Genomic DNA, 56,240 nt, shown 5'->3' on the forward strand with positions numbered 1-56,240 from the left:
AGAGCCAACCGCTGCCCCTGCTGCCGATGCAGCAACCCCAGCCGAGCCAACTGCAACGCCAGTTGCCCCTGCGCAGTAATTTCATAACTGGCAGCGCCGCTTCGGTGGCGCTGCCATGAAATTCTCCCGCCTCAAGCTGCACGGCTTCAAATCGTTTTCCGACGAAATGACGCTGGTGATGGAGCCAGGCCTGACGGGTATTGTCGGGCCAAACGGCTGCGGCAAATCCAATCTCGTTGAAGCCATGCGCTGGGTGATGGGCGAAAGCTCATACAAGGCGATGCGCGCGTCCGGCATGGACGACGTGATTTTTTCGGGCTCGGGCAACCGCCCTGCCCGCAATTCGGCCGAAGTCACCCTCGTTCTCGACAATTCCGATCGCACGGCACCTGCTGCGCTCAACAACGCCGATGTGCTCGAAGTCACCCGCCGCATCGAACGCGAGCAGGGCTCGGTTTATCGCGTCAATGGCAAGGAAGTGCGGGCGCGTGACGTTCAGCTGCTGTTCGCCGACGCATCGACCGGTGCGCACTCGCCTGCCATGGTGCGGCAGGGGCAGATCGGCGAGCTGATCGCCGCCAAGCCAACGGCGCGCCGGGCCTTACTTGAAGAAGCGGCGGGTATTTCGGGTCTGCATTCGCGTCGGCATGAGGCCGAACTGCGCTTGCGGGCCGCCGAGGCCAATCTTGAGCGCGTCGATGACATCATCGCGCAGGTGGACACACAGCTTGAAACGCTGAAGCGGCAGGCGCGGCTCGCGACGCGCTATCGTTCGCTCTCTGGCGACATCCGCCGGGCCGAAGCGACACTTTATCATATACGCTGGGTTGCAGCCCGCTTTGCCGAGAAGGAAACCGAGGCGCAGCAGGCAGCGCTGGTGCGCTCGTTGGCCGACGCAACACATCTCGAATTTGAAGCGCAGAAAAAACTCGAAGCAGCCGATGCATCGCTGCAGCCGCTGCGCGAGCGGGAGGCAATCACCGGCGCAGTGCTGCAGCGTTACACGATCCTCGCCGAGCAGCTCGCCGAAGAATCACGCCGTATGGGGCAGCGTCGGATCGAACTCGAAGATCGCATCCGCCAACTGACCGCCGACGGTGAGCGCGAGCGCGAACTCAGCGCCGAAAGCGAAGTGACGCTGGCGACCTATGCCGAGGAGCTGGAAATTCTGGCGGCGGAAGGCGAAGCGGCGCAGGCCGATTTTGACCGCGCCCGGCAAGACGCCGACAGCGCCCGCGCCGCCGTTACTCGCGCCGAGGCCGAAGCGCGCGTTGCTGCCGACGCCCTGTCGCAAATGCGGGCGCGGCGTAGTCAGGCCCAACGCAGCGCGCAGGAAGCAGCGCAGCGGATCGCCCGGCTCACCAGCGAAATTACCGAGGTCGAAACCGAGGCCCGCACGGTCAATGCCAGCCTTGATGCCGACGAAACCCTGAGCCTCAAGCGGGCCACACTGGAAGCAGCACAAGCTGCGACAGCCGAAGCCGAATATGCGGCTGTGCTCGCAGAAGAGGCGACGGCCGAGGCCCAGGTCAAGCTCGACGAGACGCGGCCACGGCTTGCCGAAATCGAAGCGGCGCTCAACCGGCTTGAGGCCGAAGCGGCAACGCTTGGCAAAATGCTCAATGTCGGCGCGAGCCTGTGGCCCGCCATTGTCGATGAACTCAAGGTTGCGCCCGGCTATGAAACGGCACTGGGTGCGGCGCTGGGCGATGATCTTGAAGCCAGCTCGGATGCCGGTGCGCCAATGCATTGGTCAGTTCCGGTCGATCACACCGATGACGCCGCCCTGCCCCAGGCCGCCGAACCACTATCGCGCTATGTGACTGGTAGTGCCTTGCTCAAGCGTCGTCTTGATCAGATCGGTCTGATCTCGGAAGCCGATGGCCCAGCGCTGATGCATGCGCTTAAGCCGGGTCAGCGTCTGGTCACCATGGAAGGCGCATTGTGGCGTTGGGACGGATTTATCGCCGCGGCCGATGCGCCGAGTGCGGCCGCGCAACGGCTTGCCCAACGCAACCGGTTGGCCGATCTCGACGAAGACATTGCCCGCGCCAAGGGCGAACGCAATGCGTTCAAGCGCGATGTCGATGCGCTGACCTCTGGTCTTGAAGCGACCCGCCAACAGGAGCGTCAGCAGCGCGAGGCCTGGCGTTTGGCGCAGCACGCGATTGGCGCGGCGCAGGCCGATGTCGATAAAGCCCAGCGCGCCATAGGCGATCTGGTGACGCGGCAGTCGGCTCTGGAAGAGGCGCGGACGCGGCTCGCCACCAGTCTGGCTGAAGCCGAAGCCATCCGCGAGGAGGCCGAACAGTCTCTTTATGATGCGGGAGATGAAGGCGAAGCGGCCGAGATTGCCGAAACGCACCAGATTTCGCTCGATGCCGCGCGCGAACGAGCCGACCAGTCGCGCCTGAAACTGGGCAGTTTTGAAACCTCCGCTCGCATGCGTGACAGTCGCATTGCCCAACTGGAGCGCGATAGCACCAGCTGGCAGCGTCGCCGCGAGGGTGCGTTGGCGCAGTTGGCAACGCTGGATCAGCGCAGCGCTGAAGTCGCGGCGCAGCTCGCCGCCGTCAACGTTTCCCCCGATGGCTTTGCCGATCGCCGGGCGCAGCTGGAAGACCAGATCGAAACGGCGACGGTCGAACACAAGGCCGCTGGCGATAGCCTCAATCTGGCCCAGACCGGGTATCGCGAAGCCGACCGGGCGCTCAAGACGGCCAGCGACCTGCTCGCCAATGCGCGGATTGAGCTGACGCGGATCGATGAACGCCTCAAGGGTTTTATTGCCCAGCGTCAGCAGATCGAACGACAGATCGAAGAAACGCTCGATATTCCGGCCAGCAAGACGCTCGAAGCCTCGGGCATCAAACCGGAAGACCCCTTGCCCGCCGAAAACGCGATCGAACAGAAGGTCGACCGTCTCAAGGCCGAGCGCGAGCGGCTGGGCGGCGTGAACCTGTCGGCGGAAAAGGAAGCGGTCGAGGTTCAGGAAAAGCTCGACCTGATGGTCAAGGACAAGGAAGACCTGATCGAGGCCATCGCCAAGCTGCGCACCGGCATTCAGTCGCTCAACCGCGAAGGCCGCGCCCGGCTCAACGAAGCCTTCGGCAAGGTCAATGCGCATTTCCAGGAACTGTTCACGACGCTATTCGGTGGCGGCACGGCCGAGCTGACCTTTGTTGAAAGCGATGATCCGCTGGAAGCCGGGCTTGAAATCATTGCGCGCCCGCCGGGCAAGAAGCCACAGACCATGACCTTGTTGTCGGGTGGCGAGCAGGCGTTGACGGCGATGAGCCTGATCTTTGCGGTGTTCCTGACCAACCCTGCCCCGATCTGCGTGCTGGACGAAGTGGACGCACCACTCGACGACGCCAATGTGGAGCGGTTCTGCAACCTGCTCGAATCCATGCGGCAGCGGACCAATACCCGTTTCATGGTGATTACCCACAATCCGATCACGATGAGCCGGGTCGACCGCCTGTTTGGCGTGACCATGGCCGAGCGCGGCGTCAGCCAACTGGTATCGGTGGACCTGACGACCGCCGAAAGCTTCCGCGAGGCGGGCTAGAAGCCCCTTCAAAGAGACAGAATCTCCCGCTGTCTGCCCTGACAATGCCACGATCGGCTGTGGACAGCATGACGCACCCCTGCGACAAGCTGAATATACTAATTAAAACAACGCCTTACCGCCGCCAAGCCTGTCTTGACACTCTCAGACCCCACCACTATGTTGCGCGCGACTTAAAAGGCGTCCCGGAATTTCCGGGGATGGGCCGGCCGAGGGAACCAGCGGATGTCAAAACCGCAAGACACCGACAGCCAGCCTGACAACGTCAAAGGGGTGACGCACGATCTTGCATCGCGCATCGCCTCGGCCAAAAGGGAACGCGAGATCGAGGACAATAGAGCCTCGAGAGACGCCTCCCCGGAGATGAGCGGACTGGGGCGCGGCATGCGCATCGGAACCGAATTCATCGCCGCGATCCTGGTGGGTGCCGTTATCGGCTATCTCATCGATCTGGGCCTGGGGACCAGCCCCTGGGGCTTGCTCATCATGTTATTGGTGGGCTTTGCCGCTGGAATACTCAATGTCACCCGTGTGGTGGCGCAGATGAATGCAGCATCGCCTCCCCCGCCGGGGTCCGATATGGGACCCGACGTGGAAGACGAAGATGACAAATGATGACGCTTAGAGGGCTCCATGGCCGGTACTGACCCGATCCACCAGTTTGTCATCTATGACATTGCGAAGCTATTCACCCTCGGCGGTGATGGCACAGAAGGTTCCGGTGTGACCTTCGCTTTCACCAATTCGGCGCTGTTCATGGTCGCGACCGTCGCGATCGTGTCCTTATATATGATCCTGGCAACAGGTTCTAAGAGCGTCGTTCCAGGACGTGCCCAGCTATTGGCGGAACTCATGTATGAGTTTGTGGCCAATATGGTGCGAAGTGCGACCGGCACGGCAGGTATGAAGTTCTTCCCGCTGGTGTTCTGCCTGTTCACCTTTATCTTTGTGGCAAACATGCTCGGCATGGTGCCCTACTTCTTCACCGTCACCAGCCACATCATCGTGACCTTCGCGCTGTCGATGCTGGTTTTCCTGACTGTCGTGATCTACGGCTTCGTCAAGAACGGTCCGAAGTTCCTCAAGCTGTTCGTCCCATCGGGCGTCCCAGGCTATATTCTTCCCATCGTGGCGCCAATCGAGTTCATCTCGTTCATGAGCCGCCCGATCTCGCTTTCCGTGCGTCTGTTCGGCAACGTGCTGGCTGGCCACATCACTCTGAAAGTCTTCACCGGCTTCATCGTCACCATGAGCAGCCTTGGTTTCCTTGGCATTCTTGGTTCGGCGCTGCCGTTGATCATGGGCGTCGCCATCACCGGACTGGAATTCCTGGTTGGTGCTGTTCAGGCCTACGTCTTTGCGGTTCTCACCTGCATGTACCTCAACGACGCGATCCACCCCTCTCACTAATCTACCAGTCACGGCGGGCTGTTCCGCCAGAACCCCGCTTAAAGTCGCTTGAAAGGACTATAAAATGGAAGCTGAAGCCGCAAAGTTCATCGGTGCCGGTATTGCTTGTTTCGGTATGGCCGGCGCCGCTATTGGCGTGGCCAACATCTTCGGTAGCTTCCTGTCGGGTGCCCTGCGCAACCCTTCGGCTGCTCCTAGCCAGTTTTCGAACCTGATCTTCGGCTTCGCCGTGACCGAAGCTCTGGGCATTTTCTCGTTCCTGGTTGCCCTGATCCTGCTGTTCGTCGCCTAATAACGGCGCCGACCCAGATCTTTCCGCAGCCGGGAGCTTCCCGGCTGCGTGCACTTCTCCGGCTTTCGGCCGGCTGACCGGATTTAACGGGACCTCACCTGATGGTAACGCAAGCTTTCGCCCAAGAGGCCGAAACGCCGACCGAGCAAAATCTCGACAACGCGATTGACGCCACTCATGGCGAGCCGGTTCCTGGCGCAACGGGTCACGTCGACCCAACCGCCGACACTCATGCAACCACCGTGGCACACGGTGACGATCATGGATCGGGCGTTTTCCCGCCATTTGATCCAGCGACCTTCCCAAGCCAGCTGCTGTGGCTCGCCATTACGTTTGGCGCGTTCTATCTGCTGATGAGCAAGGTTGCCCTGCCCCGCGTCACTGGCATTCTCGAGAACCGCAAGGGCCTGATCGATGCCGATCTGGCCGCTGCAGACGCATCCCGCCAGAAGACCGATGCCGCCATCGCTGCTTACGAAGCTGCACTGGCTGAGGCAAAGGCCAAGGCACAGGGCATTGCCAACGAAACCCGCGAGTCGATCCAGGCCGACCTTGCTGCCAAGCGCAGCGCAGTCGAAGCCGATCTGACCTCGAAGGTTACCGCTGCCGAGGCCCGCATTTCGGCAACCAAGACCGAAGCGCTGACGCATGTTGACGAGATTGCCTCGGAAACTGCCCAGACCGTTGTGACGCAGTTGATCGGCGATATTCCGTCGGACAACATCCGCGCCGCGGTCACCAAGGCCAGCAAGGAGTAAGCGACAATGGAATGGCTCGATAACAGCTTCTACGCCACCGTCGCCCTCGTCATCTTCATCGCGATGGCGCTGTATTTCGGCATCCCAAAGATCATCGCCAAGATGCTCGATGGGCAGATCGCAAAGATCGCCAACGACTTGGCTGAAGCCAAGAAGTTGCGCGAAGAGGCTGCCGCCCTGCTCGTTGAATATGAGCAGAAGCGCATTGCCGCCGAGAGCGAAGCCGAAGGCATCATCGCTGCTGCCAAGGAAGAGGCGACCCGCCTGACCGCCGAAGCCCAGGCTTCGCTGGCAGATCTGGTGAGCCGCCGCACCAAGGCTGTGGAAGACAAGATCGCCCAGGCAGAGGCTCAGGCCGTTGCCGAAGTGCGCGCTCGCTCTGCCGACGTCGCCATTGAAGCCGCTCGTCTGGTTCTGACCGACGAGATGGGCAAGAAGGGTGGCCAGGTTGTCGACAAGGCTATCGCCGATGTTGGCAATCGCCTGAACTAGGGTTCGGTGCAGATTTAAGAATTTGAGGCGGGCCGCAAGGTCCGCCTTTTTGTTTCTGGGTATCCCCCATTCCCGCGATTGACGCGTTCCGGATTCTCCACCATGGTGCGCTCACTGCGGGAGAGATTGGATTTTCTCCAGCGCCGAAGGAGCAACCGCCCCGGAAACTCTCAGGCAAAAGGACCGCAGCAAGCTACAACTCTGGAAAGCGGACCGGCACATTGCGCGGTCCCACCGAAGGAGCAACCGGCGCTCAGCCGGGAAATCTCTCAGGTGATCAGGACAGAGGGGGCACGGAATTCGCCGCAAGGCGAGTGTAGTCGTGTCGCCTTGTTCATTTTCCGGGAAGTGTTGATGGCCGAAACCACAGCCGAAGACCTCAAGACCACACCGCTCTTTGAGCGACACACCGCGGCCGGTGGCCGTATGGTGCCATTCGGCGGCTATAGCCTGCCGGTGCAATATCCCTGCGGCATCATGACCGAACACAAATGGACCCGCGAACAGGCGGGCCTGTTCGATGTCAGCCATATGGGTCCGAGCTTTCTGGTGCTCAACAATCCAAGCGGCAACGCTGACGCCGACCACGCTGCCATCTCGGCCATTATCGAGCCGCTGATCAGCGGCGATATCGCGGGACTCAAGCCCGGCCAGGTACGGTACACACTGTTGCTCAACGAGACGGGCGGCGTGATCGACGATCTGATGGTCGCGCGGTCGCCCAAAGACGCCGGGACGCTCTATGTGGTCGTCAATGCCGGAACCAAGGAAGGCGACTTTGCGCGCATCGCGTCTGCCGCTGGCGACAGGGCCACGTTGAAACGCGCCGATGATGGCGCTTTGCTCGCCCTACAGGGGCCGGAGGCGGTCGGCGTTCTCGCCAGCCTCATCCCTGGCGTTGTCGAGCTGGGCTTCATGCAGCACGGCTCTTACGAATTTGAGGGTGAGACTATTATCGTCGCCCGCGCAGGTTATACCGGTGAAGACGGGTTTGAGCTGCTGTGCCCTGCCCCATTCGCGACAAAACTGTGGGATGCGCTGCTCGCTGATCCACGGGTCAAGCCAATCGGCCTTGGCGCACGTGATAGCCTGCGCCTCGAAGCTGGCCTGCCGCTCTATGGCCATGACCTCGACGAAACCGTTTCTCCCATCGAAGCTGATCTTGGCTTTGCTGTTTCCAAGCGCCGCCGCGAGGCCGCTGACTTTCCCGGCGCCAGCCGCATTCTGGCCGAACGCGAGAACGGCCCGAGCCGCAAGCGCGTTGGGCTGATCGTTGAAGGCGCCCCGGCGCGCGAGGGGGCTGAAATCCTCGACGAAGCCGGTACTGTCGTCGGCGTCGTCACCAGCGGCGGCTTTGCGCCATCGCTGGGCAAGGCCATCGCCATGGGCTTTGTGCCGCCAAGCCTTGCTGTTGCTGGCACCAAACTTCAGGTGTCCGTGCGCGGACGCCAGCAATCGGCCGAGGTGGTTGCTACCCCCTTCGTGCCCCATCGTTATTTCCGCAAAGCCACATCCAGTTGAGGGATCTGCCATGACCACCAAGTTCACCCCTGACCACGAATATATCCGCGTCGAAGGCACCACCGGCATTGTGGGCATCACGCCCTATGCTCAGGAAGCGCTCGGCGACATCGTTTTTGTCGAGCTACCCGCCGTCGGCAAGGTGCTCAAGAAAGGTACCGAGGCTGCCGTGGTCGAGTCGGTCAAAGCCGCTTCGGAAATCTACGCGCCCGTCGCCGGCACCGTGACCGAAGTCAATGAAGCGCTCACCGGCGAACCAGGCCTGATCAACTCCGACCCTGAAGCGGCTGGCTGGATCTACAAAATCGCCATCGCCGACGCCGCTGAACTCGATGGCCTGCTCGATGACGCTGGCTATGCAGATTTGACCAAGTAAGAAGCCCCCCTCCCTTCCCTCCCATCAAGGGGGAGGGTGAACCCGGTGTTGCTGGCAAGATCACGCCACATTCACTGCACTCACCCTCCCCCTTGAGGGGAGGGCCAGGGAGGGGGCTCCCGCCGCAAACTGGAACCTCCTAAATGCGCTACCTCCCCCATTCCGAAGCCGAACGCGCCGAAATGCTTGGCGTTATCGGCGCGGCCAATGTCGATGCCCTGTTCAGCGCCGTGCCCGCCAAGGCGCTCAAGAGCTTCGATCTCGGCCTGCCCGCCCATAGCCCCGAATTTCTGGTCGAAGCGCATATGAAGGCGCTCGCGGCCAAGAACCATGCGGGCTCCGATGGTCCATTCTTTGTCGGTGCGGGCGCCTATCGCCACCACGTTCCGGCGACTGTGGATCACCTGATCCAGCGCTCGGAATGGCTGACCGCCTACACGCCCTATCAGCCGGAAATCTCGCAGGGCACCCTGCAGATGCTGTTCGAATTCCAGACCCAGGTCGCCAAACTGACCGGCATGGATGTGGCGAACGCCTCGCTTTATGACGGCTCCACCGGCACCGCAGAAGCCGTGCTGATGGCACGCCGCCTGACCCGCCGCAACAAGGTGGTGCTCTCGGGTGGTCTGCACCCGCATTATCGCGATGTGGTGCGTGCCTATCTCAAGGACGACGCTGATCTCGATTGCCTCTCGGCCTCGCCGGAAGGCCAGGGCGACATTCTCGACCATATCGACGAGAACACCGCCGCGATCGTGGTGCAGACACCGGACTTCTACGGCCACTTGCGCAACATCAAGGCCGCTGCTGACGCTGCCCATGCCAAGGGCGCGCTGCTGATCGTGGTGATCACCGAGGTCGTCTCGCTCGGCCTGCTCGAAGCCCCCGGCGCGCTTGGCGCCGATATCGTGGTGGCCGAAGGCCAGTCGATCGGCAACGCGCTCAACTTTGGTGGCCCCTATCTTGGCCTGATGGCGACCCGCAAGGAATTCATCCGCCAGATGCCCGGCCGTCTGTGTGGCGAAACCGTCGACGCCGAAGGTCAGCGCGGCTTCGTGCTCACCCTTTCGACGCGCGAGCAGCATATCCGCCGCGAGAAGGCGACCTCGAACATTTGCACCAATTCGGGGCTGTGTGCGTTGGCGTTCTCGATCCACATGGCGCTGCTGGGCGAAGCCGGGTTTACCCGCCTTGCCCGCCTCAACCATGCTCGTGCGTGTGAACTGGCCGATGCGCTTGCAGGCGTTGAGGGCGTCGAAGTGCTCAACAAGACGTTCTTTAACGAGCTGACCATCCGCACGGCGCAGCCGGCCGCCGATCTGGTCGAACGCCTGGCCAAACGCGGCATTCTCGCCGGCGTGCCGGTCAGCCGCCTGGAGCCGAGCAATCCGGAGGTCACCAACCTCATCGTTTTGGCAGCAACCGAACTCACCACCGACACCGATATCGCCGCGCTGTGCTCGGCTCTTTCGGAGGAACTCGCATGAGCATGAACAATCAGGGCCGCCCCACCGGCGTGGGCACTTCGGGCTTTGCCTCGACCTCGGGTTCGGCACTTCTCCCCAATGAACCACTGCTGTTTGAAATCGGCGATACCGAGCATTCGGGCGTCGATCTGCCAGACGCCATCATCACCAATGACCGCCTTGGCGGTTTCGAGCGCAAGAGCCCACTCGATCTGGCTGGCCTGACCGAACCGGAAGCGATGCGCCACTATGTGCGCCTGTCGCGCCTTAACCACTCGATCGATAGCGGCATGTATCCGCTCGGCTCGTGCACGATGAAGCACAATCCGCGTCTCAACGAAAAAATGGCCCGCCTGCCCGGCTTTTCGGATATTCACCCGCTGCAGCCGGTTTCGACCGTGCAGGGTGCGCTTGAGTTGATGAACGAGCTGTCGCACTGGCTGATGACCCTCACCAACACCGCTGCCGTGGCGCTGACGCCCAAGGCCGGCGCGCATGGTGAGCTGCTGGGCATGATGGCGATCAAGGCCGCACAGGACGCTGCTGGCCAGAGCCACCGGACCGTGGTGCTGGTGCCCGAAAGCGCCCACGGCACCAATCCGGCAACGGCTGCCTTCCTCGGCTACACCGTCAAGCCAATCCCCGCTCGCGCCGATGGCACTGTTGACGTGCAAGCCGTCAAGGATGCGTTGTCACCAGAAGTGGCCGCGATCATGCTGACCAACCCGAACACCTGTGGCCTGTTCGAGCCACAGGTCATCGAGATCGCCAAGGCAATCCATGATGCCGGGGCGTTCTTTTACTGTGACGGCGCCAATTTCAACGCGATCATGGGTGTGGTTCGTCCAGGCGATCTTGGCATCGACGCCATGCATATCAACCTGCACAAGACCTTCTCGACGCCGCATGGCGGCGGCGGTCCAGGTGCTGGTCCGGTCGTGCTGTCCGAGGCTCTGGCCCCGTTCGCGCCGGTCCCGTTCGTCCGCAAGGGCAGTGACGGACTTGAGCTGGTCGAGCACGAAGAAGGCACGGCGCTTGGCCGCATCACGGCCTTCCAGGGCCAGATGGGCATGTATGTCCGTGCCCTCACCTATATGCTCAGCCATGGTGGCGATGGCCTCGCGCAAGCCGCGCAGGACGCAGTGCTGAACGCCAATTACATCAAAGCCCGCCTTGCGCACGCCTTCTCGGTGCCGTTTGGCGATTACCCAACCATGCACGAGGCGCTGTTTGACGATACGTTCCTTGCCGGCACGGGAGTGACCACGCTCGATTTCGCCAAGGCCTTGATCGACGAAGGCTTCCACCCCATGACCATGTACTTCCCGCTGGTGGTGCATGGCGCGATGCTGATCGAGCCGACTGAGAGCGAAAGCAAGCAGACACTCGACCGTTTCTGCGAGGTGATGGAAGAGCTGGCTGCCGATGCGAAGGCCGGCAACAAGGAGCGTTTCACCTCTGCGCCGCTCAAGGCACCGCGTCGCCGCCTGGACGAAACCCGCGCTGCGCGCTCGCCAATTCTCAAGTGGGAACGGCCTGCTGACCTACCTCAGGCAGCAGAATAGTAGATCACCCCGGCATACTGTTAGTCCCCGCGAATGCAATTCGCGGGGACTAAGAAGGCAACTGGCTTGGTTGCTGCCGCTGACTCAGATCAGACATATGCGCGATAACGTAGAAGCGAAAAAAGCCCGCGGAACTATCCGCGGGCTTTTTGTTCTACCTCACACTGCGTCTTATCATCCGCGCGTGTCGAAGCCGACCCAGATGGTGATTTCTTCGCCGCCGAGATAGGGCACGGCGACATTTTCGATCACCTTGACGAACTCGGCCGAACGGGCTGGAGCGGTGACGGCGACCGGCAGCGTGTACTTTTCCGAATAGATTGCCTGGCCGTCGCGTTCCACTGCAAAACGCAGTGGGGCGTTGACGCTGGTCTGGTTGCCGGCGGGACCAAGCAGCACGCGGCCGACCACGCCCATATTGATGGTGATCAGGCCATTTGACACGACGCAATTGCGCGACGTCTCGTCGATGACGCCCTGATACTGCAGCGCACGCGCATCGCCGGTGCGGCCACTTCCATAATAGAACATCGCCTCGCCGCCGGGGCGAACCCGGATTGGCGGGCACTGTGTGGCAATCGCGGGCAGAGCATTGGTCTGCGCCTGCGCGACAGCAGCTGGCGTAGCAGTCGCGTTCTGCAACTGCTGGGTCTGCGCGGCATTGCCGCCGCCCATCAGGCCGCCCATGGAGCAGGCAGCAAGCAGGGTTGCGAGGGCACCGGCAGCTGAAACGCGCAGCATCAGGGTAGTGGGCAGGTTCATGACGCGATCTCCTGACGCAAACTCTAGTTTTGGGCGGCTTCGAGAGCCATCAGAATGGCTGGTGCGCCGCTGGTTGTCACGCCCGGAGCATCTTCCACAAATACGGCATCGACAATGCCATCGCGGATCAGCAGAGCAGAGCGCGCAAAACGCGTGCCCATGCCGGCGCCAGAATAATCCTTGTCGAGGCCGAGGGCCTTTGCCAGTGCGCCATTGCCGTCGGCGATAAAATCGATCTTGCCCAGCGCGCCAGAGGCTTCGGCCCAAGCCTTCATGACGTGGGCATCGTTGACGGACGCGCAGACAATGCGGTCGACGCCAGCGGCCTTTAGCTTGACCTGATTGGCAACAAAGCCGGGCAGATGATTGACGTGGCAAGTTGGGGTGAAAGCGCCGGGAACGGCGAAGAACACAACCAGACCTGTGCCGAGCACGGCATCGCTGGTGATATCGGTGGCGCCATCGACGCCCACAAGTTTCACCGGTACGGACGGGACCGGATTGCCGCGATCGATCATCGTGTGATTATGCCCCACCAATAGGCTACCTGGCGGCAGCTCTTTTCAACCTTAGACATCCGGGATAAGCGGCTTTGGCGCAGCCGACAAGGCTAAATGCCCCCAATCCCCGTCTAGTCTTTACTGCGCGATCTGGCGCTCAACCTCGAAAGCTCCCAAATCGGTCTTGAAGGTGAGTTGAACGCTCTCGCCTTTAAGGCCGGCATGGTCGCCTTTGCCCATGATGGGTATGAGCACTAGGTTTGGTTCCGGGCTTTTTTGCGGCGCACCGAAGACAGGATCGCCTGAAGTCGTCGCGGCGATCAGCGAGGCCGGGTCGACATTAGGGTTGGTGAGTTCGACGGCGAGCATCTTGTCGGCGAGGCGAAGTTCGACTGTACCGAACGGGTCGACATCACCGGTCCACTCAATGGGCGCCATGGCGGCGGCCTGACGGATGCGCAGACCATTGGCGCGGTCTGGCGAGAGGTCGCTAAGCGACAACGAGAATTTGGCCTGAGCGGGCACGCAGACGTCAGAGCACACGCCGAGCAGCGCTTCGACCTCGGCCACTGGCGAAGTGCCATCGACGGTGATTTCCACCGGCAAAACAGTGGGGCCGAAGTAGACGTAGTCGAGATAGTCGGGTGTCTGCTGACGCTTGGGATAGGGCCAGATCACCTTGTGACCCACTACACCATGCTCAGGCGAAAAGCTGAGTTCTGTCGGCAGGCCGGTGTCGCCGGGAACGCGCCAATAGGTCTTGGTGTTCTCTGGCATGTCGATCTCGACGCCAACCAGCGTCGTGCCATCGGGCTTGATCTGGCCGGTGCTGATCAGGCGCAGTTTGACGCCGGGAGCGACCTCCTGCCACGCGGTTTCGCCGGCATGAACCGGCAGAGCGATCAGGGCAATGGTGAAGGCGATGGACGACAAGTGCATGGGAAGGCATTAGCGCAGGAACGCGTTTAGAAAAAGCTGACGCAGCATCATGCCTTCGTGATCGCAACAAGCCAGGTTTGCGGCATCACGCCTTGGCATGGCCAAAGGTTGCCGGTTATTGTTGGGCATGAACTCACTCGAAGGACAGTTTCTGGTCGCGATGCCGGATATGACGGACGAACGCTTTGCCGAAAGCGTCATCCTCATTGTCGGGCATGGCAGCGAGGGCGCGATGGGGCTGGTGGTTAACCACGAGCTGGCCGATATGCGGTTTGCGGACATTATCGACGAGCTCGATCTGGGCGATCCGGATGCTGTCATCCACTTGCCGGAGGCCATCCGCGAGGGTGTTGTGATGCGCGGTGGGCCGGTGGAGAAAGGGCGCGGCTTTGTGCTCCACTCATCCGACTATCAGAGCGGCAATACCTATCCAGTCACCGACAAGATCAGCCTGACGGCGACGCTCGATATTTTGAAGGCCATGGCCTTTGGCCCGGCGCCGCGGTCGACGCTATTTGCGCTCGGCTATTGTGGCTGGAGCGCCGGGCAGCTGGAAAATGAAATCGCCGAAAATGGCTGGCTGACCATGCCATTGAGCTGGGAAGTGATTTTCAACACGCCGGTGGAGCAGCGCTACGACGCCGCCTTGGCAAGTCTGAAGATCACCAGAGCCTCACTGAGCCCGAGTGCTGGCCACGCCTGAGCGAGGCCAAGGCGCAGATTGAGGCGCCTTACTTGCCCAGTTGTGCGGCGAGCTTCTTGCCGAGTTCTGCACCACTCATAGCCGCGCCGAATGCGAAGCCCTGAGCATAGCGGCAATTGAGCTGACGCAGGCGCTCGATCTCGTCGAGGGTTTCGACGCCCTCGGCAATTACCATCAGATCGAGATCGGTCGCCAAGGCCACAATAGCCTTGATTATCGGGCCTTGCGTATGGGCGATGCCATTGCCTTCGCCCATTTTGACGAAGGCTGCAGGGATTTTGATGGTATCGAACGGGAAGCGGTGCAGATAGCTCAGCGAGGAATGGCCGGTGCCGAAATCGTCGAGCGCCAGTCCCAGTCCCAGATTGCGTAGAGCGGCCAGCATATAGGCGGAGTGCTCGGGATTGGTCATCACCTGGCTCTCGGTGATCTCGAGCTTGAGGTGCTGCGCTAGGTCCTTGTCTTGCGCGACTAGGTTGCGCATGTCGTTGAGCAGGGTCTCGGTCGCCAACTGGGTTGGCGAGAGATTGACAGAGATAAAGAACTCTTCGGGTAGGCCGAGCGAGGCCATCCAGTCCTTGGTCTGGGCGGCGGATTGTTCGAATGCCAGGCGACCCAGCTTTTCGATCTGGCCAGAGCGTTCGGCCAGAGGCACGAACTCGTCGGGCGTGACAGCGCCGCGTGTTGGGTGGGTCCAGCGCATCAGCGCTTCAGCACCAGCAATCTGACCGGTCTGGATATCCATCACCGGCTGGAACATCACATGCAGTTCGCCCTGCTTCATGCCGCGTTCGAGGTCTTCCTCGCTGGCGCGGTTGTAGGCGGCGATGGAGCGTGCAGAGGCGCGGTAGGCTTCGATGCGGTCACCACCAAGACGCTTGGCGTAATACATGGCCAGTTCTGCATCACGCAGCACATCGGCAGCGGTGGCCGGGTTGCTGTCATAGATGGTGACGCCAATGGACGCCGAGAGCGTCAGGTCGCGGTCGCCGAAGTTGAACGGCGCCTTGAGGGCCTTGCGGATCTGTTCGGCAGTTTCGGCGATCTTGCCGGCTGCCTGTTCGGAGGCCAGAATCACCGCGAACTGATCGCCAGTGACGCGGGCCACGGTATCGAGCGGGCGCATGACGCGGGCGATGCGGCGCGAAATGGCCAGCAAAACCGAGTCGGCGGCCGAGTGGCCGATGCGCTCTTCGAGTTCCATGAAGCGGTCGATATCGATCAGGAACACGGCAGGCTTGGTGCCACCGGGCGTGCGGGCACGCACTAGAGCGCGCTCAAGCCGATCAAGGAACAGCATGCGGTTGGGCAGGCCGGTGAGGCTGTCATGCACTGCGTCATGAAGCAGCCGTTCGCGGGCGGCACGGTCCTCAGTCACGTCCTGCAGGGTACCAACGATGCGGTTGACCTGACCGTCGCCACCGAGCACGGGCTTCACCCGCATGCGGAAGCTGCGATAGCTGCCGTCGTGTCCAGCAATGCGCATGTCGGAGGACACCTTGCCACGCCGGAGCTCGACCAGCGTGTCGAAGGCAGTGCGGAAACGGTCGCGGTCGTCGGGGTGGACGCGATCGAGCCAGCGCTTGATGGCGCCGCGCAGCGAGCCGCGCTTCTCGCCGAGGCGCGTGGCAAGTTCGTCGCTGACCGAGACGCGGTCGCGCTCGATGTTCCAATCGAACACAAAGTCACCCGAGCCGGTCAGCGCCAGTGCGCGGCGTTCGACTTCGGAGAGCGTTCCGATGGTGACCTGACCTTCGGAGAAGGCGTGCTGCACGGCGGTGAAACCCAGCAGCATGATGATCAGCACGAGGCCGCCGCCAACAGCGGGCTGGGCCACGTCGTTGGAGACCTGCCCCGAAACGACCAGCCAGGAATAGAACAGCCAGGCGATCAGGATGATCCAGGTGGGCACCAGCAGCACGGCACGGTCATAGCCGCGCAGGGCCAGCAGCAGGATCAGGAAGAAACCACTGATGCCGATCAGCGCCAGAACCATGCGTGCGATACTGGCCGCAATGGCGGGATCGAAGAACGCAAAGGCGAACAACGCGAGGAACAGCGCGGCCAGACCCAGAGCGAGGTGGACGAAGCGCAGATGCCATCGATGCAGGTTCAGATAGATAAACAAGAAACCCGCGAGTGTGGTCGCTATGCCCGCCTCCGCCGCAGCGCGGATCGGCTGCATGCCTCCAGCATCTATTCCGAGAACGCGCCCAAGAACGCCGAAGTCGATCAAGAGGTATGCCAGCACCGCCCAGGCAAACGCGGCCGTCGCAGGGAACACGCCCCTGCCCTTGACCACGAACATGATGGTGAGGAACACCGCAGCCAGCGAGGCCACACCAAGCACCACGCCCCGGAACAGGGTGAAGGAGTTGACGTAGTCGCGATAGGCGTTGGGCTGCCAGAGATAAAGTTCGGGCAACTGACCCGATGTCAGTTCGGCGACGAACGTGACGGTAGCGCCGGGATCGAGGGTGATCTCGAACACGTCGGCTTCGCTATCGGTGAGGCGAACGGGGCGAATACCGGCGCTTGGCGTCAGCGCGGTGAGACGATCATTGCCCAGATCGGGCTGAAAAATGCCCGAACCGGGAAGCCGGAAGAACGGCGCCACAAGCAGACGCTCGATCTGCTGGTCGCTTTCGTTGCGCAGGGCAAACAGCGCGAATTTTGGATTGGTGCCCGGCTGGGCGGCCAAAACTTCGATACGGCGAATGATGCCGTCCTCGCCGGGGGCGGTCGACAGCTGAACGCGGCCATCGGTGCCGGGCTGGATCTCGATGACTTCCGTCAGATTGACGGCGTTGACGTCTTCGGGAACCGAGATGACTTCGAAGGCAGTGGCTGTGGCGGGAGCAAAGGCGGCCAGCGCGAACGCAAGACACATCGCAAGTGCAAAGAGGTGACGCATCAGGGGCGAATATATCCTGCGGTAGGCTTCATTGTGGCAGCGTTCCGGTGCGCAGATCAAATTAGCCAAACCGGGCGGCAAAAGAGCATCCTCTTGGCGGGAGCGCCCTTTGGTAGCGGGGATTGAGTCCTGCGACAAGGTTACCGAGGTGTTGCGAGAATGCAACAAGTTTACGCAGTGCGGCGGGTATAGCGGCCGAGTTCGTAGCGTTCCTTGGTCAGGCCGAACATTACGTGGTCTTCCCAGCGGCCATTTATCTGCAGATATTTCTCTGCAAAACCTTCTTCGACGAAGCCATTCTTTTCCAGCACGCGGCGCGAGGCAATATTGCCGGGCAGGAAAGCGGCATGAATGCGATGCAGATCGAGCGTGTCGAATACGAAGGGGAGTGTGACGCCGACCGCCTCACTCATCAGCCCCTGCCCCGCAAACTGCTGGCCCATCCAATAGCCGAGATTGACGAACTGGGCCGCGCGGCGGCGCACATTGGACAGGGTGACGCCGCCCACCAGCGTTTCGTGGCGGCCGGAGGTGAGGAAGATAAAAAACGAATAGTCGCTGCCTTCTTCTGCTTCTTCGCGGGCTCGCTTGACGCGGGTAGCAAAGACATTGCGGCCAAGGTCGGCCTCGGTCCAGCGCGGCTCGAAGGGGCGCAGGAAATCACGGCTGGACCGGCGCAGGCCGTACCATGCGTCAAAATCAGCCATGATCGGCAGCCGCAGCATGACCTGCGGACCGCGCAACGCGATCAGGGGAACCGGGGATGACCAGGGCCAGAGCATGGCGGAAGCGTCCCTAGCGCTTCAAGTGATCGCTGATGGCCTCCACATCGGCGAGATTGCCGATGGGACCTATGCCGGCCAGCGTGGGCGAACCCTTGGTGAAAATCTGCTCGGCGACATCCTGAACACGCTGCGCGGTGATGGCATTGATGCGCTCAACCGTTTCCTGCATCGGGATCGGACGCCCCCAGAGGATTTGCTGACGCGCCAGCTGACCGGCGCGGGCCGATGGGCTTTCGAGCGACATCAAAAGGCCTGCTCTGATCTGGTTGCGGACGCGGATGACTTCTTCTTCGGTGATGCTTTCGGTGGCGCGCTTGAGCTCGTCGAGAACGACGGGGACAAGGTCTGCCACCTCATCTTCGCCCGTTGCGGCCGCAACACCGAACACGCCGCTATCGGCGAAGGCCCAGTGGAAGGAATAGACCGAATAGCACAGGCCGCGCTTCTCGCGCACTTCCTGGAACAGGCGCGAGCTCATGCCGCCGCCCAGAATGGAGGCGAGAACCTGCGCCGCGTAAAAGCCATCTGCATTGTAGGCGCGGCCTTCAAAGCCGACGACGATATGGGCCTGCTCGTGATCGGAGAACAGACGCTCCTGCCCGCCATGATATTCGGCGCGCTGGGGCGCGGGAGCGCCGTTGGGCTTGAGATCGGCAAAACGTTCGCGGGCGACGTCGACCAGACCTTCGTGATCGACATTGCCAGCGGCGGCCATCACCATGTGGTCGCCCACATAGTTGCGGTTCATATATTTGCGGACCATGTCCGGATTGAAGTCACGGACCGAATCCACCGTGCCCAAAATGGTGCGGCCGATGGGCTGGGTGGGGAACGCGGCCTGCTGGAACAGATCGAAGACGTGATCGTCCGGATTGTCGCGCGCGGCGCCAATTTCCTGAACGATCACCTGCTTTTCGCGGGTAAGCTCGTCTTCGTCGAACAGCGAATTCTGCAGGATATCGCTGAGGATATCAGCGGCCAGAACCACGTCTTCTTTGAGGACACGGGCGAAATAGCCGGTGTGCTCAATGGAAGTCGCGGCATTGAGATCGCCGCCAACGTTCTCGATGGCTTCCGCGATCTGCAGAGAATTGCGCGAGGTGGTGCCCTTGAAGGCCATGTGCTCGAGCAGATGGGAAATGCCGTGTTCGGCCTTGCGCTCGCTGCGCGCCCCGGCCTTGACCCAGACACCAAGCGAAGCACTTTCGAGATGCGGCATGTCGTCGGTGAGGACCACCATGCCGTTATCCAGGATTGTCGACTGTACGCTCACGCAAGATCCTCCTCAGGCCCGGCGGTCGAGAGACCACCGTCCCTCGATTCGTCAGCCAGCGCGCGTACGCGCTGTAATGAATTCTTCGACCGCAACCTGGTCGTTGGCAAGGACGCTCAGGCGCTCCGTGCGGGCATAAAGATCGGCCAGCCAGGTTGGCAGCGCCGGCTCAATGCCGGACGCTTCCTTGACGGCCGCCGGGAATTTGGCGGGATGGGCGGTGCCCAGAATAACCATCGGCGTTGCCGACTTGGGCTGATGGCGCGCAACATTGACGCCGACTGCCGTATGCGGATCGAGCAGATAGCCGGCCGCCTGATGGGTCATCGAAATGGTGGCGCGCGTCTCGGCCTCGCCGGTGGTTCCGGCAGCAAAGTCGCGACGGATGGCGGTCAGCGCATTGTCTGGCACGGTGAAGCCGCCGGACTGCTTGAGGCTGTCCATCATACGAAGCACAGACGTTGCATCACGGCCGGCGCTTTCAAACAGCAGCCGCTCGAAGTTGGACGAGATCTGAATGTCCATCGACGGGCTGATGGTAGGCGCAACGCCTTCCATCTCGTAACGACCTGTATCGAAAGTGCGGCGCAGGATATCGTTGGAATTGGTTGCGATAATCAGCTTGTCGATCGGGAGGCCCATGGCCTTGGCGCAATAGCCGGCAAAGATATCGCCGAAATTGCCGGTTGGGACCGTAAAGCTCACCTTTCGGTGCGGACTGCCCAACGAAACCGCCGACGTGAAGTAGTAGACAATCTGCGCAACGATACGGCCCCAATTGATGGAGTTGACGCCAGAGAGGCGCACGCTGTCGCGGAACTTGTGGTTGTTGAACATCGCTTTGACGATGTTCTGGCAGTCATCGAACGTGCCTTCGAGCGCGATGTTGTGAACATTGGCGTCGAGCACTGTCGTCATCTGCAGGCGCTGCACGGGCGACGTACGGCCCTGCGGGTGCAGGATGAAAATGTCGGTCGTGTCGCGGCCGCGGAACGCTTCGATGGCCGCCGAGCCGGTGTCGCCTGACGTGGCGCCAACGATGGTGGCCTTGAGGCCGCGCTCGGCGAGAATGTGGTCCATGATGCGGCTCAGGAACTGCATCGCGACGTCCTTGAACGCCAGCGTGGGGCCGTGGAACAGCTCCAGCACGAAGTGGTTTGGCTCAAGCTCGACGAGTGGCGTTACCGATGGACGGCGGAACGCGGCATAGGATTCGTCGATGATCGCCTTGAGCTTGGCAGGCGCGATCTCGTCGCCGGTGAAGCGGCTGATAATGGCATAGGCCACGTCGGCATAAGGCTTGCCGGCAAAGCCAGCGATTTCGGCACTGCTGATCTGGGGCCAGCTTTGCGGCACATAAAGGCCACCGTCGGAGGCCAGGCCAGCGAGAACTGCGTCAGAGAAGCCAAGCACGGGCGCCTGGCCGCGCGTAGAGACAAACTGCATTCTGGGGAGGGGCCCTTTTAGAATAATTGCAACCTAGTCAAACAGGGGGGGAACCGCAAGTTTGACGGTTAGCCCTTGCCGATGGCGCGCTGACGGGCAAACCAGAAGCCGAGCATGACCACGGCCACGATGGCAAAACCGTACCAAGTATAGGCGTAACCCAAGTGGTTATTGGGGAATTCGACGACCGTCTCGCCACCCTGCGGCAGCTCGCCGGGAGCGCCGGCTGGCAGGTCGACATAGAATGGCGCGAAGGGACCCAGCGCTGGATCGACCATGGCAGCAAGACGAACGGGATCACGTACCCACTCGATTCGATCCGAGGTGTTGGGCTCGGGCGTCATGAAACCCGCTTCTTCGCCAGGCCGCAGCAGGCCCGAAATGGTGACCTGATCGTCTTCAGCCTGGCCATCGGTGACGGCGGCTTCCTGGAAATCAGCTGGCACAAAGCCGCGATTAACGAAGACCGTGCCGCCATCGGCCAAGACGAAGGGCGTCACAACCCAATAGCCGGGACCGGAGGCGCGGCCCTTGGCGCTACCGAGGCTGGTGAACACCGTCACCGTCTGATTGTAGCGGAACGAGCCGGTCAGCGAGACAGGCTGGAAGTTGAGCGCTTCAAGATCAAGCGTTGGCCAGGTCGTTTCTGCCGGCACCGGAATCGGGTCCGCGTGCAGGCGCTGGTCGACGGCAACGATCAGGGCTTCTTTTTCGGCAAGGCGATGCATCTGCCAGGTGCCTAGCCAGACGCAGGTGACGGCGAGCGCCAGCATCATGACGACAAAGGTCCAGGTCATGATCGGGCCGAGGCGGCGCGTTTCGGTCATTGGTGACCCTCATGGGCATCGTGGCGGTATTGCAGCGCCACCAATACGCCTTTGAAGGGCGGCAGCAACAGCAGCGAAAAGACAATGGTGGCCGGTATCCAGAGCATCAGGTGCACATAAGGCGGCGGGTTGAAAACCGCGCCCACGGCCAGTGCCAGAATGATGACCAAAGGCGCCACCAGAAAAATCACGAAGATGGCTGGGCCATCACCGCTATCGGCAAACTTGAAATCGAGACCACAGGCTGAACAGCTCGGCGCAATCTTGAGATAGCCGGCAAAGAGGCGCCCTTCCCCGCACCGTGGACAGCGGCAGAGCAGTCCGGTCAGGATGGGCGGTTTTTGCAACACATGGGCTCCAAATAAATCGGGGCGCAGCTTGCCGCTGCGCCCCGTGAATAACGTCCGGGCGGACCTTAGTGGTTGAGTGCCACGCCCCAGCTGCCCCAGATATAGATCGAGGCAAACAGGAACAGCCAGACAACGTCCACGAAGTGCCAGTACCAGGCAGCAAACTCGAAGCCGAGGTGGCGTTCTGGAGTGAAGTCACCACGGTAAGCGCGCAGCAGGCAAACGGCCAGGAACACGGTACCGATGAAGACGTGGAAGCCGTGCAAGCCCGTCGCCATGAAGAAGGTAGCGCCGTACATGTTGCCCGAGAAGGCAAAGCCAGCTTCGGTGTATTCAAGGATCTGGGTGCCGGTGAACAGGATGCCCAGACCAACGGTCAGGACGAGACCCCAAAACAGACCCTTGCGATCATTTTCCAGCAGAGCGTGGTGAGCCCAGGTCACCGTGGTGCCCGAAGTCAGCAGGATCAGCGTGTTGAACAGCGGCAGGTGGAACGGATCGAACAGTTCAACGCCGGTTGGTGGCCAATGGCCGCCGGTTGCCGCCACACGAGCATACTGCTCGACATCCTCTAGGCGGAAGAAGCCATCGAAATAGGCCCAGAAGAAGCCGAAGAACACCATCACTTCGGAAGCGATGAACAGCATCATGCCATAGCGGTGATGCATCTGCACGACCGGGGTGTGATCGACGCCGTTATTGGCTTCCTTGATCACATCGCTCCACCACGCATACATGGTGTAGAGGATGCCAACGAGGCCAATGAAGAACACCCATGGTGTCCAATGGTGCATCCAGAAGATTAAGCCCATTGCGAAAACTAGGACGGCCGCAGACATGACGAATGGCCAGGGGCTCGGTTCGACCATGTGGTAGTCGTGGTTTTTGGCTATGCCGGCCATGGTCAGCTTTCCCCCTTCTCAGAAGCGTAGAATGTATAAGAGAGTGTAATCTCTTTGATGGTTGCGAGCTCGTGGTTATCATCAAGCTCGGGATCGACGAAGAACACGATCGGCATATCCACGGTTTCCCCGGGCTGCAGTGTCTGCTCGGTAAAGCAGAAGCATTCGATCTTGTTGAAATAGACGCCAGCATTTTCTGGCGAGACGTTGAACACGGCCATGCCGGTGATCGGCTTGTCCGAGTGGTTCGTCGCAATGTAGTTGACCGTGTCGACAGCGCCGATCTTGTCGGTGACCGATGGCGCGGCCTTAACGGTCCAGGCCAGATCGTTGGCGACGTTGGAGTCAAAGCGAACCGTCATCTGGCGGTCGATGACGCCCTTTGGATTGTCGGTTGCCTTGCCGGGCGTGCCGCCGAAGCCGGTCACTTGGCAGAACAGCTGATAAAGCGGGACGGACGCATAAGCGAGGCCGACCATGCTGGCAGCGATGACGAGGCCAGTGATGGCGATGCGCTTGTTGCGGCGTGCCAGTTCTGGGTTCAGAGCCGGTTGGGTATAATCAGCCATCAGAGCGCGCGATCAAACAGGGCTGGGCCCATCTTGACGATGGTCAGCGTGTAGAAGGTGATCGCAAAGATTGCGAGCGCGATGCCGAGGGCAATCGAGCGACGACGGCGAACGCGGGCACGCGCTGCTGCGATTTCTGGGGATTCGACTTCGACGTTAGCGATGTCGAGTGGTGCGCTCATCATATGAAGCTCCCGAAACGGGTCAGCAGGTTGTCCGTCAGGAACGCGAAGAACACGATGAACAGGTAGCTGAGCGAGTAGTTGAAGAGGGTGCGCGCTGTCTTGCGCATGGCGACGTCTTCGCGAGTGCGCAGCAGACGCCAGGCCAGATAGGTGAAGGACAGGCCGGTCACGACGGCGACGGTGGTGTAAATCCAACCGGCAAAGCCGAGCCACGATGGCAGCATTGCCGAAAGCGCCAGCAGCAAGGAGTAGACAAAAATCTGCACCTTGGTGGAGGCATTGCCCACCACGTTTGGCATCATCGGCACGCCGGCAGCGCCGTAGTCGGACTGTTTGTAGAGTGCCAGCGCCCAGAAGTGCGGCGGGGTCCACAGGAAGATGATCAGGAACAGCACGACGCTTTCGAGCGAGACGTTGCCCGTTACAGCCGCCCAGCCGACAACCGGTGGGAAAGCACCGGCCGCGCCACCGATAACGATGTTCTGCGGCGTCGAGCGCTTGAGCCACATCGTATAGACGACGGCGTAAAAGAAGATCGTGAAGGCGAGCAGACCGGCTGCGACCCAATTGGTCGCAAGGCCCAGCAGCGCCACCGAGAATACTGAAAGCACGACACCGAAAACCAGGGCTTCCTGGCGGCTCATGCGACCGGCTGGGATCGGACGGTTCTGGGTGCGGCTCATGATGGCGTCGATATCGCTATCGTACCACATGTTGAGGGCGCCGGAGGCCCCTGCCCCGATGGCAATGCAGACCACGGCGATGACGCCGATGATCGGGTTGATACCGCCGGGCGCGACCACAAGGCCAACGATGGCGGTGAACACGACCAGCTGCATGACACTCGGCTTCAGCAGCGCGAGGTAGTCCTCGACGCGCGCTTCGCCGGGCACGCCGGTCAGGTTCCTGCTGTCGTCAATTAAAGCCACTGGCCTTGCCTTTGCAGTTTGGAAGCGGGCCGCGCGAACGCGGCCCGGATTTGCATTAATGCGCGTTGGTCGATTCGATCTTAGGCAGCGTCGAGAACTGGTGGAACGGTGGTGGGCTGGACAGGGTCCATTCCAGCGTCGTTGCACCTTCGCCCCATGGGCTGTCGCCAGCCGGACGCTTTTTCTTGAACGCTTCCCAGGTTGCGTAGAAGAAAATCGCCATGGCTACGAACGTGATGTAGTAGCCGATCGAGGAGACGCGGTTCCAGGTCGCGAAGGCATCGGGGTAATCGATGTAGCGACGTGGCATGCCGGCAAGGCCGAGGAAATGCTGCGGGAAGAAAATCAGGTTCACGCCAACGAACATGACCCAGAAGTGCAGCTTGGCCAGGAACTCGTTGTACAGGTAGCCGCTCATCTTTGGGTACCAGTAGTACCAGCCCGCAAAGATCGAGAACACAGCGCCAAGCGACAGCACGTAGTGGAAGTGAGCAACCACATAGTAGGTGTCGTGCAGGGCACGGTCAGCACCAGCATTGGCAAGCACCACACCGGTCACACCACCAACGGTGAACAGGAAGATGAAGCCGATAGCCCAGAGCATTGGCGACTTGAAGGTGATGGAGCCGCCCCACATGGTGGCGATCCACGAGAAAATCTTCACGCCCGTCGGCACTGCAATGACCATGGTAGCGGCCACGAAGTAACGCTGGACGTCAAGGCTGAGGCCCGTGGTGTACATGTGGTGAGCCCACACGACGAAGCCAACGAAGCCAATGGCAACCATAGCGTAGGCCATGGCCATGTAACCGAAGATCGGCTTGCGGCTGAAGGTCGACACGATGTGGCTGACAATGCCGAAGCCCGGCAGGATCATGATGTACACTTCAGGGTGACCGAAGAACCAGAACAGGTGCTGGAACAGGATTGGATCACCGCCCTCGGCAGGCTTAAAGAAGGCCGTGCCAAAGTTACGATCGGTCAGCAGCATGGTGATGGCGCCAGCCAGCACTGGCAGGGCCAGCAGCAGCAGGAATGCGGTCACGAGAACGGACCAGGCAAACAGCGGCATCTTGTGCAGCGTCATGCCGGGAGCGCGCATGTTGAAGATCGTGGTGATCAGGTTGATGGCACCAAGGATCGAGCTGATACCAGCCACGTGCAGCGACAGGATCGCGAAATCCATTGCCGGACCGGGGTGACCGGAGGTCGACAGTGGTGGGTAGATGGTCCAGCCGCCGCCGAAGCCAAGCGCACCAGGGCCAGTGCCTTCAAAGAACAAGCTCATCAGCAGCAGGATGAATGCTGGCGGGAGCAGCCAGAAAGCGATGTTGTTGATACGTGGGAATGCCGTATCCGGCGCACCGATCATCAGGGGCGCGAAATAGTTGGCAAAGCCGCCCATAGTTGCAGGCATGACCACGAAGAACACCATGATCAGCGCGTGCGCCGTGGTGAACACGTTGTACATGTGCTTGCCGGCGTCGAGCGCCTCGCCACCTGCAGGGTCCATGCCATAAACCATGGCTGCGAGGCCGTGGAAAATCTGAATGCCGGGTTCCTGCAATTCCATGCGCATAACGCCGGAAAGCAGGCCACCGATGATCCCCGCCACGATGGCGAAGATCAGATACATGATGCCGATGTCTTTGTGGTTGGTCGAATAGACCCAACGACGCCAGCCGGTTGGCGTATGCGGATCATGACCAACGTGGTCGTGTCCGGTCGCCTGGGCTTCGAGGTTAGCCGTGTTTGCCATTGTTAGTGTCCCCTAACCCGTTACTACTGCACAGCCGCAAGCGTCGCGTTGGCGGCATTGTAATCGCCCGCTTTAAACGCCGCTATGAAGGTTGCGTATTGTTCTTTTGTGACGACGCGCACGGCGATCGGCATGAAGGCATGGTCCTTGCCGCAAAGCTCGGAGCACTGGCCGTAGAAGATGCCGGTTTCGCGCGAGTTGAACCAGGTCTCATTGAGACGACCGGGAACCGCGTCGATCTTGATGCCGAAGGATGGCACCGCGAAAGCGTGGATCACACCCATCGGATCGGCGGTAACCTGAACGCGCACAGTGGTATCGACTGGAACGACGAGCTCGTTGTCGACCGCCAGAAGGCGCGGCTGGCCGGGCTTCTTGGAGGTGCGATCTTCTTCGTTGAGCATGATCTGGGTCAGAGCCAGATCGTCATCAACATATTCATAGTCCCAGTACCACTGCTGACCAGTTGCCTTGATGGTCAACTCAGGCGCGGGCACTTCGAGCTCGCCGAACGAGAAGATGTTCGAGCCAAGATACTTGCGCTCGCCATCAGGCGTTGTCAGCTGATCGCTCAGAACGCCAAACGACGGAATGGCGATAATGATCAGCATGACGATTGGCAGAACCGTCCAGACAATTTCAACCATCGTATTGTGGGTGAAACCAGCAGGAACAGGGTTCCGCTTCGCATTGTAGCGATAAACGATCCACATCAGCAGAACGAGAACCAGAACCACGATAAACGTGATGGTCCACATCAGAATACCATCATGGAACGCCACAATGGAGTCCATGATCGGCGTTACCGATGGTTGCAAATGATATTGGCCAGCAACGGGATGACCGGGGGAAGCCCCGCCAAATTCGTCCTGCGCCGAAGCCAGAGCAGGAGCCAGCGCCATTGCGGCCGCCGAAATCGCCCCCATCTTTCTCAAGAACTGCCCGGTCACACAAACCCCCTGTAGTCATCAATTGGTGCATCCACACCGGGATTGAGGGGCAAAAACAGCGGCATAGCGAACGCCGCCCCGACTCAACCTCGGAGCGCAAAACTCATCTGCGACCTAAATCACATCACACTCGCCAAGTCCATTGCGGCAAAGCTGTGTGCTACTGCGTCATATTGTGCCCGCCAACGGCGCCACCCGCCTCACCCTCGCCGCAGTTTTGCCGCCATATCCCCAGCAAATCCGGGCCTTGGTTGACTTGAACAGCGGCCTGTCGGAAACAAGAAACGGCTCGCGTTGCCGCGCGATTCGATCAGGAGAATTGATAGAGTGATGTCGATTGTGAAGCGCAGCGTGGCTGGTCTCGGTCTTGCTTTCATCGCTGCGGCGGCTGTTAGCGCCCCCAGCTTCGGCCAAGGCGTCGTTCGCGCGCAGTATGGCGACTGGCAGATGAGCTGCGATACCCCGCCCGGCGCAAGCGCTGAGCAATGCGCCATCATTCAGAACGTGATGGCCGAAGATCAGCCCAATGTGGGCCTCTCTGTTATTGTGTTGCGCACGGCCGACCGCGAAGCGCGCCTGCTGCGCGTGCTGGCGCCGCTCGGCGTGCTGCTGCCAAACGGGCTTGGCCTTAACGTCGACGGCAAGGATATGGGCCGCGTGGCCTTCGTCCGCTGCCTGCCAAACGGCTGCGTGGCAGAGGTTGTGCTGGACGATAGCCTGATCGAAACGCTGTCGACTGGAACCAATGCGATTTTTGTCGTATTCAAGACGCCTGAAGAAGGCATCGGCATCCCGGTGTCACTTGATGGTTTCAAGGATGGTTTCGACCAACTCCCCTGATAAGGAGTAGTGCATGACCGATGACCACCGCGTCGAACCGCGACACCGCACGCTTAAAGGCGGGCGCATCGCCATCAATGACGGCTTCTCCACCTTTCAATGCATGATCAAGAATCTGTCCGAGACCGGCGCTCGCCTTAAACTGGCGAGCGTGGTCGGCATTCCCGACAGTTTTCAATTGGTGATGGATGACGGGCGCAAGTTTGATTGCGCCGTCGCCTGGCGCACGGCCGATGAAATCGGCGTCAAGTTCACACAGCACTGACAAAAAAGCCGGACAAGTGCAAAGCACCAGTCCGGCAAGTCATCAGGAAACGGGACCGGCGGCAAAACCGGCCCGAAGGATGGCACGAGCGCTCGTAAAAGTGTCCGTACCAACAAGGTGGCGCCAAGCCTATCGGCCAGCGCAAACTGAGGTCACTGCAGATCAGGAGTGCGCGTTACGGGCCCGGGCCGCGTTGAGGGTGGTCGCGCCGCGATGCGGGGTCTGGATGGCCAGCGCCACATCAGCACGCGAAATGCCGAGGTCGGCAAGGCGATCCTGATCGAGATCAAGCAGGGCTTTCAGGGCTACACGACGGGTACGAGCAGCATTTGCCTGTGCAATCCAGCGCGTGAACGCGGCAAGTGGATGAGCGGGCGTGGCGGCCGCAAGTGACCGCTCGCCGGGAAGCGAGATAGCCATGATAGTCTCCGAAAATGTTGTTTTGCCGAGGGAGCCGGCGAGGTTCGCGCGCGGTATGGCAGCGATGGTGCTGGGATAGCGCACTGGACATCCATTCGTCTAACAAATAGATTTCATCCATTCTATCAATTTGAGTGATGGAGACTGTGATGGCGTCGCCGCTCGATCTGGATCAGCTGCAAAGTTTCTGTGCGATTGCCGATTGCGGCAGCTTCACCGAAGCCGCGCGTCGCGTGAACAAGACGCAGTCTGCCGTTTCGATGCAGATCAAACGGCTTGAGGAACGGCTGGGCCAGTCGCTCCTCACCCGCGATGGCCGTAGCGTGGCGCTGACGCTGCATGGCGAGGCGCTTTATGTGCGGGCGCGCAAAATGCTGCGGACCAACGCTGAGATCCTCGATCATTTCTCCGATGGCGACCTGGCGGGCTCCATTCGCTTTGGCGTGCCGGACGATTATGCGGTGCGTCTGCTGCCCGTTATTCTTTCCAGCTTCCAGCGCACCCATCCCAAAATCGCCGTAGATGTGGCCTGCATGGCGTCGGAGCATTTGCTGGAGGGCATGAAAGCCGGGCGGCATGACCTTATCGTCTTTACGCAGGGCACCGAACAGAATTTCGGCGAACTGTTCCGCACCGAGAAGATGTTCTGGGTGGCGAGCCATGGCGGGCGGGCACTGGCTAGCGACCCGGTGGCGATTGCCTGCGGTCCAAAATATTGCATCTGGCGCAAGGATGCGATGGAAGCGTTGGACCGCAGCGGTCGGGACTATCGGATCGCGTATACGTCCTCGAACGCGACGGCGATTTCGAGCGCGGTGCTGTCGGACTTGGCCGTGGGCTTCCTGCCGGAGAGTGCGTTGCAGCCCGGCATGCGGGTGGTGAACGAGGAAATCGGGCTGCCGCGGCTTGGCGATGCGCAGATCGCGCTGATGCGCGCCAGCCATGCCTATGGCGGCATTTATGATGCTCTGGCCAACCATATCGTGCAGTCGATGGGCAACCTTGATTCACCCCGCCATGCGGAAGCGGCGGAGTAGTCTGATGCACGCCCCTCAAACCACGCGGGCGTGACGTATCGGACGCTTGACCTTGGTGCATCAATATCGCACCAAAGGGCATGTCAGACGTCCTTAGCAATGCCGCAGAATATTCCGTCAGCGAGATCGCGCAGGCGGTCAAACGCACCGTCGAGGATGAGTTTGGCCATGTGCGCGTGCGCGGCGAAATATCGGGCTATCGGGGACAACACTCTTCGGGCCACGCCTATTTCACGCTCAAGGACGAAAACGCCTCGATTGATGCGGTTGTCTGGAAGGGCAATTTCGCCAAGCTGACCTTCAAGCCCGAGGAAGGGCTGGAGGTGATCGCGACTGGTCGCCTGACCACCTTCCCGCGCTCGTCGAAATACCAGATCGTTATCGACAATATAGAGCCGGCCGGCGCTGGCGCCTTGATGGCGCTGCTTGAGGAGCGTCGCAAGAAGCTCTTGGCGGAGGGGCTGTTTGCCCGCGAGCGCAAGCGCGCCCTGCCCTATCTGCCGCGCGTCATCGGGGTAATAACTTCGCCAACCGGTGCGGTGATCCGAGATATTTTGCATCGGCTCGATGATCGTTTCCCGAGCCATGTGCTGGTGTGGCCGGTGCGCGTGCAGGGCGATACCTGCGCGCCCGAAGTGGTCAACGCCATCGAGGGGTTCAACGCTTTGATGCCGGACGGGCCGATCCCGCGTCCCGATATTCTGATCGTGGCGCGTGGTGGCGGCTCTATCGAAGACCTCTGGGGGTTCAACGAGGAAGCCGTGGTGCGCGCCGTGGCGGCCAGCGGCATTCCGGTGATTTCGGCCGTCGGACACGAGACGGATACGACGCTGATCGACTATGCCTCCGATATGCGCGCGCCGACGCCGACGGCGGCGGCCGAAGCGGCAGTACCTGTTCGGGCCGAGTTGATCGGCTATGTCGATGACCTTGGCAGTCGCCAGCGGCAGGCGGCGCGACGCTTGGCGGTGAGCGCGCGGGATCGGTTGCGCGCGGCGAGTGCGGGATTGCCGCGACCGGGCGACCTGGTGTCGACGCAACGGCAGCGGCTTGATCATGCCGCCAGCAACCTGTTTGCGGGCTTGCGGCACTCGGTGCAGGACCACCGGGTGCGGTTTTCACGGATCGAGCCCCGGCTTGGACCGCAGACGCTGGCACGGCGGCAGGCCGAGTTTGGCGAGCGTGTGCGGAACCTCTCGATGCGGGCCGATGCAGGGCTGCGCAAGACGGTGGATCGGGCGCGGCTGACGCATGATCCACGGGCGGAACGGCTGGCGGCGAGCGCTGGACGGCTGGTGGAGCGCAAGCGGGCGCAGTTTGACGCGCTGGCGCAAAAGCTATCGCCAAACGCCCTGCGCACTGAACTGCGTCACGCGCAAAGCCAGTTGGGGCCGCTCAATGCGCGGCTGTTGTCGGGCATTACGCTCAGCCTGGGCGAGCGGAAGGCGGCGCTGACGCAATCGAGCAAGTTGTTGGTTTCGCTCAGCTATAAAAGCGTTCTGGCGCGCGGCTATGCCGTCATCAAGGATGCCGAGGGCAATCTGGTGCATGAGCGGGCGGGGCTGGCACCCGGCGATGCCGTTGCCATCGAGTTTGCCGATGGCGCAGTTGGCGCGACGATTGCGGGCAGTCCACCCATTAAAAAGAAGCCGAAGGCCTTACCTGATAGCGATAGTCAGGAAAGCCTCTTTTGATCTCGGAATTTGCTCGCTATATCGGAAATAGGGTTGAAGGAATATCGAGATGAATATCTTCGACAAAGCATTTGCGCCGACTGAGGCGGTCATCCGGTATATGGATGGCGACTATGTCGTGCTGAAACCGGGCACCTTCGTGCGCTGCGTGATTACGCAGAAGCCGATACCGCTCGATGAGCTGTTCTATTGGAGCGTTGAGCGGCAGGAGCCCTATGCGGACGCCGTTGCGGCGCACACGGCATTCGAGCGTTTCGGCCGCGGAGTCTGATGGTGGTGGCCGAAGCGTCGGGCCATCGCCGTTATCTCTTCATTTCCAATGGACACGGCGAGGATGCCATCGCGGCAGCCGTTGTGGCCCGCCTGCCCAAGTCCATATCCGTTGAAGCCTATCCCATGATTGGGGCGGGCAATGCCTATACCGGCGTGTGCCCTATTGTCGGGCCGCGCGCCACGCTGGCGTCTGAAGGCTGGCGCAACGTCAAGGGATCGCTGCGCCGCGACATCACGACTGGCGGGCTGCGCACCGTGCCGCCGGCGTTTCGCTTCCTGCGCAAGATGGTGGGGAAATATGACCGCGTGGTGGTGGTTGGCGACATGGTTGGCGTCATCGCGGGCTACCTCACCGGCCACCGCGACATCACCTATCTCGACGTCTACAAGACCGGTGCGGCGCGGCTTTATTCGGCGTCCGAACGCTGGGTGATCAAGCAGGCGTGCAAGACGGTGTTCTGTCGGGCCGACAATCTGGCGCGGTCGCTGGTGCATCTGGGCGTCGATGCCCGCTCAGCCGGTAATGTCATGATGGATGCCATTCCGCATGGGGATTACGATGCGCGGTCGCGGCGGACGCGGCCGCTGGCGCTGACGCTGTTGCCGGGTAGCCGCGCGCTGACGGCGGAGAGTTTTGAGTTGCAGGTGGCGGGGCTGCGGACGCTGCCGGCTGAGTTGCGGCCAGACGTGTTTCTGGCGGTTGCGGGCAATATCAATGTCGATGAGCTGGCCAAGAAAACCGGGCTGAAGCGGACGACGATCCTCAGCGTAGAATCACATGATCTGGGCGAGTTGTCGGATGGCGATCTGACCATTCACATGGCGCGGGGCACGGCGCTAGGCAATCTTCTATCGGCGGCGGATGTGGTGCTGTCGCAGGCGGGAACGGCGACCGTGCAGGCGCTGGGGCTGGGTAAGCCTGTGATTACGTTTGCCAATCCGCGCGATCGTCGGTCGCGGTTTACCGATGAGCAGATGCTGTTTGGCGAGGCGCGGACTGTGGTGACGCCGGATGCGGCATCGATTGGCGGCGCTCTGCGCAAGCTGCTGAGCGATGACGAGGAGCGGCGGCGGTTGGCCACTATCGGGCGGCAGCGCATTGGCGGGCCGGGTGCAATGCAGGCGATTATTGAGGCGCTGGTGGGGTGAGGGCTGGGGCACGCCCTCGTGGTTCGAGGCTCGTGAAGAACTCGCACCTCACCATGAGGGCTACTTCTTTTAGAGAAGGCCCCCTCACCCGGCGCTGCGCGCCGACCCTCGGGTCTAGCCCGAGGGCAGGCTCTCTACCCCAGAGGGAGAGGTGAAGAAGTCTTAGGGCTTGTGGGATTCTGGTTCCAGCAGGCGGTGCAGGTGGACGATGAAGTAGCGGGTCTGGGCGCTATCGACCGTCATCTGGGCCTTTTGCTTCCACACTGTGTAGGCTGCTGCATAATTGGGATAGAGGCCAACGATATCGACCTTGTCGAGATCGGCAAAGGTAATGCCTTCAAGGCTCGACAATTCGCCGCCGATTACGAGATGCAGCAGCTGCTTGGTGGGGTCTTCAGTGGCCATCGGTCAGATCCGTTTGTGAAGGAATGGACGGGTCGGCGTCGGCTGCTTCGATCGAAGGACATCCATAGACCTTGATCAACGCGGCGTGGACGAGCGGTTTTAGGCTCATGTCGCTGAGTGCGGCAAGCGCTCCGTGGCGCACATCTCGTTTGTTAAAAATGGGGAACCCGGTGCAGACATCGGCGAAGCCAATGTCACATTCCTCAAGTATGAGCGCGGCGGCGGCGATATCCCAATCCTGGCTGCCACGGCGGGCGACAGCTGCATCGAGCTTGCCGGTGGCGACCTGCACCAGCCGATAGGCCAATGAGGGATAAGCGGGACCCCGGGTATAATCGAGACCGGCGGCCTGCATTTCCTGATGCACCGCGCCCGGTGCGGGGATAAGTGGCAAGGCTCCGGCCCGGCGGCTGCGACGAAGCGGTTTGCCGTTAAGACGAGCGCCCTCCCCTTTGACCGCATCATACATCTCATCGCGCACAGGGGCATAAACGACGCCGGCGACCGGCACGCCGTTTTCAACCACCGCCAGAGAGACGGTCCAGCTATCTTCACCGCGCAGGAAGCCGCGCGTGCCGTCGATGGGATCAACGACAAAGACGCGTTCACAATTCAGACGGCTCGGATTGTCGGCCGTTTCTTCGCTGAGCCAGCCATAATCGGGGCGGGCATGGAGCAGGGAGGACGCCAGATAGCGGTCGACAAGGATATCGGCCTCGGTCACGGGGGAGGCATTGTCCTTGGTCCAGCTCTTTACATCGCGGCGAAAAAAGCTGCTCGCGATGATACCCGCTGCCACCGCCGAGGAGCGGAGCAGTTCGAGATCATCGCTATAAGTGGTGGCAGGTGCAGGCATTGCGGGCCTTTTATGCCTCGTGCACCGCTTGGGCAAGTGCCTGAGGCTTATGCCCCCTTGCCTTACAGAGAAGTTGATCGTGTGGATGGATCGAGTGGCCAAAGAGCCCCCGCACTCGCCCCCGGATCAGGTCCGGAGCAGGCTCTTCGCGCACCCTCTCACGCGAGGGGAGAGGGAAGGTGGCGATCGGGCGTGGAAGAGGTCGCGGCAGCAGGGTTAATGCCGCCACATCAGGCGCGGTTAATCGGTTCCTACCCGGTGCAATACACCGCTAACCCTCTCCGAAAACAAGATAAACTTAACCGAACGGATTAAGGGGGCAGGTAATTCGACGCGCTATGTTGGCCTCATAAAGAGAGCGCAGAAAAAGCAGCTCTCGAAGTTGACAGGAAGGCTAATTCAGATGGTTCATGGTGTCGCGATGGAAGGGACTTCGGTCGTTCTCGCATTCGGTCGCCCGCAGTTGGCAGACCGCCGCTTTGTGGCTGCTAACGACAATGGCCCCAAGGACCCCGTTAAGACCGTGACAGTGCGGCGCATGCTCGAACAGAGCGGCGTGGCCATCAAGGTCAAGGTTCCCGTTACCGAATTTATCGGCGTCGCCGTGGCGACCCGCATCTCCGAAGACGGCGTGCTGACAAGCGCCATCGAGCTGGTGCATTCGGATAACGAGCTGAACTATCAGGTGTTCGAAGAAGCGGGCAATCACAACGTTGTCGCCGAGTGGCAGAACTGGGGCAAAAAGCTTCGTTTGCCGCTGTTTATCAAGGCCGGCGACGGCGCTTACATGCCTTACAGCCAGCACGTCGATGGCGTCATGGTTGGTGATACGACTTCGCGCCGCAAGCTGGTTGCCGAAGCCAATCGCCGCCCCCGTTTCCTCAACCGTCGCAAGCCAGGTCAGGCCGACGCATAAGTTCTACCGCGCCTCCAAAGCACGTCAAAAAGGGTTGACCGGTGGTGCGGTCGACCCTTTTGGCGTTTTTAGGGGAATTGGCTGACACACTGTTAGCATTGAGTGTGACGCGATGGCCGAACTGGCGGTTAAAACGTTAGCGTTTTACCAGACCCAATCGGCCAGAAACGCCAGCGACAGGGCGATGCCCACATAGTGGTTGCTGTAAAAGCGGTTCTTGGGGTTTTCCGGCTGGGTCGGATCGATGGTCCAGACCTGCCAGGCGAGCAGGCCGGCAGCGACCAAGGACAGGGCGGCAAAGACAATACCGCCGCCAATCAGCAGGACCGCCGAGGTCCAGAGCAGAAACGCGGCGACGTAAAGCACGGCAACGACCGGGCGGACATAATCGCCGAACAGGCGAGCGGTGGATTTTACCCCGATCAGGGCATCGTCTTCGATATCCTGCAAGGCGTAGAGTGTATCATAGCCAATGACCCAGAGGATTGTTCCGGCGTAAAGCAGGATCGGCGCCCAGTTGAGACTGCCGGTCTGCGAGCTCCAGCCGACCAGCGCGCCATAGGAAAAGGCGAGGCCGAGAAAGGCCTGCGGCCACCAGGTGATGCGCTTCATGAACGGGTAAATCGCCACCAGAACGAGCGAGGCCACGCAGGCCCAGACGGTGAAGCGGTTAAACTGGAACAGGATGACCGAGGCGAGCAGCGCCTGGGCAATCATGAAATAGAGCGCTTCGCGGGCGGTGACCTGACCGGATGGAATCGGGCGCGAGCGGGTGCGCGCGACCTTATTGTCGATGTCGCGGTCGACGATGTCGTTAAAAGTGCAGCCGGCGCCGCGCATCAGGATCGCTCCGGCCAGCATCAAAATTGCCGCCCACCAGCTGAAACCCACCTCAGGTTGCGCGATGGCGGCGAGGCCGAGACTCCAGACGCAGGGCCAGTAGAGCAGCCAAAAGCCGATTGGACGGTCCCAACGGGCAAGGCGCGCATAGGGTTTGAGCCAATCGGGCGCGAGGCGATCCACCCAATTGCCGGACTGGGCGTCGGCGACGGTGCCTGGATTGGGTGTGTTTTCGGTCATTGTTGGCCTGCCAGCTTGGGTGCCACGCCCTCCTTCGATAAGCTCAGGATGGTTCGAGGCTCGTGAAGAACTCGCACCTCACCATGAAGGCTACTTTTGGCACTTAAGACCAGTAGTCCTCATGGTGAGGCGGGAGCTCAGCGACCCTCGAACCACGAGGGCGTGGCACCAGTTTGTTGAGGGCGACTTGCCCCCGACACCGCTTCAGTCCTAACTGCGCCTTTACCACTCTGCAAGACTTGCCCCATGCCCCGCACCCACGCTGCACTGCCCCGTCTTTATGTCGACCATGATCTTGCTGGGGGCACCCAACTCACGCTGGGCAAGGATCAGTCGCTTTATCTGGCGGCGGTGCTGCGCAAGCAGGTGGGCGATGAGGTGGTGCTGTTTAACGGGCGGGATGGCGCGTGGCTGTGTCGCCTGGTTAGTGATTCCAAGAAATCGGTGGGGCTCGATATTGTCGAGAGGATCGCGGCGCAGACGCCACGGTCGGAGCTTTGGTATGGTTTTGCACCGCTCAAGACCGAGCGGCTGGATTATGTGATCCAGAAAGCGGTCGAGATGGGCGCGGGCACAATCCAGCCGGTGCTGACGAAATTTACGCAGGTCAGCCGGCTCAAGCATGAGAAGCTGGTGGCTAATGCGACAGAGGCGGCCGAGCAGTGCGAAGTGCTTACTGTTCCGGTGGTGGAACAGGAAATGACGCTGGAACGGCTGATCGATTCCTGGCCGGCGGACCGTAAACTGGTGCTGGCCGATGAGGGGGAAGCGGCATCTTCGCCGATCGAGGCGCTGACCGCGCTTCGGGGGCAGAAGGTTGGTATCTTGATCGGGCCTGAGGGCGGATTTTCCGATGAGGAGCGGGCGAAATTGCGCGCCCTGCCCTATGTTGTGCCGATCAGCCTGGGCCCGCGTATCCTGCGCGCAGACACGGCGGCCGTGGCCGCGCTAGCGGTTATTCAAGCGACCATCGGCGATTGGCGATAAAAGCCGATTGCTTTCGGCTTGTGCAACGTTATGTTCCGGCCAACATTGAACACCTCAATTCCAGAGGACTGCCTATGGCTGGTGCCGACTCCTATTCGCCCCTGATTGAATCGCGGGCAGACCTGATCGAGGCGATGTCGCGCGGATCAAAACCGCAAAGCGAATGGCGCATCGGCACCGAGCACGAAAAGCATGTGTTCCACACCAATCCGCTGCGGCCCGTGACCTATGAGGGTCCAAACGGCGTGCGCGCGCTGCTCGACGGCATCGAAAAGGAAACGGGCTGGCACCCGTTTTATGACGGCGAAAACCCGATCGGCCTGCGCAATGACGAAGTGGCCGGGGGCATTTCGCTTGAGCCCGGTGGGCAGTTCGAGCTGTCCGGCTCGCCGCAGGACGACCTGCATGGCACCGCGTCCGAGTTGGCAGAGCATATGCGGGTGGCAAAAAAGGTCGCGGCGCCGCTCGATATTCATTTCCTGGGCCTTGGCGTGACGCCGATCTGGTCGGTCGATCAGATCCCCTCCATGCCCAAGTCGCGCTATGGCATCATGGCGCCCTATATGGAAAAGGTCGGCACGCTCGGCACATCGATGATGTTCCGCAGCTGCACCGTGCAGGCCAATCTCGATTTTTCGAGTGAAGCCGACATGGTCAAGAAGCTGCGCGTGGCGGTAGCTTTGCAGCCGGTCGCGACAGCCTTGTTTGCCAATTCGCCGTTTTCGGAAGGCCGCGACAGCGGTTATCTGAGCTATCGCAGCCATATCTGGCTCAATACCGACAATGCCCGTACCGGCATGTTGCCCTTCGCCTTCGACGAGGGCTTCGGGTTCGAGCAATATGCCGATTATGCGCTTGATGTGCCGATGTATTTCGTCATCCGCAATGACGAGTATGTGAACTGCGCCGGGGAAAGCTTCCGGGCCTTCCTCAAAGGCGAGTTGCCGCAGCTTCCGGGCGAAAAGCCGACGATCAAGGACTGGGAAGACCACCTGTCGACGATTTTCCCCGAGGTGCGGCTCAAGCAGTTCCTTGAAATGCGCGGCGCCGATATGGGCGACGAAAAGTCGGTCGTGGCGCTATCGGCGTTCTGGACCGGGCTGCTTTATGACGAAGTGTCGCTCGAAGCGGCCTATGAGCTGATCGAGCCGTGGAGCAAGGACGACCGCGAGCATATGCGCCGCGAAGTGCCGCGTCTGGGGCTGAATACGCCTTATGACCGCACCAACCTGTACGACATCGCGGCGCAGGCTGTGGGTATTGCCGAGGCGGGTCTGGTGCGGCGTGACCGCCGCAACGAGCAGGGCAAGGATGAGACCATCCATCTCGCGCCGCTGGAAGAAACCATCCGGCAGGCCAAGTCGCCGGCCGAGCGTTGGCTGGAGAAATTCCACGGCGAGTGGAATGGCGATCTGACGCGGATTTTCAGAGAGGCCGAGATGTAAGCTGGGGCGACCCTCGGCCTTATCTTTGAACGACGTCATCACCCGGCTTGTCCGGGTGATCCATTTTTGCACGTCGCTTTGGGAGTGGATTGCCCGGACAAGCCGGGCAATGACGGTGGACTATTCGGCAACCAGCTATCGGCGGACTATTGCTGATTGTAAGGGTCGAACTGGAGGAGCCAGGAGTAGAGCCACTTTTCGCCGGCGCCGACCGAGGCGACGTCTTCGATTTTCCAGGCGCCGTCGTTGATCATCGAGACGGACAAAACGGTGGGCTGGCCTTCGGCAACGAAGCTGACGAGGGCCACGGCGACATCGCCCTGAATGACCGGTTCGGTGACGGCGAGGTTGTCGATTTTGGCATCGGTGCCGTTCAGGAACGGGTTGAAATCGACAATGCCGGGCGCGCCGGGATCGATGCGGGCGCCGGAGCGGTCGACGACGTTGAGCTGGAGATTGTTGACCACCAGCGACTGCAGATGATCGGAATAATGCTCTTCGAGATTAATCTGCTGGCCGTTCTGGAGCGGCTGATAGATCGAATCGAGCAGCGCCCGTGGGGAATCGACCGGCGCGCCGCCAAAGATCATGGGCACGAGGCCAAACAGTGACAGATCCATTCCCGACGACTCCTTAAAGCTGCGCCACCGCACCGTTGCTTAGCCAACAAGCCAAAAGTGTGGCGGCAAGGAAGCGCTTGCCTCGTTGCGTTCGGTCGTGCATCACGCAGGCAACAGCGATGGAGGCTTAAATGCGGGTTCTGGTGATCGGTTCGGGTGGGCGCGAACATGCGCTGGCGTGGAAGATTGCGCAGTCGCCGCTGCTGACCAAACTGTTCATCGCCCCCGGCAACGGTGGCACCGGCGCGGTGGCCGAAAACGTCGTGATCGACATTACCGACCACAAGGCCGTGGTTGATTTCTGCAAGCTGATGGCGATTGATTTTGTGGTCGTGGGGCCCGATGCACAGGTGGTTGCCGGGCTGGGCGACGATGTGCGCGCGGCGGGGATTACCTGCTTTTGCCCGAGCAAGGCCGCCGGTCAGCTGGAAGGCTCGAAGGGCTTTACCAAGGCGCTGTGCGACGAGATGGATATTCCCACCGCCGCCTATGGCCGGTTCGACAACGAGGCGGCGGCGCTCGCCTATCTCTACATGCAGGGCGCACCCATCGTCATCAAGGCCGATGGGCTGGCGGCGGGCAAGGGCGTGACCGTCGCGATGACCGTAGAGGAAGCGGAAGCGGCGATCGTTGATTGCTTTGCCGGGGCTTTTGGCGAGTCCGGCGCGGAAGTGGTGATCGAAGAATTCATGGAGGGCGAGGAGGTAAGCCTCTTCGTGCTCTGCGACGGCACCGACATTCTGCCGCTGACCACGGCGCAGGACCACAAACGCGCTTTTGACGGCGATACCGGCCCCAATACGGGTGGCATGGGCGCCTATTCCCCTGCCCCTGTGATGTCGCGCGCGGTTTACGAGGACACTCTGGAGCGCGTGATCTGGCCGACGGTGCGGGGGCTCGCGGCACGCGGGACGCCATATCAGGGCGTGCTCTATGCCGGGCTGATGCTGACCGCCGATGGTCCGAAGCTGGTCGAATACAATGCGCGGTTCGGCGATCCGGAAACACAGGTGCTGGTGATGCGGATGGAAAGCGACCTGCTGCCGCTGCTGCATGCGACGGCAACCGGCACGCTGGCGGGGCACGATGTGCGCTGGAAAGACCAGTATGCGCTGACCGTGATCATGGCCACCGAGGGCTATCCCGGCAGCTATGGCAAGGGCAGCGAAATCCGGGGTGCCGAAAACATCGACAGCGACACGATTGTGGTGTTCCATGCCGGAACGCGGCGCGATGGTGAACGTTTACTTGCTGCCGGTGGTCGCGTTCTAAACGTTACGGCTCTCGGCAAGGATCTCAAAGAGGCGCAGGAGCGTGCTTACGCAGCGGTGGACCAGATTATTTGGCCAGAAGGTTTTTGCCGCCGAGACATCGGCTGGCGCGAGCTCGCCCGCACGTCCATCTGAACCCTTCCTAAACCAGCCAGGCGTAGCCTCTCCCAAGACCGTCGTTGCAAAGACCCTGCTCAAACGCCCGCTGACCCCGCTGCAAATTCGCGGCAAAGCGTTCGCCGATGGGCTGCGGAACGCGGGCGAGGAGCGGGTTAAGATGGCAAGCATATCTGGACCGCGGATCGGGGTGGCGCTGGGCGGCGGATCGGCGCGCGGGCTGACGCATATTCCCTATATCGAAGCGATGGACGAGCTGGGGCTGAGGCCATCGGTGATTTCGGGCACCTCTATCGGCGCACTGATCGGGGCGGGCTGGGCCGCAGGGATGACGGGCAAGGAATTGCGCGAGCATTCCTATGAGGTGCTGGGCACGATGCGCATCATCGCCACCAAGCTCTGGGCGACGCAAATCCGTGGCATTGGCGGGATTCTAAAGAACGGCATTTCGATGCAGCTCGATGCGACCAGCATTGTGGACGCATTCACGCCGGCCAGCTTTCCGCTGCAGTTCAAGGATCTCAAAATCCCGCTCTATGTGGTGGCGACCGATTTCCAATCCTGGCACCAGGTGGTGTTCAATTCGGGGCTGTTACGACCGGCGATTGCGGGCTCAATTGCCATTCCAAGCCTGTTCAAGCCGGTGGTTTATGCCAATCATATTCTGGTCGATGGCGGCGTGGTCAATCCGCTGCCGCTTGATCAGGCCGATATCGACACGGACTTTCTGATCGGCATCGACGTCAATGGCGACCCCTCGCAAGGCATCGCCAAGACCGACCACAAAGCGCTCGATATCTGGTTCGGTTCGGCCCAGATCATGATGCATTCGCTGACGGCGCATATGATGGCGGCCTATCCGCCCGACATCTATGTCCGGCCCCATGTCGCCAATTTCGGGGCGATGGAGTTTTGGCGGGTGCGCGAGATCGTCACCCATGCTGAGGTGGAAAAAGATCGCTTCAAACGCATCCTTGCGCAGAAAGTGGAAGCCTATATTCAGGGCAAAGTGCCGGTGATCGAGAGCAATCCGGGCTAGATCTAGCTGGAGAGCGGTTGATGAGCGCGGACAAGATTTCTCAATGGCTCGATGGGGTTGGCGTGGCCAGCCCGACCAATCATGCGACGGTATTGGCGTTGCGGGAGCTGGTCCTGGCGGCTGCACCCAGCGCCAGTGAGGGCTTCAAATATGGCGGCCTGCATTATTCGACCGCACGGCCGTTTTGCGGGATTTTCGCCTTTGCCAGCCATGTGACGCTGGAGTTTTCGCGCGGGGCAGAGCTGGACGATCCGGCCGGTGTGCTGCTGGGCGATGGGCAGTATCGGCGGCATATCCGCTTCAAGGGACCCGATGCGGTCAATGTCGCGGTGCTGGCGCCCTATATTGCGCAGGCTTGCGCGCTGGCGTGAGCGTCACTCCTTGCGCAGGGCGCGGAAGAAGTCGCGCAGCATAGCCTCGGAGCGCGAGGCGCCGAGGCCGCCGATGACTTCGGGGGCGTGGTGGCAGGTGGGCTGGGTGAACAGGCGCACGCCGTTTTCGACAGCACCGGCCTTGGTATCTTCGGCGGCGAAATAGACCCGACGCAGGCGGGTGTGGGCGATGGCGCCGGCGCACATAGCGCAGGGCTCGAGCGTGACGTACAGGTCGCAGCCATCGAGACGGCCGGTGCCGCGCGTGGCCAGGGCTGTGCGGATGGCCAGCATTTCGGCATGGGCGGTCGGGTCATTGAGCGCCTTCATGCGGTTGCGCTCGGCAGCGAGGATGGTTGTGCCCTCCATGACCACGGCGCCGACCGGGGCTTCGCCATTGCGGGCGGCGTCCTCGGCGAGGGAAAGGGCTAGGTCCATGGGGGATTGAGTGGTGGGCATGGTGTGGGTTTTAGCGTGCGGTTGGTGGGGGCTCAAGGGTGGGTTTTTTGCGGGAATGACGTGGTGGGTGTCACCGCCACCGCGCTCTCGAAAGAGTACCCCCACCTAACCTCCCCCTGATAGGGGGAGGGATTCGGCCGGTGGGTGGGGCGCCATAGAACTCTGCATAGGCGTCCGAAACGGGTCGGAAACTGCCCTTCCCTGTCCTATATTCTGCGTTCAGGAGAATCGCCCTTGCCCATCCGTCAGTTGCCCGAAGATCTGATCAATCGCATTGCTGCCGGTGAGGTGGTGGAGCGGCCGGCCAGTGTGGTCAAGGAACTGGTGGAGAACGCCATCGATGCGGGCGCGAGCCGGATCGTGGTGACGACGGCGGCGGGTGGCAAGGGGCTGATCCGGATCGAGGATGACGGTCACGGCATGGACCGGGCTGACCTCGTGCTATCGGTCGAGCGGCATGCCACGTCCAAGCTCAGCGAGGACGAACTCGACGATATTCGCACGCTGGGTTTTCGTGGCGAGGCGCTGGCGTCGATCGGGTCGGTGGCGGAGCTCAGTATTTCGTCGCGCACGGCGCAGGCCGAGAGCGGGTTGCGGATCGATGTGCGCAGTGGCGTGCGGACCGGGCCGGTGCCGCAGGCGATGAACCGGGGCACGATTGTCGAGGTGAAGAACCTGTTCGCCAACGTGCCGGCGCGGTTGAAGTTTTTGAAAACCGACCGGGCGGAAGCCGGGGCGATCACGGATGTGCTCAAGCGCCTGGCGATGGCAAATCCGGCGGTGCATTTCATGCTCAATGGCAGCGACCGGTCGCCCCATAACTGGCCCGCCGTGAGTGGCACCGGGGCGCTTGAGGCGCGGCTGGGACAGGTGATCGGCGACGATTTTTCGCGCAATGCGGTGCCGCTGGCAAGCGCGCGGCATGGCGTGGTAGTGGCGGGGTTGGCCGGGTTGCCGACCTATACGCGGGCCAACTCCCTGAGCCAGTTCTATTTCGTCAATGGGCGGTCAGTGCGCGACAAGGTGCTGGTCGGGGCGATCCGGGCGGCTTACGCCGACTATACGTTCCGCGACCGGTTTCCGGTGGTGGCGCTTTATATCGCGGTCGATCCGGGCGAGGTGGACGTCAATGTGCACCCGGCCAAGGCGGAACTGCGTTTTCGCGATGCGGGAGCGGTGCGCAGTGCGGTGATCCGCGCGATTGGCGAGGCGCTGACGGCGGCGGGGTTCAAGGCATCGACCAGTGTGGCCGACGACGTGCTGGGGGCGTTTACGACGCCTGCCTATGAGGCCACTGCGCCAACCAGTTTTGCGCCGATGCCGATGCGGCAGTCGCTGCCGTTTTCGGGTTATGACCGGCCGATGGGCGCGGGCAGCAACAATCCGTTTTCGCCGGCGTTCGGCACCATTGATGGGTTGAACGAACCGAGCGCGCGGATCGAGCCGGAGGCGGCCCCTGCCCTGATGGAATATCCGCTGGGTACGGCGCGGGCGCAGATGTTTGACAATTTCATCATCGCGCAGAACAGCGAAGGCCTGCTGCTGGTGGACCAGCATGCAGCCCATGAGCGGCTGGTTTATGAGCGGTTCAAGGCGCAGCTGGCCTCGGGGCCGGTGGCAAGCCAGAGCCAGCTGATCCCCATCGTGATCGAGCTGCCCGAGGAAGATTGCGTGCGGCTGGAAGAGGCGGCGGCGGAGCTGGAGCGGTTTGGGCTTTATCTCGAACGGTTTGGACCGCGTGCCATAGCGGTGCGCGAGACCCCTGCCCTTCTGGGCAATTCCGATATCCAGGGGCTGGTGCGCGACGTGGCGGACGGGCTGGCGGAGTGGGATTCCATCGCGGCCGTCAGCGACCGGATGGAGACCATTATCGCGCGCATGGCGTGCCATGGTTCGGTGCGGTCGGGACGACGGTTGCGGGTGGACGAGATGAATGCGCTGCTGCGCGACATGGAGGCGACGCCCCATTCGGGCCAGTGCATCCATGGCCGACCGACCTATGTCGAACTCAAAAAGACCGACATCGAGCGGCTGTTCGGACGGAGCAGATAGAATGACCAGCGGCATCCACCACGTCACCCTGATCACCGCCGATGTGCAGGCCAATGTGGACTTTTATGTCGGGTTTTTGGGCCTGCGGCTGGTGAAGCGCACCGCCGGCTATGAGGACGCGCGGCAGCTGCATCTGTTTTATGGCGACTATTCTGCGACGCCCGGTTCGCTGATCACCTTCCTCGTGTGGCAGGGCGGCTCGGCGGGGCAGCCGGGCGCTGGGCAAGTGAGCGAGCTGGCGCTGACGATTGCGCCCAATTCGATCGGCTATTGGCTTGAACGCGCCTTGCGGCACCAGGTCAAGGTTGAGGGCACGGGGCAGGAATTTGGTGAGACCGTGCTGCGGCTGCGCGATCCCGATGGGGTGGCGATCAAGCTGGTGGGTATCGACCTGCCGCCGCTCGACATGCCCGAGAACGATATTGCGCCCGAGCATGCCATTCGGCGAATTCGCGGGGTGACGCTGCTATCGGATGTGCAGGAGGAAACGGTGGCGTTCATGGCCACCTATTTCGGTTTTCACCCGACCGGCGTCGATGGCACGACGCAGCGGATGATTTCGGACGTCGGCGATGTGCTAGATATTCGCGATGCGGCCGGATTTTGGCCCGGCGCGCCGGGGGCTGGCACGGCCGACCACGTGGCGGTGCGAGCCGTGGATGCGGCGGAAGTCGAGGCGGTGGAGCGGGCCCTGCGGCAGCGCAATTCGAGCCCCACCAATTTGCATGACCGGCAATATTTCACCTCGCTCTACGTGCGCGAGCCGGGCGGGACGCTGATCGAAATGGCCAGCGACGGGCCGGGTTTTACGCTGGACGAACCGCTGGAAACGCTGGGCACGGAACTGTTTATGCCGCCAGACGCAGCGGACCCGGAGGCCATCAAGGTGATGCTGCCGCAGTTCGGCCTGCCGGGGCTGGAGCGCGTGGTTTATCGCGAGATGATCTACGACCACCGGTTTTATACGCCTGAGGCTCCGGACGGCACGACCATGGTGCTGCTGCATGGCACAGGCGGCGACGAGACCGATCTGATGCCGCTGGCGCATCGCGCGGCGCCGCATGCGACGCTGCTAGGACTGCGTGGGCGCAGTACCGAGGACGGTACGCGGCGCTGGTTCCGGGGCTTCGGGCCGATGCTATTTGACCAGAAGGACGTCCGGTTTGAGGCGACGGCGCTCGATGCGTTCGTGGTTGAGGCGCGGGCGGCTTATGGGCTGGATAGCGAGCGATTGGTTGGGCTGGGCTATTCCAACGGGGCCAATTTTTTGGCGTCGGCGATGCTGTTGCAGCCGGGACTGGGTATTCGCAAGGCGGTGTTGTTGCGGCCAGTGCCGGTGCTCGACGTGGTGCCCGAGGCGGATCTGGCAGGGGTCGAGGTGCTGGTGATCGCCGGGGAGCGGGATGCGTATCGCGGCAAGAGCGAGGAACTGGCGGGGATTTTGGAGGCAGCCGGGGCCACGGTGCGGCTGGAGATTGTGCCTGGGGCGCATGAGATTGCGAACGGGGATGCTGGGGTGATTGGGGAGTGGATGGCGGGGCTACCGCGTTAGGTCTCGGGCGCTGCGGATTGAAGGTTTGATGAGGGGATACCCCCACCTCGCCTCCCCCTGATAGGGGGAGGAATTCGGCTGGTGAGTGTGGCTCGATCTTGCCACAAATCGGATCGGCCCCCCCCTTTTCAGGGGGAGGTTAGGTGGGGGTATCCTACCCCTTACTGGAACACACTCGCGCCGCGGTCGGCGACGCCGACCAGGCTGCGGAAGCCGGCGAAGAGTTCGCGGCCCATGCCGAAGTGCTGGCTGCGCAGGTCTTCGGTGGCGGGGGTGCGGGAGAAGAATTCCTTTTCGTCGCCGAGGAAGGTGAGCGTGCCTTCATTGGCGTCGAGGCGGATCATGTCGCCGTCGCGGATCTTGGAGATCGGGCCGCCGTCGACGGCTTCGGGCGTCATGTGGATGGCGGCGGGGACCTTGCCCGAAGCGCCGGACATGCGGCCGTCGGTCAGCAGCGCAACCTTGAAGCCACGATCCTGCAGGATGCCCAGTGAAGGCGTGAGCTTGTGCAACTCGGGCATACCAAGGGCCTTGGGGCCAGAGAAGCGGACCACCGCAATCATGTCGCCGGTCAGTTCGCCAGCCTTGAACGCGGCCTGCAGGCCTTCCTGGCCGTGGAACACCTTGGCGGGAGCTTCGATGACGCGGTGCTCGGGCTTGACGGCCGAGACCTTGATGACCGAGCGGCCGAGATTGCCGGTGAGGAGCTTGAGGCCGCCGGTTGGCGAGAACGCGGTCGCCACCTTGGTCAGCACCTTTGGCAGGGCCGATTCCTTGGGGGACTGTTCGAAGGCCAGCTTTTCTTCGATCAGCTTGGCTTCGACGGTGTAGTTGGAGAGGCCATCGCCCCACACGGTCTTGACGTCTTCGTGCAGGTGGCCGCTTTCGAGCAGTTCCTGAATGAGGAAGCCCATGCCGCCAGCGGCGTGGAAATGGTTCACGTCGGCAACGCCGTTGGGATAGACGCGGGCCAGCAGAGGCGTTGCGTCCGAGAGGTCGCTCATATCGTCCCACGTGACATGCAGGCCAGCGGCCGCCGCGATGGAGATAAGGTGCATGGTGTGGTTGGTGGAGCCACCGGTGGCGTGCAGACCGACCAGACCGTTGACGATGGCCTTGGCGTCGATGATGTGGCCGACAGGCGTGTAGTTATTGCCAAGGGCCGAGAGCGACAGGGCGCGGACGGTGGCTTCGCGGGTCAGGGCATCGCGCAGGGGCGTGCCCGGATTGACGAAGCTGGCGCCCGGCAGGTGCAGGCCCATGATTTCCATCAGCATCTGATTGGAATTGGCGGTGCCGTAGAAGGTGCAGGTGCCGGCCGAGTGGTAGGACTTGCTCTCGGCTTCGAGCAGTTCAGCGCGGCCGACCTTGCCCTCCATATAGAGCTGGCGGACCTTGGACTTCTCATCGTTCGGCAGGCCCGAGGGCATGGGGCCGGCAGGCACGAAGACGGCTGGCAGGTGACCAAAGGTCAGCGCGCCGATCAACAGGCCGGGGACGATCTTGTCGCAAATGCCGAGGTAAACGGCGGCATCGAACATGTTGTGGCTGAGCGAGATCGCGGTCGCCATGGCGATGACGTCGCGGGAAAACAGCGACAGGTCCATGCCCGGCTGGCCTTGCGTCACGCCATCGCACATGGCGGGAACGCCGCCGGCGACCTGGGCCGTGGCGCCGATATCGCGGGCCGCCTGTTTGATGATGTCTGGATAGAACTGGTAGGGCTGGTGGGCCGACAGCATGTCGTTATAGCTGGTGATGATGCCCAGATTGAGCGTCTTGCTGCCAGCGAGCTGGGCCTTTTCAGCCGGAGTACAGGCCGCAAAGGCGTGGGCGAGGTTGCCACAGGACAGCACGGCGCGATTGACGCCGGCTTCGCGCGCGGCATCGAGACGGTTGAGGTAGTCACTCCGGCTATCGCGGCTACGCGCGGCGATGCGATCAGTGACATCCTGAATAGCCTGACGGACAGACATAGCGAGCTCCTTTTGCAGCGCCGACCGCTCAACACGATGCAGCGCCTGCCTTGGTTGCGCGTTCCCGCAACGGAGAGATGGGGCCCATTCTCCTGGGAACGCGTCTTGGAGCCCTTTCGTGGCCTAAACGGTCGATTGGGGACCGCAGAGGGGACTTAGGGGCACCAGTACACAGTTACAGGTTGGCCGGAGCGCAATACGGCGCGGATGGGCATGTCCTCGGTGGGACCATCACCCAGAGCCTTGTCGAGCACTTCGGCCTTTTCCTCCCCTTCGATCTGAAGGTACAGCCCATCCGTGCGGAGGAGACGCGGTAGGGTAAAGGTTATCCGGGCTTCGCCAGCACCGGGGGCATGAATGGCCAGCGTCGGGCCTTCGGCCGTCAGCGCCTGGCTCAGCGTATCGCCGAGAGGGAAGAAGGACGCGGTGTGTCCATCATTGCCCATGCCCAAAATGACGGCGGCGAATGGCTCCGGCAGATCGGCGAGCAGCGCATTGGTTTTGGCAACATGGGCCGCGTCTGGTTGTTCGCCGCCCGAAAACAGCGGGAAGAAACGGGCAACAGCCGCCGGCCCCTGCAGCAGACGTTCGTTGACCAGCAGGGCGTTGGAGCGGTCATTGGTGTCATCGACCCAGCGCTCGTCGACCAGCGTGACAATGACCTTGGTCCAGTCGATGTCCTTGGTCTTGCCCAGTGCCTGGAAAAAGCGCGATGGGGTCGAACCACCGCTGACCGCAATCGCCGCAATGCCGCGCTCGGCAATGGCCGTACGGATACGGTCTGCCACTGCCTCGGCCAGTTCCTTGGCGAGGGTGGGCTTATCGGCGAAGGTGCGGCGGTCGATTGTCATTTTCAAACTCGAAACTGTGCTGGTGCAGGGATCGTACCACGCCCTCGTGGTTCGAGGCTCGCAAGAACTCGCACCTCACCAAGAGGGCTAGTATTAGCTCAGTATCCCAGTAGCCCTCGTGGTGAGGCGCTTTGCGTTTGCAAAGCCTCGAACCACGAGGGCGTGGCGGGATGTTTGCTCCCTAGTTGTCGTCTTCGTACCAGGTGCGGCCGTCGCGTTCGATCAGGGCGATCGCGCTGCTGGGGCCCCATGTGCCTGCCACGTAGGACTGTGGTGCTTCGCTCGAACGATCCCACGCCTCGCGGATCGGGTCCACCCATTTCCACGCGGCTTCCAATTCGTCGCGGCGCATGAACAGGGTCTGGCTGCCACGAATGACGTCGAGCAGCAGGCGCTCATATGCCTCTGGCATGCGCTCGTTGAAGGTCTGGGCAAAGCTCAGGTTCAGCGGCACTTCGCGCAGGCGCATGCCGCCCGGGCCCGGATCCTTGATCATCATCATCAGCGACACGCCCTCATCGGGCTGCAGGCGGATGATGAGCTTGTTGGCCTTTGGCGCGCCCTCAGCATGATCGAACATGGAGTGCGGGATCGGCTTGAACTGGATGCAGATTTCCGAAACGCGGTCGGCCATGCGCTTGCCGGTGCGGAAATAGAACGGCACGCCCGACCAGCGCCAGTTTTCGACTTCTGCCTTGAGCGCCACGAAAGTCTCGGTGCGGCTGCCCTTCTTGTCGTCGGGCAACTCATCCTGATAGCCAGCGACCGACGTCGTTTCGGAGCGGACGCCCTTGTACTGGCCGCGCACGGTGTTTTTGGCCACATCGCCATTGACGATCGGCTTGAGGGCGCGGAGCACCTTGAGCTTTTCGTCGCGCAGGGCATTGGCATCGTCGGAAGCGGGTGGCTCCATGGCGACCATGCAAAGCAGCTGCAGCATATGGTTTTGGATCATGTCGCGCAGGGCGCCGGATTCGTCATAATAGCCGCGCGTGCCGGCCCCGACGGTTTCAGCAACGGTCAACTGCACGTGGTCGATGTGAGCGCTGTTCCAGACGGGCTCGAACAGCGTATTGCCGAAGCGCAGGGCCAACAGGTTCTGCACCGTCTCTTTGCCGAGATAGTGGTCGATGCGGTAGATCTGATCTTCCTTGAAGATCTTGGCGACGCCGTCGTTGATTTCCATCGACGAGGCCAGATCGTGGCCCAATGGCTTTTCAATCACGACGCGGGCGTCACGACGATAGAGGTTTTTGGCCGCGAGATATTCGGCGATGGGCTCAAACAGATCAGGCGCCACGGCCAGATAGAAGGCGCGCACGATGTTTGGATCTTCGCGCAGGGCGTGGCTCAGATCATCGGATGCGTCGGGGTTGCTGACATCGAGCGAGACATAGGAGAAAATCTGGACGAAGCGGTCGATGATCGCCTGATCCTGGTATTCCTTTTCGACGAAACTGGTGATCGCGTCGCGTGCCACTTTCTGGAAATCCTCGTTGCTCAGCTTGGAGCGCGAGGTGCCGATGATGTGGCAGTTATCGTCGAACTGGCCATCCTTGAAGCGCTGATAAAGCGCCGGGATCAGCTTGCGTTTGGTCAGATCGCCGGTGGCACCGAACACCACGTAGTCGAAAGGCTGGACAGGAATGATACGGCTGGACACTGGACTAGTCCCTGTTTGACGCGGGGTTCAGGCGGAGAAGTTCTGCTTGGCGAGAATGACCGCGCCATGAAGAGGTTCGAATTTTGGCAGGGCAACGAAGTCGCCGTAGCGCTGCTGCAGGATCGGGAACAGACGTTCGCCGAACCCGCCAACGATGGCCATCACCCTGGCATCGTGCGCCTTGAACCAGCGCACATAGGTTTCGATGTAGCCGAGCTGGATATCCATCATTTTGGACGCCACGGCGTCGCCCTTGTCGAAATATTCGATAAAGAGCGGCATCAGCTTGCCGAATTCGGCTGGCGCGCGCCCGATCAGCGCATCGTCACAGCCTTCGGAGCCGTCGCTGCTGATGATCTTGAGATCGAGCGCCGAGGCAAAGGCCCAGGTCATGACAGCCTGATTGTTACCACCGAGCTGGGCGATGACGGCTTTGGTCAGGGGCGAGCCTTCCGTCAGGCCATCTTCTGCCTCGACGGCGTAGCGGACCAGTTCGCGGCCCAGAATGGCGCCCGACATCTGATCGCCAATCGGGAAGCCCCAGCCACCGGCCTGATGGCGCTTGCCATCGACGATGGACATGGCCGCCGAACCGGTGCCGACAATGATCACGCCGCCTTCACCGCCACCCAGGGCACCGGCATGGGCGATATCGATATCGTCGTAAACCTTGACGCCGGCGAAGGGCCAGGCGCGCGCGGCAAATCCGGCGCGGGCACTATCCATGCGACCACCGGCCATGCCGAAGCAGGCATAGGTATTGGCGGTTTCGGCAAAATCGATACCGGCAGCCTTGAACACATCGCGCGTACCATCGCTAATGGCGCGGTAAGCGGGTTCGCCGTCGTCGATCTGCAGATTGGAGCGGCCGTTTTTGACTTCGGCCAGGGTCTTCAGATTTTCGTCAGCCAGCCGCACGCGGCAATTGGTGCCACCGCCATCGACGCCAAGATAATATCTGGGCACGCAGGGATTCTCCCGCTCACAAGTTGGTCGCGCTTCCAGACGGAAAACCGGGAATCCAGTTTTTGCCGGAAACGCATTGTAGGGATTCTATGATGTCGTTTCGGCGCGGACCATAGTGCCAATTCCGCTTAGACGAAAGTAGCATAAGGCACAAAAACGTCCACCAGAGGCATGAGTTGCATAGCTCGCGTGCGCGGGCAGCGCAACCCATTCGGACGTGGCGCTTTTTTGTCGCTATGAGGTGGTGATCAATCAGGTGTGGAGGCGAATACTGTGACACGACATGTGCTTGTGCTCGGCGGGGCCCGTTCGGGCAAAACAGCGTTCAGCGAGCAATTGGCGATCCGCAGCGGCAGCAGGCCCGCCTATCTGGCAACGGCGCAGGCGCTGGACGCCGAAATGCGCGACCGGGTGGCCAGCCACCAGGCGCTGCGCACGGCAAAATTTGCGACCATCGAGGAGCCGCTGGCGCTGTCGGACGCGCTGATCAAGGCATCGGCGGAGCATGACGTGATCCTCGTCGATTGTTTGACGCTGTGGATCACCAATCTGCTGATGGCCAATGAGGATGTCGCTGCGGCGGTGAGCGATCTGTGCGCCACGCTGGTGCAGCTCAAGACGGCCAAGGTGATTTTGGTGAGCAACGAGGTTGGACTGGGGATCGTGCCGGATAATGCGATGGCACGGACCTTCCGCGATCTGGCGGGGTCAGCGCATCAGCGGTTGGCCGAGATTTGCGATGATGCGTATTTCGTGGTGGCTGGACTGCCGATCGTGCTGAAAGGGGAAGCGCCGGGGGTGGCGGAGACGCGGCGGCATGAGGCTTAGGGAGCTGGGTGGCTGATTGTGGGTGCCGCTTGCAGGTCTTTTCACTTCCAGAGCTGGCCAAAGGCGCTTGAGGTTTTAGAGGATACCCCCACCTGCCATTCGACCCTAGGTCTCATGGCCTTCTCACCTAAAATCACGCCACTGGCGTGATTTTGCCTTTGGCCGGATCGAAGTCCCCCTGATAGGGGGAGGAATCCGATCGAGTTTGCGGTGATATCTGACCTAGCACCGGCCAAATCCCTCCCCCTATCAGGGGGAGGTTAGGTGGGGGTATCCTCGTAAAAACGCGCCTTCGCCACTACGCCACCCAAGCCAACAACGCCATCACTACACTCACCCCGAGCAGCACATTGAGCGTGCTGTGGTAGAGCACCAGCGCCCGCAAAATATCGCTGCCGACCAGCTCGGATTTACCGTCGCCGAAGCTGGGGAGGTCGACCCGTTCGCCATCATAGCTGCGGGGGCCGCCGAGTTTGAAGCCCAGAGCACCGGCAAAGCTGGCTTCGGGCCATCCGGAATTGGGCGAGGCGTGTTTGCTCGCGTCGCGGTCGGCGATGGACCAGGCGCTGCCGGGGCTGGCATGGGGCGTGAAGAAGCAGGCGGCAGTGATCAGCAGGGATGTGAGGCGCGCCGGGATCCAGTTGACCAGATCGTCGAGCTTGGCGGCGGCCCAGCCATAGTCGCGGTAGCGCTCATTCATATGGCCGATCATGGAATCGGCGGTGTTGATGGCCTTGTAAAGCGCGATGCCCGGCAGGCCGAAAATGACCAGCCAGAACCACGGCGCGACGACACCATCGGAGGTGCTTTCGGCGAGGGTTTCGATGGCGGCGCGGGCGACGCCGGCTTCATCGAGGGTTTGGGGATCGCGGCCGACGATGTGGCTGACGGCTTCGCGACCGGCTTCAAGCGAGGTGCGGAGGGCTGTGGCGACTGCTTCCACGGCGCGGCCGAGTTCCTTTTGCGCGAGGAAGGGCGTGGCGACGAGGATTTCGAGCAGCCAGCCGCCGGGAATGGCGCGGAGGGCTTGTTGGGCGGCGACGGCGATAACCAGGAGCAGCACGAGCAGGCCGCCAAGGGCGACGATGCCGGCATCGCGGCGCTGACGGGCGGTGCGTTCGGGGGTGTTGAGGCGGGTTTCGAGGAAATCGATGATGGTGCCGAACCACATGACCGGGTGGCCCACGGCGGCAACGAGGCGTGGAGAATAGCCGAGGCGGCGCTCGAGGATCAGGGCGGCGGAGGCGATGAAGGCGTGCATGTGGTGGATCTCGGGCTCGAAGCCTTTTAGCCCACGACTTCAATGGCGCGAAAGCGGGAATGACGCGGTCGGTGGCAAAACACTCTGACGTAGCCCTCATGGTGAGCTTGTCGAACTACGAGGGCTTGGCGAGATCGTGCCACGACCTCGTCCTTCGACAGGCTCAGGATGAGGTCTACTGGGAGTGCCGAGGTCTAGCGGTCTACCTCGCCAGCGCCAATAGCGCGTCGATGTCGAGATGGGTGGCGAGGTGGGCGGCTAGGGCGTCGAGGGTTTGGTCGATGGTGGTTTCGTAGGCGAGGTCGGGGCTGGCGGCGTTGCCGAGGTAGGCGCGGCGGAAGGCGTCGGCGGCGAAGAGGCCGTGGAGGTAGGTGCCGGCGACGCGGCTATCGGTGCTGATGGCGCCTTCATCGGCGGCGGCGACGCGAGCGAAGGGGCGGGTGCGGTCGGGGCCCGCCGTTTCGCCCATATGCATGTGATAGCCGCTGATGGACTGGCCGGAGGGGGCGTGGATGGCCTGTTCGACTCGGAGTTGCTTGGTGGGGGTGAGGACAGTTTCGACGCTTAGGAGGCCGAGTCCATTGCTAACGCCGGGCGTGCCTTCGATGCCCTCGGGGTCGGCGATGGTGCGGCCGAGCATCTGGTAGCCGCCGCAAATGCCGAGAACGCGGCCGCCGGCGCGGTGATGGGCGAGGATATCGATATCCCACCCATTGGCGCGCAGGGCGGCGAGATCGCTGCGGGTGGCCTTAGAGCCGGGCAGGATGATGAGATCGGCGTGACGCGGCAGGGGCTGGCCGGGCTCCACCATGATGACGCTGACATCGGGCTCGGCGCGGAGCGGATCGAGGTCGTCGAAATTGGCGATGCGCGGCAGGCGGGGCACGGCAATGGTGAAGCGCCCTGCCCGGTTGGACGCGAAATCATCGAGCGCGAGCACGTCCTCGGCGGGGAGTTTGCTGGCATCGGCGAACCACGGCACGGGGCCGAGGCAGGGGACGCCGGTGCGCTCGGCGATGAAGGCGGAGCCGGTGGCAAAAAGCGATGGATCGCCCTGGAATTTGTTGATCACGGTGGCGGCGATGAGGGCGGCGTCGGCGGGGTGGATGACTGCGAAGGTGCCAACGATGGAGGCGATGACGCCGCCGCGATTGATGTCGCCGACGAGGATCACCGGGACATTGGCGGCCTGGGCGAAGCCGAAATTGGCGAGATCATTGGCGCGCATATTGACCTCGGAGGCGCTGCCGGCGCCTTCGACGAGGACGATATCGGCACTGGCTGAAAGCTCTTGGAAGGCGGCGAGGACTTCGGGCATCAGCTTGCCGCGCTCGCTCCAATAGGCGCGGGCCGACATAGAGGCGCGGCGCTGTCCACGGACGACGACCTGCGAGCCGGTTTCCTGTTCTGGTTTGAGCAGGACCGGGTTCATGGCGGTGATGGGTTCGCGGCGGGCGGCGCGGGCTTGCAGCGCCTGGGCGCGGCCGATTTCGCCGCCATCGGCGGTGACGGCGGCGTTGTTGCTCATGTTTTGCGGTTTGAAGGGCGCCACGGAGAGGCCACGATTGGCCAGCGCGCGGCAGAGGCCGGCGACGAGGAGGGATTTACCGACATCGGAGCCGGTGCCCATGAACATCAGGGATTTAGCGGACATGTTCAGTAGACCTCATCCTGAGCCTGTCGAAGGACGAGGCCGTGGCAAGATCGGTGTGCCCGACCTCGTGGTTCGCCCTTCGACAGGCTCAGGGGGCTCACCATGAGGCCTCATGGATATGCCGCATCGATGATGTGGGCGTAGGAGCCCATGGTGCGGCCGATGACGGCGCCCATGGGTGGCAGGGGTTCGTTGCGGGCGTCGGTGGCGGCGAAGAGTGGCGTGAGGCGGGATTGTCTGGCGGATGAGTAATGGAACTCGTGCGCGTTGAGATGGCCGGGCCAGGGCAGATCGCCGGACTGGATCAGGCGGCGATAGCCCAGGATGCGCTTGGGGCGATCGATGCGTGTGGTGACGGGGAGCAGGTTGGCCATGGCGTGGCCCTGCCCGGCTTTGTCGACCAGCGTTTCGCCCAGCACCATGAAGCCGCCGCACTCGCCATAGATCAGCGCATTGCGGTCGTGGGCGGCTGTGAGGCCCGACTTGAAGGTTTGTGCGGCGGCAAGGGTGGCGCCATGCAGTTCGGGATAGCCGCCGGGGAGATAGATGGCGTCAGCATCGCTGGCGGGGGCTTCGTTGGCGAGGGGCGAGAAGAAGCTGAGTTCGGCACCCATGGCCCGCCAGCCGTCGAGCAGGTGGGGATAGAGGAAGGCGAAGGCGTCGTCGCGGGCGATGGCGATGCGCTGGCCAAGGGGGGCGAGTGGGGCTGATGGAGCGTCGCCTTCGGCGATGGGCGTGGCGAGGGCGTGCAGGCGCGGCAGGTCGATGAAGCTGGCGATGGCTTCGGCAGCGGCATCGAGGAAGGTTTCGAAGGCGGCGACTTCGCCGGGCATGACGAGGCCGAGATGGCGTTCGGGGACGATGAGATTTGCGTCGCGCGGGATGGCGCCAAGGCATGGGATGCCGGTGGCGGAGAGGGCATCTGTCAGCATGCGCTCGTGCTTCATCG

General features: G+C 61.8%; 55 protein-coding genes and 2 riboswitches (2 of these 57 running past the window's edge). Of the genes, 27 read left to right on the plus strand and 28 right to left on the minus strand.

Features of this window, described 5'->3' with window-relative positions; translation table 11 throughout:
* The 11 genes from ABIE28_RS12680 to gcvPB all read left to right on the plus strand — a co-directional run.
* On the plus strand, positions 1 to 79 hold the final stretch of the coding sequence (locus tag ABIE28_RS12680) for a thioredoxin domain-containing protein (RefSeq protein WP_354063447.1). 710 nt of this gene lie to the left of the window's left edge; 79 of the gene's 789 nt are visible here — the last part of the coding sequence; its start codon lies off the left edge, out of view; its stop codon occupies positions 77 to 79.
* A gap of 36 nt (positions 80 to 115) precedes the next feature.
* The gene (gene smc, locus ABIE28_RS12685; RefSeq protein ID WP_354063449.1) at positions 116 to 3,571 is read left to right on the plus strand and encodes a chromosome segregation protein SMC; all 3,456 of its coding nucleotides are present in this window, start codon (positions 116 to 118) and stop codon (positions 3,569 to 3,571) included.
* Positions 3,572 to 3,796: 225 nt separating this feature from the next.
* Entirely contained in the window at positions 3,797 to 4,186 is a 390-nt protein-coding gene (locus ABIE28_RS12690; RefSeq protein ID WP_354063451.1) for an AtpZ/AtpI family protein, read from the plus strand.
* Positions 4,187 to 4,204: 18 nt separating this feature from the next.
* Complete coding sequence (locus ABIE28_RS12695; protein ID WP_354063453.1) at positions 4,205 to 4,981, plus strand: F0F1 ATP synthase subunit A; 777 nt, start codon at positions 4,205 to 4,207, stop codon at positions 4,979 to 4,981.
* A gap of 64 nt (positions 4,982 to 5,045) precedes the next feature.
* Entirely contained in the window at positions 5,046 to 5,273 is a 228-nt protein-coding gene (locus ABIE28_RS12700; RefSeq protein ID WP_354063455.1) for a F0F1 ATP synthase subunit C, read from the plus strand.
* 98 nt (positions 5,274 to 5,371) lie between these two features.
* The gene (locus ABIE28_RS12705) at positions 5,372 to 6,031 is read left to right on the plus strand and encodes a F0F1 ATP synthase subunit B (RefSeq protein WP_502913435.1); all 660 of its coding nucleotides are present in this window, start codon (positions 5,372 to 5,374) and stop codon (positions 6,029 to 6,031) included.
* A gap of 6 nt (positions 6,032 to 6,037) precedes the next feature.
* Positions 6,038 to 6,523, plus strand: a complete 486-nt coding sequence (locus ABIE28_RS12710; RefSeq protein ID WP_354063459.1) for a F0F1 ATP synthase subunit B family protein — start codon at positions 6,038 to 6,040, stop codon at positions 6,521 to 6,523.
* Positions 6,524 to 6,630: 107 nt separating this feature from the next.
* A riboswitch (glycine riboswitch) is annotated at positions 6,631 to 6,719 on the plus strand.
* Positions 6,720 to 6,819: riboswitch (glycine riboswitch) on the plus strand.
* A 58-nt stretch (positions 6,820 to 6,877) separates the two neighbouring features.
* On the plus strand, positions 6,878 to 8,044 hold the full coding sequence (gcvT, locus tag ABIE28_RS12715) for a glycine cleavage system aminomethyltransferase GcvT (RefSeq protein ID WP_354063461.1): 1,167 nt from the start codon (positions 6,878 to 6,880) through the stop codon (positions 8,042 to 8,044).
* A 10-nt stretch (positions 8,045 to 8,054) separates the two neighbouring features.
* The gene (gene gcvH / locus ABIE28_RS12720; protein WP_354063463.1) at positions 8,055 to 8,420 is read left to right on the plus strand and encodes a glycine cleavage system protein GcvH; all 366 of its coding nucleotides are present in this window, start codon (positions 8,055 to 8,057) and stop codon (positions 8,418 to 8,420) included.
* A gap of 143 nt (positions 8,421 to 8,563) precedes the next feature.
* Positions 8,564 to 9,907 (plus strand): aminomethyl-transferring glycine dehydrogenase subunit GcvPA, encoded by a 1,344-nt coding sequence (gene gcvPA / locus ABIE28_RS12725; RefSeq protein WP_354063465.1) that lies wholly within the window; start codon positions 8,564 to 8,566, stop codon positions 9,905 to 9,907.
* The gene (gene gcvPB / locus ABIE28_RS12730) at positions 9,904 to 11,451 is read left to right on the plus strand and encodes an aminomethyl-transferring glycine dehydrogenase subunit GcvPB (RefSeq protein ID WP_354063467.1); all 1,548 of its coding nucleotides are present in this window, start codon (positions 9,904 to 9,906) and stop codon (positions 11,449 to 11,451) included. Before gcvPA ends, gcvPB begins: the two co-directional genes overlap by 4 nt.
* 174 nt (positions 11,452 to 11,625) lie before the next feature.
* Here the strand turns inward: gcvPB and ABIE28_RS12735 are convergent, their stop codons facing one another.
* The 3 genes from ABIE28_RS12735 to ABIE28_RS12745 all read right to left on the minus strand — a co-directional run bounded on the left by ABIE28_RS12735 (position 11,626) and on the right by ABIE28_RS12745 (position 13,652).
* On the minus strand, positions 11,626 to 12,213 hold the full coding sequence (locus tag ABIE28_RS12735) for a hypothetical protein (protein WP_354063469.1): 588 nt from the start codon (positions 12,211 to 12,213) through the stop codon (positions 11,626 to 11,628).
* Positions 12,214 to 12,236: 23 nt separating this feature from the next.
* The gene (locus ABIE28_RS12740) at positions 12,237 to 12,731 is read right to left on the minus strand and encodes a peroxiredoxin (RefSeq protein WP_354063471.1); all 495 of its coding nucleotides are present in this window, start codon (positions 12,729 to 12,731) and stop codon (positions 12,237 to 12,239) included.
* Between the two features lie 120 nt (positions 12,732 to 12,851).
* Positions 12,852 to 13,652, minus strand: coding sequence for a protein-disulfide reductase DsbD domain-containing protein (locus ABIE28_RS12745; RefSeq protein ID WP_354063473.1), 801 nt, complete (start codon positions 13,650 to 13,652; stop codon positions 12,852 to 12,854).
* A 127-nt stretch (positions 13,653 to 13,779) separates the two neighbouring features.
* On the opposite strand from ABIE28_RS12745, the gene ABIE28_RS12750 reads away from it, so the two are divergent.
* Positions 13,780 to 14,355 carry a YqgE/AlgH family protein gene (locus ABIE28_RS12750; RefSeq protein ID WP_354063475.1) on the plus strand — a complete coding sequence of 192 codons (576 nt, stop codon included), beginning with the start codon at positions 13,780 to 13,782 and terminating at the stop codon, positions 14,353 to 14,355.
* 28 nt (positions 14,356 to 14,383) lie between these two features.
* Here ABIE28_RS12750 and ABIE28_RS12755 read toward each other — a convergent pair whose 3' ends face one another.
* The 12 genes from ABIE28_RS12755 to coxB all read right to left on the minus strand — a co-directional run bounded on the left by ABIE28_RS12755 (position 14,384) and on the right by coxB (position 27,244).
* Positions 14,384 to 17,269, minus strand: coding sequence for an EAL domain-containing protein (locus tag ABIE28_RS12755; protein ID WP_354063477.1), 2,886 nt, complete (start codon positions 17,267 to 17,269; stop codon positions 14,384 to 14,386).
* A 170-nt stretch (positions 17,270 to 17,439) separates the two neighbouring features.
* Positions 17,440 to 18,051, minus strand: coding sequence for a GNAT family N-acetyltransferase (locus ABIE28_RS12760; protein ID WP_354063479.1), 612 nt, complete (start codon positions 18,049 to 18,051; stop codon positions 17,440 to 17,442).
* A gap of 13 nt (positions 18,052 to 18,064) precedes the next feature.
* On the minus strand, positions 18,065 to 19,327 hold the full coding sequence (locus ABIE28_RS12765) for a M16 family metallopeptidase (protein ID WP_354063481.1): 1,263 nt from the start codon (positions 19,325 to 19,327) through the stop codon (positions 18,065 to 18,067).
* 51 nt (positions 19,328 to 19,378) lie between these two features.
* On the minus strand, positions 19,379 to 20,773 hold the full coding sequence (gene thrC / locus ABIE28_RS12770) for a threonine synthase (RefSeq protein WP_354063483.1): 1,395 nt from the start codon (positions 20,771 to 20,773) through the stop codon (positions 19,379 to 19,381).
* Between the two features lie 68 nt (positions 20,774 to 20,841).
* A complete protein-coding gene (locus tag ABIE28_RS12775; RefSeq protein WP_354063485.1) occupies positions 20,842 to 21,600 on the minus strand; it encodes an SURF1 family protein in 759 nt (252 codons plus the stop codon).
* The gene (locus ABIE28_RS12780; protein ID WP_354063487.1) at positions 21,597 to 21,947 is read right to left on the minus strand and encodes a DUF983 domain-containing protein; all 351 of its coding nucleotides are present in this window, start codon (positions 21,945 to 21,947) and stop codon (positions 21,597 to 21,599) included. Before ABIE28_RS12780 ends, ABIE28_RS12775 begins: the two co-directional genes overlap by 4 nt.
* Before the next feature lie 68 nt (positions 21,948 to 22,015).
* Positions 22,016 to 22,852: a cytochrome c oxidase subunit 3 gene (locus ABIE28_RS12785; RefSeq protein ID WP_354063489.1), complete on the minus strand. Its 837-nt coding sequence runs from the start codon at positions 22,850 to 22,852 to the stop codon at positions 22,016 to 22,018.
* Positions 22,853 to 22,854: 2 nt separating this feature from the next.
* Positions 22,855 to 23,421: a cytochrome c oxidase assembly protein gene (locus tag ABIE28_RS12790; protein WP_354063491.1), complete on the minus strand. Its 567-nt coding sequence runs from the start codon at positions 23,419 to 23,421 to the stop codon at positions 22,855 to 22,857.
* Positions 23,421 to 23,603, minus strand: a complete 183-nt coding sequence (locus tag ABIE28_RS12795) for a cytochrome c oxidase system small membrane protein (RefSeq protein WP_354063493.1) — start codon at positions 23,601 to 23,603, stop codon at positions 23,421 to 23,423. Before ABIE28_RS12795 ends, ABIE28_RS12790 begins: the two co-directional genes overlap by 1 nt.
* Positions 23,603 to 24,535, minus strand: coding sequence for a heme o synthase (locus tag ABIE28_RS12800; protein WP_354063495.1), 933 nt, complete (start codon positions 24,533 to 24,535; stop codon positions 23,603 to 23,605). Before ABIE28_RS12800 ends, ABIE28_RS12795 begins: the two co-directional genes overlap by 1 nt.
* A 55-nt stretch (positions 24,536 to 24,590) precedes the next feature.
* Positions 24,591 to 26,294 carry a cytochrome c oxidase subunit I gene (gene ctaD / locus ABIE28_RS12805; RefSeq protein ID WP_354063497.1) on the minus strand — a complete coding sequence of 568 codons (1,704 nt, stop codon included), beginning with the start codon at positions 26,292 to 26,294 and terminating at the stop codon, positions 24,591 to 24,593.
* A gap of 23 nt (positions 26,295 to 26,317) precedes the next feature.
* Positions 26,318 to 27,244 carry a cytochrome c oxidase subunit II gene (gene coxB, locus ABIE28_RS12810; protein ID WP_354063498.1) on the minus strand — a complete coding sequence of 309 codons (927 nt, stop codon included), beginning with the start codon at positions 27,242 to 27,244 and terminating at the stop codon, positions 26,318 to 26,320.
* Between the two features lie 330 nt (positions 27,245 to 27,574).
* Here coxB and ABIE28_RS12815 point away from each other — a divergent pair, with 330 nt between their 5' ends.
* Positions 27,575 to 28,084: an invasion associated locus B family protein gene (locus ABIE28_RS12815; RefSeq protein WP_354063500.1), complete on the plus strand. Its 510-nt coding sequence runs from the start codon at positions 27,575 to 27,577 to the stop codon at positions 28,082 to 28,084.
* 13 nt (positions 28,085 to 28,097) lie between these two features.
* Positions 28,098 to 28,349 (plus strand): PilZ domain-containing protein, encoded by a 252-nt coding sequence (locus tag ABIE28_RS12820; RefSeq protein WP_354063502.1) that lies wholly within the window; start codon positions 28,098 to 28,100, stop codon positions 28,347 to 28,349.
* Positions 28,350 to 28,511: 162 nt separating this feature from the next.
* Here the strand turns inward: ABIE28_RS12820 and ABIE28_RS12825 are convergent, their stop codons facing one another.
* Positions 28,512 to 28,769, minus strand: coding sequence for a DUF1127 domain-containing protein (locus ABIE28_RS12825; protein WP_354063504.1), 258 nt, complete (start codon positions 28,767 to 28,769; stop codon positions 28,512 to 28,514).
* A gap of 149 nt (positions 28,770 to 28,918) precedes the next feature.
* On the opposite strand from ABIE28_RS12825, the gene ABIE28_RS12830 reads away from it, so the two are divergent.
* From ABIE28_RS12830 to ABIE28_RS12845, 4 genes are all read left to right on the plus strand, one after another.
* Complete coding sequence (locus ABIE28_RS12830) at positions 28,919 to 29,806, plus strand: LysR family transcriptional regulator (protein ID WP_354063506.1); 888 nt, start codon at positions 28,919 to 28,921, stop codon at positions 29,804 to 29,806.
* Positions 29,807 to 29,886: 80 nt separating this feature from the next.
* Positions 29,887 to 31,500, plus strand: coding sequence for an exodeoxyribonuclease VII large subunit (xseA, locus tag ABIE28_RS12835; RefSeq protein ID WP_354063508.1), 1,614 nt, complete (start codon positions 29,887 to 29,889; stop codon positions 31,498 to 31,500).
* Between the two features lie 49 nt (positions 31,501 to 31,549).
* A complete protein-coding gene (locus tag ABIE28_RS12840; RefSeq protein WP_354063510.1) occupies positions 31,550 to 31,771 on the plus strand; it encodes a DUF2093 domain-containing protein in 222 nt (73 codons plus the stop codon).
* Positions 31,772 to 31,776: 5 nt separating this feature from the next.
* Positions 31,777 to 32,922, plus strand: a complete 1,146-nt coding sequence (locus tag ABIE28_RS12845) for a glycosyltransferase family protein (RefSeq protein ID WP_354063512.1) — start codon at positions 31,777 to 31,779, stop codon at positions 32,920 to 32,922.
* 162 nt (positions 32,923 to 33,084) lie between these two features.
* Here the strand turns inward: ABIE28_RS12845 and ABIE28_RS12850 are convergent, their stop codons facing one another.
* A complete protein-coding gene (locus ABIE28_RS12850; protein ID WP_354063514.1) occupies positions 33,085 to 33,327 on the minus strand; it encodes a DUF4170 domain-containing protein in 243 nt (80 codons plus the stop codon).
* A complete protein-coding gene (locus ABIE28_RS12855) occupies positions 33,317 to 34,183 on the minus strand; it encodes a 3'(2'),5'-bisphosphate nucleotidase CysQ (RefSeq protein WP_354063516.1) in 867 nt (288 codons plus the stop codon). The genes ABIE28_RS12850 and ABIE28_RS12855 overlap by 11 nt, the downstream gene beginning before the upstream one ends.
* Positions 34,184 to 34,586: 403 nt before the next feature.
* Between ABIE28_RS12855 and ABIE28_RS12860 the strand changes: the two genes are divergently transcribed.
* A complete protein-coding gene (locus ABIE28_RS12860; RefSeq protein ID WP_354063518.1) occupies positions 34,587 to 35,099 on the plus strand; it encodes a DUF6101 family protein in 513 nt (170 codons plus the stop codon).
* Between the two features lie 144 nt (positions 35,100 to 35,243).
* On the opposite strand, the gene ubiA is transcribed toward ABIE28_RS12860, so the two are convergent.
* Positions 35,244 to 36,179 carry a 4-hydroxybenzoate octaprenyltransferase gene (gene ubiA / locus ABIE28_RS12865; protein ID WP_354063520.1) on the minus strand — a complete coding sequence of 312 codons (936 nt, stop codon included), beginning with the start codon at positions 36,177 to 36,179 and terminating at the stop codon, positions 35,244 to 35,246.
* A gap of 246 nt (positions 36,180 to 36,425) precedes the next feature.
* Between ubiA and ABIE28_RS12870 the strand changes: the two genes are divergently transcribed.
* Positions 36,426 to 37,166 (plus strand): 16S rRNA (uracil(1498)-N(3))-methyltransferase, encoded by a 741-nt coding sequence (locus ABIE28_RS12870; RefSeq protein WP_354063522.1) that lies wholly within the window; start codon positions 36,426 to 36,428, stop codon positions 37,164 to 37,166.
* Between the two features lie 74 nt (positions 37,167 to 37,240).
* The gene (locus tag ABIE28_RS12875) at positions 37,241 to 38,611 is read left to right on the plus strand and encodes a glutamate--cysteine ligase (RefSeq protein WP_354063524.1); all 1,371 of its coding nucleotides are present in this window, start codon (positions 37,241 to 37,243) and stop codon (positions 38,609 to 38,611) included.
* 146 nt (positions 38,612 to 38,757) lie between these two features.
* On the opposite strand, the gene ABIE28_RS12880 is transcribed toward ABIE28_RS12875, so the two are convergent.
* On the minus strand, positions 38,758 to 39,231 hold the full coding sequence (locus tag ABIE28_RS12880; protein ID WP_354063526.1) for a hypothetical protein: 474 nt from the start codon (positions 39,229 to 39,231) through the stop codon (positions 38,758 to 38,760).
* A 131-nt stretch (positions 39,232 to 39,362) separates the two neighbouring features.
* Here ABIE28_RS12880 and purD point away from each other — a divergent pair, with 131 nt between their 5' ends.
* The 3 genes from purD to ABIE28_RS12895 all read left to right on the plus strand — a co-directional run bounded on the left by purD (position 39,363) and on the right by ABIE28_RS12895 (position 42,029).
* Complete coding sequence (purD, locus tag ABIE28_RS12885) at positions 39,363 to 40,637, plus strand: phosphoribosylamine--glycine ligase (protein ID WP_354063528.1); 1,275 nt, start codon at positions 39,363 to 39,365, stop codon at positions 40,635 to 40,637.
* A 142-nt stretch (positions 40,638 to 40,779) separates the two neighbouring features.
* Positions 40,780 to 41,658, plus strand: coding sequence for a patatin-like phospholipase family protein (locus ABIE28_RS12890; RefSeq protein WP_354063530.1), 879 nt, complete (start codon positions 40,780 to 40,782; stop codon positions 41,656 to 41,658).
* Between the two features lie 20 nt (positions 41,659 to 41,678).
* Positions 41,679 to 42,029, plus strand: coding sequence for a DUF1801 domain-containing protein (locus tag ABIE28_RS12895; RefSeq protein ID WP_354063532.1), 351 nt, complete (start codon positions 41,679 to 41,681; stop codon positions 42,027 to 42,029).
* 3 nt (positions 42,030 to 42,032) lie between these two features.
* Here the strand turns inward: ABIE28_RS12895 and ABIE28_RS12900 are convergent, their stop codons facing one another.
* Positions 42,033 to 42,488 (minus strand): nucleoside deaminase, encoded by a 456-nt coding sequence (locus ABIE28_RS12900; RefSeq protein WP_354063533.1) that lies wholly within the window; start codon positions 42,486 to 42,488, stop codon positions 42,033 to 42,035.
* Between the two features lie 234 nt (positions 42,489 to 42,722).
* Between ABIE28_RS12900 and mutL the strand changes: the two genes are divergently transcribed.
* Together mutL and ABIE28_RS12910 are read left to right on the plus strand one after the other, a co-directional pair.
* The gene (gene mutL, locus ABIE28_RS12905; RefSeq protein WP_354063535.1) at positions 42,723 to 44,540 is read left to right on the plus strand and encodes a DNA mismatch repair endonuclease MutL; all 1,818 of its coding nucleotides are present in this window, start codon (positions 42,723 to 42,725) and stop codon (positions 44,538 to 44,540) included.
* Position 44,541: 1 nt separating this feature from the next.
* Positions 44,542 to 46,092 carry a VOC family protein gene (locus tag ABIE28_RS12910; protein ID WP_354063536.1) on the plus strand — a complete coding sequence of 517 codons (1,551 nt, stop codon included), beginning with the start codon at positions 44,542 to 44,544 and terminating at the stop codon, positions 46,090 to 46,092.
* 161 nt (positions 46,093 to 46,253) lie between these two features.
* On the opposite strand, the gene edd is transcribed toward ABIE28_RS12910, so the two are convergent.
* The 4 genes from edd to ABIE28_RS12930 all read right to left on the minus strand — a co-directional run bounded on the left by edd (position 46,254) and on the right by ABIE28_RS12930 (position 51,548).
* Positions 46,254 to 48,068 carry a phosphogluconate dehydratase gene (gene edd, locus ABIE28_RS12915; protein ID WP_354063538.1) on the minus strand — a complete coding sequence of 605 codons (1,815 nt, stop codon included), beginning with the start codon at positions 48,066 to 48,068 and terminating at the stop codon, positions 46,254 to 46,256.
* Positions 48,069 to 48,223: 155 nt separating this feature from the next.
* Positions 48,224 to 48,919 (minus strand): 6-phosphogluconolactonase, encoded by a 696-nt coding sequence (gene pgl / locus ABIE28_RS12920; protein WP_354063540.1) that lies wholly within the window; start codon positions 48,917 to 48,919, stop codon positions 48,224 to 48,226.
* 181 nt (positions 48,920 to 49,100) lie between these two features.
* Positions 49,101 to 50,582 carry a glucose-6-phosphate dehydrogenase gene (gene zwf, locus ABIE28_RS12925; RefSeq protein ID WP_354063542.1) on the minus strand — a complete coding sequence of 494 codons (1,482 nt, stop codon included), beginning with the start codon at positions 50,580 to 50,582 and terminating at the stop codon, positions 49,101 to 49,103.
* A gap of 27 nt (positions 50,583 to 50,609) precedes the next feature.
* Complete coding sequence (locus ABIE28_RS12930; protein WP_354063543.1) at positions 50,610 to 51,548, minus strand: glucosamine kinase nucleotide-binding domain-containing protein; 939 nt, start codon at positions 51,546 to 51,548, stop codon at positions 50,610 to 50,612.
* A gap of 273 nt (positions 51,549 to 51,821) precedes the next feature.
* Here ABIE28_RS12930 and cobU point away from each other — a divergent pair, with 273 nt between their 5' ends.
* On the plus strand, positions 51,822 to 52,376 hold the full coding sequence (gene cobU, locus ABIE28_RS12935) for a bifunctional adenosylcobinamide kinase/adenosylcobinamide-phosphate guanylyltransferase (RefSeq protein WP_354063545.1): 555 nt from the start codon (positions 51,822 to 51,824) through the stop codon (positions 52,374 to 52,376).
* A 298-nt stretch (positions 52,377 to 52,674) separates the two neighbouring features.
* Here the strand turns inward: cobU and cbiB are convergent, their stop codons facing one another.
* The 3 genes from cbiB to ABIE28_RS12950 form a co-directional block, all read right to left on the minus strand.
* Entirely contained in the window at positions 52,675 to 53,637 is a 963-nt protein-coding gene (gene cbiB, locus ABIE28_RS12940; RefSeq protein ID WP_354063547.1) for an adenosylcobinamide-phosphate synthase CbiB, read from the minus strand.
* 202 nt (positions 53,638 to 53,839) lie between these two features.
* On the minus strand, positions 53,840 to 55,291 hold the full coding sequence (locus ABIE28_RS12945; RefSeq protein WP_354063549.1) for a cobyric acid synthase: 1,452 nt from the start codon (positions 55,289 to 55,291) through the stop codon (positions 53,840 to 53,842).
* Positions 55,292 to 55,401: 110 nt separating this feature from the next.
* On the minus strand, positions 55,402 to 56,240 hold the 3' portion of the coding sequence (locus ABIE28_RS12950; protein ID WP_354063551.1) for a cobyrinic acid a,c-diamide synthase CobB. It continues 463 nt past the right edge of the window; only the last 839 of its 1,302 coding nucleotides appear in the window; its start codon lies off the right edge, out of view; it ends in the stop codon at positions 55,402 to 55,404.

This window comes from Devosia sp. 2618, assembly GCF_040546815.1.
Taxonomy (GTDB): Bacteria; Pseudomonadota; Alphaproteobacteria; order Rhizobiales; family Devosiaceae; genus Devosia.

Coding starts and splice junctions, on each gene's coding strand:
- smc (WP_354063449.1), top strand. CDS start 116: ATGAAATTCTCCCGCCTCAAGCTGCACGGCTTCAAATCGTTTTCCGAC.
- ABIE28_RS12690 (WP_354063451.1), top strand. CDS start 3,797: ATGTCAAAACCGCAAGACACCGACAGCCAGCCTGACAACGTCAAAGGG.
- ABIE28_RS12695 (WP_354063453.1), top strand. CDS start 4,205: ATGGCCGGTACTGACCCGATCCACCAGTTTGTCATCTATGACATTGCG.
- ABIE28_RS12700 (WP_354063455.1), top strand. CDS start 5,046: ATGGAAGCTGAAGCCGCAAAGTTCATCGGTGCCGGTATTGCTTGTTTC.
- ABIE28_RS12710 (WP_354063459.1), top strand. CDS start 6,038: ATGGAATGGCTCGATAACAGCTTCTACGCCACCGTCGCCCTCGTCATC.
- gcvT (WP_354063461.1), top strand. CDS start 6,878: ATGGCCGAAACCACAGCCGAAGACCTCAAGACCACACCGCTCTTTGAG.
- gcvH (WP_354063463.1), top strand. CDS start 8,055: ATGACCACCAAGTTCACCCCTGACCACGAATATATCCGCGTCGAAGGC.
- gcvPA (WP_354063465.1), top strand. CDS start 8,564: ATGCGCTACCTCCCCCATTCCGAAGCCGAACGCGCCGAAATGCTTGGC.
- gcvPB (WP_354063467.1), top strand. CDS start 9,904: ATGAGCATGAACAATCAGGGCCGCCCCACCGGCGTGGGCACTTCGGGC.
- ABIE28_RS12735 (WP_354063469.1), bottom strand. CDS start 12,213: ATGAACCTGCCCACTACCCTGATGCTGCGCGTTTCAGCTGCCGGTGCC.
- ABIE28_RS12740 (WP_354063471.1), bottom strand. CDS start 12,731: ATGATCGATCGCGGCAATCCGGTCCCGTCCGTACCGGTGAAACTTGTG.
- ABIE28_RS12745 (WP_354063473.1), bottom strand. CDS start 13,652: ATGCACTTGTCGTCCATCGCCTTCACCATTGCCCTGATCGCTCTGCCG.
- ABIE28_RS12750 (WP_354063475.1), top strand. CDS start 13,780: ATGAACTCACTCGAAGGACAGTTTCTGGTCGCGATGCCGGATATGACG.
- ABIE28_RS12755 (WP_354063477.1), bottom strand. CDS start 17,269: ATGCGTCACCTCTTTGCACTTGCGATGTGTCTTGCGTTCGCGCTGGCC.
- ABIE28_RS12760 (WP_354063479.1), bottom strand. CDS start 18,051: ATGCTCTGGCCCTGGTCATCCCCGGTTCCCCTGATCGCGTTGCGCGGT.
- thrC (WP_354063483.1), bottom strand. CDS start 20,773: ATGCAGTTTGTCTCTACGCGCGGCCAGGCGCCCGTGCTTGGCTTCTCT.
- ABIE28_RS12775 (WP_354063485.1), bottom strand. CDS start 21,600: ATGACCGAAACGCGCCGCCTCGGCCCGATCATGACCTGGACCTTTGTC.
- ABIE28_RS12785 (WP_354063489.1), bottom strand. CDS start 22,852: ATGGCCGGCATAGCCAAAAACCACGACTACCACATGGTCGAACCGAGC.
- ABIE28_RS12790 (WP_354063491.1), bottom strand. CDS start 23,421: ATGGCTGATTATACCCAACCGGCTCTGAACCCAGAACTGGCACGCCGC.
- ABIE28_RS12795 (WP_354063493.1), bottom strand. CDS start 23,603: ATGAGCGCACCACTCGACATCGCTAACGTCGAAGTCGAATCCCCAGAA.
- ctaD (WP_354063497.1), bottom strand. CDS start 26,294: ATGGCAAACACGGCTAACCTCGAAGCCCAGGCGACCGGACACGACCAC.
- ABIE28_RS12815 (WP_354063500.1), top strand. CDS start 27,575: ATGTCGATTGTGAAGCGCAGCGTGGCTGGTCTCGGTCTTGCTTTCATC.
- ABIE28_RS12820 (WP_354063502.1), top strand. CDS start 28,098: ATGACCGATGACCACCGCGTCGAACCGCGACACCGCACGCTTAAAGGC.
- ABIE28_RS12825 (WP_354063504.1), bottom strand. CDS start 28,769: ATGGCTATCTCGCTTCCCGGCGAGCGGTCACTTGCGGCCGCCACGCCC.
- ABIE28_RS12830 (WP_354063506.1), top strand. CDS start 28,919: ATGGCGTCGCCGCTCGATCTGGATCAGCTGCAAAGTTTCTGTGCGATT.
- xseA (WP_354063508.1), top strand. CDS start 29,887: ATGTCAGACGTCCTTAGCAATGCCGCAGAATATTCCGTCAGCGAGATC.
- ABIE28_RS12840 (WP_354063510.1), top strand. CDS start 31,550: ATGAATATCTTCGACAAAGCATTTGCGCCGACTGAGGCGGTCATCCGG.
- ABIE28_RS12850 (WP_354063514.1), bottom strand. CDS start 33,327: ATGGCCACTGAAGACCCCACCAAGCAGCTGCTGCATCTCGTAATCGGC.
- ABIE28_RS12855 (WP_354063516.1), bottom strand. CDS start 34,183: ATGCCTGCACCTGCCACCACTTATAGCGATGATCTCGAACTGCTCCGC.
- ABIE28_RS12860 (WP_354063518.1), top strand. CDS start 34,587: ATGGTTCATGGTGTCGCGATGGAAGGGACTTCGGTCGTTCTCGCATTC.
- ubiA (WP_354063520.1), bottom strand. CDS start 36,179: ATGACCGAAAACACACCCAATCCAGGCACCGTCGCCGACGCCCAGTCC.
- ABIE28_RS12870 (WP_354063522.1), top strand. CDS start 36,426: ATGCCCCGCACCCACGCTGCACTGCCCCGTCTTTATGTCGACCATGAT.
- ABIE28_RS12875 (WP_354063524.1), top strand. CDS start 37,241: ATGGCTGGTGCCGACTCCTATTCGCCCCTGATTGAATCGCGGGCAGAC.
- ABIE28_RS12880 (WP_354063526.1), bottom strand. CDS start 39,231: ATGGATCTGTCACTGTTTGGCCTCGTGCCCATGATCTTTGGCGGCGCG.
- purD (WP_354063528.1), top strand. CDS start 39,363: ATGCGGGTTCTGGTGATCGGTTCGGGTGGGCGCGAACATGCGCTGGCG.
- ABIE28_RS12890 (WP_354063530.1), top strand. CDS start 40,780: ATGGCAAGCATATCTGGACCGCGGATCGGGGTGGCGCTGGGCGGCGGA.
- ABIE28_RS12895 (WP_354063532.1), top strand. CDS start 41,679: ATGAGCGCGGACAAGATTTCTCAATGGCTCGATGGGGTTGGCGTGGCC.
- ABIE28_RS12900 (WP_354063533.1), bottom strand. CDS start 42,488: ATGCCCACCACTCAATCCCCCATGGACCTAGCCCTTTCCCTCGCCGAG.
- ABIE28_RS12910 (WP_354063536.1), top strand. CDS start 44,542: ATGACCAGCGGCATCCACCACGTCACCCTGATCACCGCCGATGTGCAG.
- edd (WP_354063538.1), bottom strand. CDS start 48,068: ATGTCTGTCCGTCAGGCTATTCAGGATGTCACTGATCGCATCGCCGCG.
- pgl (WP_354063540.1), bottom strand. CDS start 48,919: ATGACAATCGACCGCCGCACCTTCGCCGATAAGCCCACCCTCGCCAAG.
- cbiB (WP_354063547.1), bottom strand. CDS start 53,637: ATGCACGCCTTCATCGCCTCCGCCGCCCTGATCCTCGAGCGCCGCCTC.
- ABIE28_RS12945 (WP_354063549.1), bottom strand. CDS start 55,291: ATGTCCGCTAAATCCCTGATGTTCATGGGCACCGGCTCCGATGTCGGT.